Source organism: Coriobacteriia bacterium, assembly GCA_034370385.1.
Lineage (GTDB): Bacteria > Actinomycetota > Coriobacteriia > Anaerosomatales > PHET01 > JAXMKZ01.
Genome location: JAXMKZ010000011.1, coordinates 57,672 through 113,289, shown reverse-complemented (window position 1 = coordinate 113,289; position 55,618 = coordinate 57,672). Strand labels below are relative to the sequence as shown.

Sequence of the window (55,618 nt, the reverse complement as noted above, 5' to 3'; positions counted from 1 at the left end):
GTATCGAGTCTCGTACGCCGGCACGAAGGCGAGGCGATCGGCGATCAGCCGGAGCTTCACGGTGCGCGCCTGGTAGTGACTTAAGCTGCGAGCGGAACCGACGTTCGCGCTTGAATTGGCACATTGACCTCCGCGTGCGGTACCCTACCTGAGCCCCCATCGTCTAGTGGCCAAGGACGCTGGCCCCTCAGGTCAGAAACGGAGATTCGAATTCTCCTGGGGGCACCAATCCGGGCGATTGGCGCAGCGGGAGCGCAGGTGCTTTACACGCACAAGGTCGGGGGTTCAAATCCCTCATCGCCCACCAGAAACACAGGACCCAGGGCCTTCGGGCGCTGGGTCCTAACTTTGCGCTGGTGTAACGTGCGTCGCCCACGGGTATCCTCTGAGCGACGAGCGCAGCTGGTTTGCGCGGCCGTTCGCCGATTGGAGACCGCGCTTGGCACCGAGTCCCGATGTACGCAGACGTGAGCAGCTCCTTGATGAGCTGGAAGCCCTGATTCTGCGCGAGGGGTTCGCGCACCTCAAGGTCGGTGCGCTGGCCGAGGAGTTGCGCTGCTCCCGTAGCACGCTCTACAAGCTCGCGCCGGACAAGCGCAGCCTGATCGTCCTTGTCCTTGACCGCTGGGTCGACCACAGCATCGCGTATGCCTCCAGCGAGGCATCCCGGGTTGAGGGCGCCGCCGAGCGGGTCTTGCGGTTCTGCGCTGTGATCGATCGGGCCCGAGCTGGGGTTTCGCCGCAGGCGTGGCACGACGCGATGACGCAGCCCTTGGGACAAGAGGTGTTTGGGCGCGGCTACAAGAAGGGCACTGAGGCCCTCAAGCTTCTATTGGACGAGGGAGTCGCCTCAGGCGATTTCCACAAGGCGAACACCCCGTTCATCGCGCACTCACTGTGGATGGCGGGCCGCGGAATGCAGGATCCGGAGACGCTCGAGCGCCTCGGGGTCTCACGGGCCGAGGCCGCCGACGAGCTGACCAGATTCGTCGTCGAGGGAATGCGGTGCGGACGCTAGAGGCTAGTCGTCGTCGCGGTTCTGCCAGCCGCGCACTATGCCGGTGAGCAGTACCGACAGGATCACCGATATCGCGATCGCTTTGACCCATAGCATCCGCTTCAGTCCTCCGCTCCTGGCGCTCGTCGCCGGGCCTTGGTCGTCGAGCGGGCCGCCTTGCTGGCCAGTCGCCGCTCCTTCGCCGCGCGCGTCGGCTTCGATGGCCGGCGCGGCGGGGGCGGTGGCGCCAGCATCTCCTCCAGCCGCGCACGGAGCCGTGCCGCGCAGTCGTTCTTGTTGCGCAACTGGCTGCGCTCTCGCCGGCACGTGACGACGATCCCGCTGGGTAGATGCGTCAGTCTGACGGCCGAATCGGTCGTGTTGACGCCTTGCCCGCCGGGCCCCGTGGCACGGAAGACATCGACGCGGCACTCGGCAAGCAGCCCGTCATCATCGGCGGGCAGTTCGTAGCCTTCAGGGAGTTCGTGCTTCGTCATTCGGCGAACGAGATAGCACCCACCGGACAGCCGTCCGCCGCCTCGCGAGCACACCCATACTCCTTCTCGTCAGCATCTTCCACGGTCACATGCGAGAACCCGTCGTCTCCCAGCCGGAAGAACTCAGGACATACGTCTTCGCAGTTCCCGCATCCGATGCATAGGTCTTGATCGACCATGGGCTTCATGTGGTCCTCCGTCTCACGTAGGTTGAACGGCATTCCATGTCGATAGTACCCGAGCCACTCACCGTCGATGCGGTTGGGGGCTGGGCATCGGGCATCTGCGCTCCAGGGAGTGACAGATCGTTCAGAATTAGTTATCCTGTTCACGAAACGGGAGTGAGTCCCGTGTTCTCAACGTGCAGGAAGGATCGTGACGTGAGCCTCAAGAAGATTGCAGCAATCATCGTCGCATCACTCGTTGCGGGTGTAGTGCTTGGCAGTTTCGGAATCGCCGGTGCCGGTACGGGCGGCGAGAAACTTCCCGGGGCCATGGCTCCCGCTCCGGCGTTCATGGCGGACGACTGTGGCTCGTGTCAGGTTGAGGCCGACGCTGCTGCTACCGAGTGCGGAAGCGGTGCGTGCGCGACTTCGGCCAACGCGCCGATGGTAGCTGCGCCCTCGGGTGCCCCAGCAGGTGGCTGTCCGAGCACGGGCTGCGACTCGGGCGAGTGCGGTACTCCGCCCCAGTAGCAGATCGTGAGCAGGAGTGATCCTGTGAAATGTTCCGACGGGGCCGCCTTCAGTTCACAGGGCGGCCTCTTCGTTTCTGTTCGCGCGTCGTGCTCGGCGCTACGATGATGTCCGCGTTCAACGTCGGGTACATCATCGACGAGGGACTGCTCTGTATCCGCGACACACCCCGGTGGTGACCATGCCGACGCACGAAGAGCACATGCGCGCCGCAATCGAGCTCTCCCGCGAGAAGATGAGCGCGGGCGAGGGCGGCCCGTTCGCAGCGCTCGTCGTTCTCGACGGCGAAGTGGTGGGCCGAGGGTGGAACCGGGTCACGAGCACGAACGACCCCACCGCGCACGCCGAGATCGTCGCCATCCGGCGCGCCTGCGAGCAGCTCGGCACCTTCTCGCTCAAGGGCGCCGTCATCTACTCAAGCTGCGAACCCTGTCCGATGTGCCTCGCCGCCATCTACTGGGCGCGCGTCTCGAAGCTCTACTACGCGAACACGAGCCAGGATGCCGCCGGTATCGAGTTCGACGACGCGTTCCTCTACCGCGAGATCGTGCTCGATGAGGCGCATCGTTCGCTCCCGTCGGAGCGGATCCTTGGCGAGGAAGCGATCGAGGTCTTCCGCGAATGGCGCGCGAAGCCGGACCGCATCGGCTACTGACGGCACACGGGCGGGCGGTGACGACCGGCGGGGTATCTACGTCTCAAGGAGGTGACGAGGCGTGGGCGACGTGGTGGTGGGCACCTGCAGCTGGACAGACAAGACGATGATCGAGCGGTGGTACCCGCGAGGGGTTTCGTCTGCGGAGGCTCGTCTGCGCTACTACGCGGCTCGTTTCGACACCGTTGAGGTCGACTCCGCCTTCTACGCTATCCCGAAGCGCGAGTACGCCGAGGCGTGGGCGCATCGGACGCCCCCCGGCTTCACCTTTCACGTGAAGGCGTACGGGATGCTCACAGGTCACGAGGTGGACGCTGCCGCGCTCCATCCCGATCTGCGCGACGCGGGCCACCAGTTCTCAGTGACGGCCCGCGGACGCGTCCGAGATCCCGAGCCGCGGATGGTGGAGCACGCCGCTGAGCTGTTCCGCGACGCCGTCGAACCGCTCGTGGAGGCGGGCAAGATGGGCGGCGTCTTAGTCCAGTTCCCCCCGTGGTTCACGGCGGAGGATCGGGAGCACCGCGAGCGGACGTTCACCGCCATCGATCATGTGGGAGGCCTGCTCGGCCCGCTGCCGATGTTCATCGAGTTTCGTCACGCGAGCTGGGCGGAGCCCCGCTCGCTCGATCGTGCCCTACGCTTTCTGACCGAACGGAACCTGACCTTCGTTGCGGTGGATGCGCCGCAGGTTGCGGGTGGCACCTCGATGCCGGCCATCACCGGCGTCACCGGCCGGTTCGGCTACGTGCGCTTCCACGGCCGCAACCGCGGCACCTGGGATGCGCGCACCGCGACCGCCGCCGATCGCTTCGACTACCGCTACGAGCCGTCGGAGCTCGCCGAGTGGGCGGCGCCGATCACCGAGATGGCGGGGGAGACCGAGCGCACGTGGGTGATGTTCAACAACTGCAAGTACGACTACGCTCCGACCAACGCGCGGCAGATGGCCGAGATCCTCGGCGATGTGGTCGCGCCTCGGGTAGGCGGCGTCGTGACGGGCGAGGAGCGGCCGACAGGTTCCGAAGATGCAACCATGCCGCACGAGCCCGATGCAGGCGAGCAGCTCGACCTCGGTTTCTAGCGTTCCACGAGGCGCGAGGGCCGCTGCTCCACGCGGGCGTCGCCTTGCCTGAGCTCGATCACGTGGATCTCAGGCACGGAGATGAAGCGCACCGGCACATAGACGACACCGACCCCGCGTGACGTCAGGATGGGGACGCCGTTCTCCTCGGTCCATCCCTCTCGGTATCGCTCGCCGTAGGCCGACGGCACCCACGGGGCCCACAGCCCGAACAGCGTCACCTGACCGCCGTGTGTGTGGCCAGAGAGGGCCAGGTCAAACGCTCCGGGCACCGCCTTCAGGCCCTCGGCGAAGGTATCCGGACTGTGGGACACGAGAATCGCGTACTCGTCTTTCGCGATGTCGGCTGCCGCCTTGGCCGGGTCCGGGTTACCAGCGGACTCGTCTCGCGTGCCGCCGATGCGAATCCAAGCGCCCGGTACGCGTACGCGAGCATTCTTGTTCTCCAGCAACGTGATGCCCGCGCTGGCGAGCTCCGAGCGAGCGCGATCGGAACCCTCCCATGCGTCGTGGTTTCCCAGCACCGCCACGATTCCATAAGGAGCTTCCAGGCGAGCCGCCTGAGGGTAGAAGATCTCGGCGCCGTCGGCGCCGCCTCCGACGTAGTCGCCGCCCAGGATGATGAGGTGGGGTCGCTGGTTATTGATGGTGTCTACCAGATGGGCCACGCGCTTCTCGCCAAAGAACGGCCCTGCGTGCACGTCTGACACGAAGACGATGCGAGTCCCGTCAAACGCGGCAGGCACCTCAGGGCTCGTCACGACCGTCGTCGAGATGGTGAGCAGCCGGGGCTCGATGAGCGCCCAAGCCAGCACCACAAGAATGACTGCGACGATCGAGAGTGACACCCCCAGGGCGCGTGTGGCGCGTCGGCTCATCAGGCGGCGTGGTGCGCGTGCCACAGGGGGACTCGTTCCCTTCGAATCGGTTGGGCTCGATCGACTGCGCTCACGGTATCATCTACGGAGTCGGGTGAACGCTGAAGGGGCTTGCTTGAGACTGCTACGCAACATCTTCCGCCGCAAACTGCGGGCGTTTCTCACCATCTTCGGCATCTCCATCGGCGTGTTCGCGTTGGTGGTCATGGGTGCGTTGGCCGAGAAGCTCACGCTGCTCGTGGATGGCGGCATGCGCTACTACGAAGGCAAGGTCGTGGTGAGCGCGCCCACGCAGTTCGCCGGGCTCTACTCGACGCCGCTCAAGGCCAATCTGCTCCGTGAGATCGAGCGCGTAGAGGGCGTTGCGCGGGTGTCGGCGAGCGTGTCGTCGCTCTTTGACGAGGAGATCCCGACCGTCAGCATGGGTAACATCCCGACAATCCAGGCCGACGACGGACGCTCGCGCGGCTACGAGACGTTCATCTTCAGCTACTCCGAGGGCCGTGAGCTGCGCAACTCCGATGTGGGCAAGGTCGTCATCGGGGCGGATCTGGTGAAGAAGCTCAACGCCTCGGTTGGTGGGCATATCGAGGTCCGAGGCGAGCGCTACGAAGTCGTCGGGATCATCGACAAGACCCTCACGGCCCCGGATACGTCGGTGGTCATGACGATGGAGGATGCGCGCCTCATCGTTCACGAGGACCTGCCCGACGCGGTGCGTGACGCCGTCAGCCCGGACACGATCGTGTCGAGCTTCGCCGTCTACCTCAATGAAGGCGAGCGGCCGGAGGTGGTGGCCAGACGCATCGAGCGCCAAGTGGACGGCGTCGACGCCATGACCCCGCTCGATTTCGAGAAGCAGGTCAAGCAGCCGCTCGCCATCTTCACCTCCATCATCTACGCGGTTGCGCTCATATCACTGCTGGTAGGCGGCTTGTCGGTGGTCAACACGATGACGATGGCGGTCGCCGAGCGAACCCGCGAGATCGGTGTGCGCAAAGCCATCGGCGCATCCAGCGGGCAGATCATGCGCCAGTTCATCGCCGAATCGGCCGTCATCGGGCTCATCGGTGGCCTCGTCGGCCTGGGACTCGGACTGCTCGTGACGGTGGGCGGCAACGCTGCCGGCGAGGTGACGGGCAACGCCATGTTCCTCGTCTCCAACCGGCTTGTCGTGGGCACACTGCTGTTCGCCATGGGGCTTGGCACGGTGAGCGGCCTGTATCCGGCGTGGCACGCGGCCAGCCTCAACCCGGTGGAGGCGCTGCGCTATGAGTGAGTACGCGAACGGCGTCGTGGACACACTCTACGGAGGCACTCCGCAGGCGCACACCGACGGTGCCTACATCATCCAGGCCCGTGAGCTCACTAAGCGCTACGAACTCGGGCGTGACAACTTCGTCGATGCCTTGCGAGGAGCCACGCTCGACATACGCCGCGGCGAGATGGCGGCCATCATGGGGCCGTCCGGTTCGGGCAAGTCCACCTTCATGCACATCGCCGGATGTCTTGACGTGGCCGGCGGCGGCGAGGTGTGGCTCAACGGCCGCCGCGTGGACGGACTGCCCGCACGCGACCTCGTGGGCATCCGCCGCAAGGAGATCGGCTTCATCTTCCAGGGCTTCAACCTGATCCCCACGCTGTCGGCTGAGGAGAACGTGGCGCTGGCAGGCGAGTACGCCGGCATGGGGCGCGGGGCTGCGACGGCTCGGGCCAGAGAGCTGCTCGAGATCGTCGGCCTCGGCGACCGCATGCGCCACGTGCCCAGCGAGCTGTCCGGCGGCCAGCAGCAGCGCGTCGCTATCGCGCGGGCGCTCGTCAACGATCCCGGCATCGTCATGGGCGATGAGCCCACCGGCGACCTCGACACGGCGACGAGCGGCGAGATCGTGGACATGATGCGTACGGTGAACCGCGAGCGCGGGACGACGTTTCTCATCGTGACCCATAACCCCGAGGTCGCTGCCGCGTGCGACCGCACGGTGGTCATGCGCGACGGCGTCGTGGTCGACGACGGCGACGGCACGCCGCCGGGAGCGTAGACGCTCGCGTGCGCGCTAGGCGCTCCGCACGTCCTGGACGAGCTCCCCGTCGCTGATCTCCAGGATCCGGTCGGTCCGCTGTGCGACGTTGCGGTCATGGGTGACGATCATGAACGCGGTCCCCGTCTCGGAGCTGATCTTGCGGAACAGGTCGTAGACGAGGTTTGAGTTGACGGTGTCGAGGTTGCCTGTCGGTTCGTCGGCCAGCACGACGGCCGGTCGATTCATGAGCGAGCGCGCGATCGCCACGCGCTGCTTCTGACCGCCCGAGAGTTGGTTCGCGTTCTTGTCCTCGAGCCCTTCGAGTCCGAGTAGCTCGAGCGCCTCGACCGCGCGAGCGCGGACGTCCGCTGGCTGCATCTCGCCCGCGATGAACGCCGGCATGGCGACGTTCTCGAACACGCTGAACTCGGGCAGCAGGTAGTGGAACTGGAAGACGAAGCCGATGAGCTCGTTGCGCAGCTTCGCGAGCGCCTTCTTGTCCAGTGACGCCGAGTCCACCCCACGGTACAAAACGCGGCCGGCCGTGGGCGTGTCAAGCAGCCCGAGCATGTTCAGAAGCGTCGACTTTCCCGATCCGGACTGGCCGATGATCGCGGCGAACTCGCCTTCGGTGACCTCGAAGCTCACCTTCTTCATCGCGTGGGTGGCCGCTTCGCCGGTGCCATAGATCTTGTCGAGCGCCTCTGCCACGAGGAGGGTCTCAGCCACCTTGGATCACCTCGATCGGGTCGAGCTTGCTCGTTCGCCTGGTGGGGATGATCGAGCTTGCCAGCGCCACGCCCATGCCGATGGCCGCAGAGCCCAAGACGAATGCCGGTTGCGGCGTGATGGTGAACGAGGCGCCCGAGAACGAGAAGCCGAACAGCAGGAAGTAGGCGAGAGCGACGCCGGCCGCCGACCCGGTGCCTCCCATGAGGATGGCCTGCCACAAGAAGATCTGCCCTGCGCGGGTGTCGGACAGCCCCATCGCCTTCAGAATGCCGATCTGGCGCGTCTTCTGAACGGCCGCGATGGCGAGCGTCGAGGCGATACCGAGGGCGATGGCCACCAGAACGAACGTCTGGATGATGTAGCTGGACGAGCCTTGGCTCTGCAAGGCGACGAGCAGGTCGGCGTTCTCGGCCTGCCATTCTGAGACGGTCACGCCGGAGAGCTTCGTGCGCATCTCGGCAGCCACTTCCGCCGACGCGAACGGCTCGTAGAGCTGCATCTGGACCGAGCTGTACTCGCTCGACGACCAGCCCAGCACGCTCTGCGGTACCGAGCCGTTGACGAACGCCTGTCGCTCGTTGAAGGCGGCGGCGCCCAGGTCGAAGATGCCCGAGACCGTGAACGACGCGCGCGAGCCGCCCTGGATGGCCAGGGTGATCGTGTCGCCGGGCTCCACTCCGAACTTCTCGGCGAACTCCTCACCGACCATGATCTCGGTGGAACGCAGCGAAGCCTCGCCGTTGGTGGTGCGCTCGGTGATCTTGTATATCCCCTCGAGCTCGGCCAGCGTGCCTCCGATGAGGTTGAGCGGTGCGGAGTCCGAGCCGTCCGTGAACAGCGAGCTTGCGACGCGCACCGGTACGACGGTCTTGGGGTCGATCTCGGGTTGAGCTGCGATCACCTCTTCGACGCGATCGGAGTAGACGACCGGGTCGCCCTCGTCGAGGGCCTTGATCGTGATCTGAGGCGCAGAGCCGATGGTCTGATCGACGAGCGAGGCCTGCAGGCTGGTGATGAGCGAGCCCACAAAGACCTGCACCGCGATGCCGACGGCGATGCCGCCGATGATGAGTGCGGACTGGACGGGGCTCGAGCGCAAGAAGCGCCAGGCGATGCGCAGCGACAGCATCGGCCTCACGCCTCCGTTCCGGGCAGCTCACAGGCGCCCGACGGGTCGTCGTCGATTCCAAGCTCGTGCAGCACCAGAAGGTCCTCGGCGGCCCAGTTGTGGTTGCAGGCGAACGCGGGCCCGCCCACGCCGACCTGGACGCCAGGCAAGCCGGCCTTCACTTCGTCGACGTAGGCGCGCAGGATCACCAGGTTGTAGGCGGTTGCGGCTGACAGGACGACGAGGTCCGCGCTCACGGCCCGCGCTGCGGCGACCACCTCGAGCGCGGGCGTGTCGGCGCCGAGGAAATGGGCGTCCCACCCGCGTAGCAGAAGCCGGTTGGTGAGCATGCGGAGTCCGAGGTCGTGCTGCTCGCCCGATGGACAGGCGAGCAGTACCGTGCGGCCGACGGGCGTGACGCGTGCGGCCGCGTCGGCGACATCGACCGTGAGCGATTCGACGACCGTGCGCACGATGCTCGAGGTCAGGTGCTCCTCCCAGATGCGCTTGGAGCCGGCCGCCCATTGGTCGCCGGTCGACACGAGCACGGGGATGAGTACGCGCGAGAAGACGTCGTCGAGTTCGGCGCGGCCATCGCGAACAGCTGCGGTGACGGCACGTACAGCTCCGGTTCGGTCGCGACGGGCGATGTGCGCTTCGAGCTCCGCGATCAGCGCGGTGTGCTGCGGTTCGGGCACGAGCTTCTCCCCTCGGAGTGACTTCCAGATTGTAGGTACCCGAACCCGCGACCGCCACCCGTGCCGCGTCACCCAACAGTGTGGCTGAAGACGGCGTTCTGCGGTATACACACTCTATACACATCTCCTTGGAGGCGCACCGTGTTTGGAAAGCGGTCGGCGAACGATTGGACGGGAGTGCCACGATGGCTCGCATGATCAGGAAGCAGATCGTCATAGACGCTGAGCGCCAGGCGGTGCTTGAGCGGCTGGCCGAGGAGCGCGGTATGTCCCAGTCTGAGGTGATCCGTCAGGCGATCGACGAGATGGTCGCGGCCGAGGAGGAGCGACGGGCGGACGCGAAGCGGCAGCGCGAAGCAGCCGAGTGGCTCGACGCGTTCTTCGAGAGAGGCCTTCCGCTGGGCACCGTCGACGCGGAGGGTAACCGGACATGGACGCGGGAGAGCCTGTATGAGCGCGGTTCTGGTCGACGCTAACGTGCTGGTGTACGCAGCGGACAGACTCGCCGGCGCCCGCCATCATGCGGCGCGACACCTGCTGGCGTGCTTGGATCACACCAACGCGGCCGTCTCATCTCAGGTCCTGTCGGAGTACGCGAACGTGCTGACGCACCCGCGCAAGTTGGCGAGAGAGGCGCCGACGGTCGCCAGATCGGTTCGCGAAGTTGCAGTTCGCTTCCGGGTGATTCCGGTGACGGCGGAGACGGTGCTTGAGGCCGTCGATGCTCGCGCCCGCTGGCAGCTCGCCTACTACGACGCCCAGATCTGGGCCGCGGCCGCCTTGGCCGGAGTCCCGGTCGTGCTGTCCGAGGACTTCGCCGACGGGCTTGTGCTGGGCCCGGTCCGTTTCGTCAACCCATTCGCCGAGGGATTCGTCCTCGCGGAAGTGCTGATGTGAAGGGCTTAGAGCAACGCGCGCCCGGTGCCGGACGGACTTGCGGAGGCGCCGGTTCTCGCGCCGCTATTGCCAACCCACCCTGCGCTCGGTAGAATCCCGTTCGCTGTCCCTACAAGGGCAGACGCCTTTCGGGGGTGTAGCTCAGTTTGGTTAGAGCGCTGGCCTGTCAAGCCAGAGGTCGCGGGTTCGAGCCCCGTCACTCCCGCCATAGACACTTCGAAGGCCGCCACAATGGGCGGCTTTCTTCTTTTCCGGCACCGCCACTTCTCGACCTTGTCTACAAGTCGTAGTCATCCTTCTTCGTGACGACTCCGTCCTTGACGGTTCGGAACGCGAGTATCCGCACGCACGTCCTCGGCCGGTTCGCGCGCGGCGCCCCCCAGCCCGTATCATGCGCACAGAGACCGCCCGTACGACGCACTCTGGCGAGGAAGGCCCAGCAATGGCAGAACGTGGCGGAGTGCTGGCCACCGATGGAGCGGCCCGCACGATCGTGCGTCGCGGGCTCACGGTTCGCTTGGCCCTTCTCGGTGTCGTCGTGAGTGCGGCCGTGTTCGTGGGGGTTTACGCGAGTTCTGAGGCCGGCGTCATGGACGGGGTGCGCCGTCAGGCGCAGTCGCTGGTGGACCTGGTCGTGGCTACCCGGCACTGGAATGCCATGTACGGAGGCGTGTGGGTGTCGACGGCCAATGGCGCAGCGTCCAACCCGATTCTGCGCGAGCTGGGCGTCGAACCCGATCTGCTCACGGAGGACGGAGAGACGCTCACGCTGCGCAACCCCGCGCTGATGACGCGCGAGATCTCCGAGGTCCTCGCCGAGCAGGGTGGCGCGACATTCCGTTTGACGAGCCTCGACCCTGTCAACGTGGCCAACAGCCCCGATGCATGGGAGCGGGAGCAGCTCGGCGCCCTTGCAGCGGGTCACGAGGCTCGCGAGACGGTGATAAACACCGCCAGCGGCCGCGTGTACCGCTACATCGTCCCCCTGACGACCGAAGAGGAGTGTCTCCGCTGTCACGCCGTACGTGGCGACCGCGTGGGCGAGGTCCGGGGAGCCATAAGCGTCAACGTGCCGCTGGCCGGCATCGACGAGCGCCGACGCCGGGACGCGATCTGGCTTGGGGTGCTGGTGCTTGCGGGCGGCGCGGCATTCTTGGGATTCGTGGATGCGAGCACTCGCCGCACCACTCGGCAACTCGAAGAGGCCGAGGAGGAGTTGAGCCGCCTCGCGACTACCGACACGCTGACCGGACTGGCGAATCGCCGCACGATCCTTGCTCGTCTCGCCCTGGAGCACGAGCGTGCGGCGCGCACGGGTCATGCATATGGAGTGCTGGCCATCGACATCGATCACTTCAAGCGCGTCAACGACATGCGTGGACATGCGTGCGGGGACGAAGTCCTCGTCGAAGTGGCGCGGCTCCTCACCGCAAGCGTACGCGGCTACGACTACGTGGGTCGCACGGGAGGCGAGGAGTTTCTCGCAATCGTCCCGGAGACAGACCGCGCTGCACTCATGCTCGTTGCCGAGCGCGTGCGTGAGTCCGTCGAGGCTGCCACGATGACGTGCGGCGAGGCGAGCTTCAGCATCACGGTGAGCATCGGTGCGGCGATAGCGGGCACCGAGGAGATGGTCGAGAGCGTCACTGCTCGTGCCGACGCGGCGCTCTACCGGGCGAAAGACGCGGGACGAAACCGGGTCTGTGCCGACGACGCGTCAGACGGGTAGTAGACTGTCTCCTGCACCTCTTCACGAAAGGAAGCGCGTGACCCGCGACCCCGAGAAGCCCGTCCTCAGAATCCTCGACAAGCTGCCGGTTCCCGCGCTGGTTGCCAACCCGGTCACGGCGAAGATTCTGTGGGCGAACATGCGCCTCGTCCACATGGCTGGCGCGACACGCCCTGACGAGATCCTCGGCAGCAGCATCCTCGACTACATTCAGCTCCCGCAGGCGTCCACTGCGCTTGCGGATCTGGCGAAGGTCGCCCTCGGACAGAGTCCCCCACCCGTCACCTACCAGCTGCGCAAACGCGACGGGCAGTTCGCGGCGGCTCAGGTGTCGTCCATGCCCATGATCTACGAGGGCCAGCTCGGGATGCTCAGCATCGTCACGGACGTCTCGGAACGCGAGTCTCTGTTCTTGAAGCTTACCGAGAGCGAGGAGCGCTATCGCCTCCTGCTCGAGTCGATGCCAAGTGGGGTTGTGGTGGTGTCTGGAGACGACATCGTCTACGCGAACCAGGCGATCGCCTGCGGTTTGGGGCTGGACTCCGCGCAAGCCCTGATCGGTCGCACCATGTATGAGTTCATCGTTGAGCCACAGCGCAAGGCCGTACGCAACGCGCGTCGGGAGGTGCTGATGACGGGCGCGGCGTTTCCCGCGGCGCCTGTGACGCTGATCCGCGCGGATGGCAGCCTCCTTGAGACCACCGCTGCCACCACGCGCGTTCACTGGGAGGGCGAGTTGGCCACCCAGTCACTCATGTATGACGTCTGCGTCACGCGTGAGGGGTAGTGCAGTAGTGGCGGGAAGCGGCGAGGACTTCGATCTGTGCAACCAGTGCGGGGGGCTGTGCTGCTGCCTGTACCTGGCCCACGATGAGAATGGCGCTTACATTGGCGGCGACTGGCTGCCCGCTTACATCGACGAGTGGCTCGCGCGGTTCATCGAGTGTGGAGCGCTCCTAGAATGCGCGTCCGGCGAGCATGCGCCCGGTGACCACGGCATCGCACCGCTCCACGACCCTCGCCTGAGTCATCTTCCGACGGCGGAGGGCGAGGCCTATCGGGCGACACTGCCCTCGTGGATCGATGTGCGCAAGTGCCAGTTCTGCCATCCGGAGACCGGGTGCCTGCTGCCCCGCGAGGCGCGTGCCCCGCTGTGCCGGGAGTACGTGTGCGAGCTGTGGGAGAGGGCGGGATGAGACTCATCATCGATGCCGATGCGTGCCCCGTGACCCGCGAGGCGATTGCGACTGCCCGCGAGCGCGGTCGCTCGGTGCTGCTCGTCGCGAATGCGACCCAGAATCTCGAGCGGTACGCGTCGCGCTCGGGCGTCGAGGCGATCCAGGTCAGTGGGGGTAGCGACGCGGCCGACTTCGCCATCATCGAGCGCCTTGAGCCCGGGGACGTGGTCGTCACGCAGGATATCGGCCTGGCCGCGATGGTGCTGGGGCGGGGCGCGCGAGCCATAGGAGTCCGTGGGCGCATCTACTACCTTGCCACCATCGACGCTGAGCTTGAGGTTCGTCACGAACAGGCCAAGCTGAGGCGTGCAGGCGGGCGGCACAAGGGCCCTGCGCCGTTCACGGACGAGGACCGCGAGTACTTCGTCGATCAGCTCGTTCGGCTGATGGACGCACCGGAGTAGGCGGGTGGAGGATCGGGGCCGCGCCGAGCGGCGGGGGCGGCTCTGGAACCCGTTTCCCGATTTGAACGTCCGCGGCATACATTTTGTTGTTGCAGGTGCGGAGGGTCTCTTGCGTAAGGCGCTGGCGTTCTGAGCGTCGAGGTCCGTATACTCCGTCCGAACCGTAGACACAACAGGCATGGGGAATCGAATGAAGCTCAAGCTCGCCCGAATCACGGTCGTCGCGCTGACCGTCGCCTTGGCGCTGTCCGCAGTACCTGCATTCGCGGCTGTCGTCACCGGTCCGGTTCCCCATGACTGTACGGTCTCCGGGTACTCGCTCAAGGGTCTTGAGCCCGCCGCCGCTCGAGCGCTCATCGCAAGCGTCACCCCCGCCGCGACGCGCATGCCGCTGACGTTCACGGCTGCCGGTAAGACGCTCAGACTTGCCCCTGCAGGCATGTTCAAGACCGATGTCGAGCGCATGCTTGCGGTCGCCTACGAGCCGACCACGACCGTCGGCTTCGAGATCGCACCCGCCTACTTCGTGAGCACATCGCTCGTCAGGCGCTGGGTTGATACCGTTGCCGCCAAGGCGGTCGACCGCAAGGCGTCCAGCTCTCGCTACATTCTCAAGAACTCGCGCGTCACGAGTACGCCCTACGTCATCGGCCGCAAGCTCGACCGCACCCGGGCGTACAGCGGCGTGCGGAGCATCGTGGTCTCCTCGCTTGCCGCTTCCGCTGAGACGACCTTCTCGCCGGTGGCCCTGCGCGTGATCGCGACCCGCCCCAGCGTGACCAAGGCCAACCTCGGCAAGGTGCTGCTCGTGGATGTATCCGAGCGCCGCTTGTGGCTGTACAAGAACGGGCGGCTTGAGAGAACCTTCCGGGTCGCCGTGGGAACGTCGGACCACCCCACTCCGCGTGGCACGTTCAAGATCATCGGCAAAGTGAAGAACCCGTCGTGGACCAACCCGGCACCCAGCGGTTGGGGTGCCGGCATGCCCGCCTACATCGGACCGGGCCCGTCGAACCCGTTGGGTACGCGGGCGCTGTACCTGAACAGCCCGGGAATCCGCATTCATGGCACGTCGAAGCGCTACTCGATTGGCACGGCGGCCAGCCACGGGTGCATGCGCATGCTGCGCGAGGAAGTCGAGGCGCTCTATCCGCTTGTACCGGTGGGCACCACCGTCTACATCGTCAAGTAGCGGGGCAGCGGCGCGATTCCGAGGCGGTAGCGCGGGAGCTTAGTACGCTTCCGGCACGAAGGTCTGCGAGTCGATCGGAGGCCGGACGTAGCCCTTGCTGGCCGGCTTGCGCGGCGGCAACTTGAAGGGCTTGTGCTCGATCTCCTCGTAGGGGATGAGCGACAGCAGGTGGCGGATGCAGTTGAGCCGCGCGCGCTTCTTGTCATCTCCGTTGACGACCCACCACGGTGAGTCCTTCGTATCGGTGTACTTGAACATCTCATCCTTGGCGCGGGAGTACTCCTCCCAGCGGTCACGGCCTTCGATGTCCATGTCGGAAAGCTTCCATGACTTCATCGGATCGTTGATCCGATCTTGGAAGCGGCGGTCCTGCTCGTCATCGGCCACGCTGAACCAGTACTTCACGAGCATCACTCCCGAGCGCATGAGCATGCGCTCGAACTCCGGTGCATCGCGGAAGAACTCCAAGGCCTGCTCCTCGGTGCAGAAGCCCATGACCCGTTCGACGCCAGCCCGGTTGTACCAGGATCGGTCGAGGATGACGATCTCGCCAGCGGCGGGCAGCTGCTCGACGTAGCGCTGGAAGTACCACTGTGTCTGTTCGCGAGAGCTCGGTGCGGGGAGGGCGACCACGCGCGCGATGCGGGGGTTGAGCGGTTCGGTGATGCGCTTGATGACGCCGCCCTTGCCTGCAGCATCGCGGCCTTCGAAGAGCACGACGACCTTCAGGCCCTTCAACCGTACCCACTCTTGGAGCTTCACGAGTTCGTTCTGCAGGCGAAACAGCTCGTCATCGTAGAACTTGCGATCGAGCTTGGTCTTCTTCGGTGCAGCCTCATCGCCGTTGCTTGCATGCTTGTTCATCGGGTCCTCCGCGTCTGATCGAGCGGGCGCTCGCCATCCCTCGCGTTGCTCTCCTAGGCTATCGTACTCCTACTCAGCGCACCCGCACGGTCAGCGTGCGGGACGTGCCCATCGCGTTCGAGGCCGAGCCGATGGTGCGGGCCCTGACGCGCGTGGCCCCGGTCGGTGGCGGGGTGAATCGTGCCGTCGCACGACCCGAGGGTGCGGCGACGGTGGCGATGCGCCGCCAGGTGCGCCCGTCGAATCGTTCGAACACGACCGACCCGCCGAAGGTGCGCGGTGACACGGTGCCGATCAGGGTGATCGGCGCGCCGGGCCGCGGGGACAGCGTGCTGGCGGTCAGACCTACGCGTGAACGCACGGAGATGGTGCGCGCCACCTCCGAGCCGAGCGAGTCCGAACTTCCCGAGTACACGGCGCGCAGTCGCGTGTTGGAGGCGAACGGAGGAAGCTCACCCGTGAACTGGCCAGCGTCGTTGACGCCGTAGACCGTCGCGGTCGCAACCAACCGCTCCACGGTCTCACCGTACGAGCGGGCCCAGACCTCGACGGTGCCGACTTCGCCACCCTCCACGCGACCCCAGAACTTGGCGGACTCGCCTGTCAGAGGGCTTGCGGGGTAGACCGTCAACTCGATTGCGCTCGCCTGCTTACTGACGGTGCCGCTCACCACGAGACCGAGCCGCGAAGTGGCGGTGATCGGCTCAGCGTCGAACCCCTTCCCGAAGGGATCCTGCGCCGATTCCTCGCCTGACACGTACGAAACGGTCAGCTCGTCATTCGAGGCGGTCTTCACGAGCACCTCCACGAGCTCGGCGAGGAAGCGAGGGTCAGGGGCGGCCTCAGGAGCGTCGCCGCCGTCCTGGCCACCCATGGCCGGTCCGGAGGCCGTCAGCTTGCCATCGAGCGGGGTCCCCTCGGGAACCGTGAGCGTGACCTCGACGGTCCGAGTTGCCGCCATTCCCGTCTGGCGAAGGCCCACGCGAACGGTGTTGTCGCCGATCTTGAGCCCGCCCGGTACCGACACGTCGACCACGCGCGCTGCATTGCGGGCGGCGCTGATTGACGAGGTCATCTCAACGCTGACGATGCGGGCCGGCTCCGCGCCGGTGGCGGCAAAGGCGGCAATCGATCCCGTGATGAACGCAACATCGCTGGCGCAAGCGTTCGGAACAGAGAACGCATCGTCATGGGCGTTGGCACGCATCACGACGAACGTCTCGGCACCGTTGGTCACCACGACGGTCGTCGTGGTCAGTGCGCTACCCGCAGCAACGGGTGCACTGTAGACACTGACCGGTGCGACCGTGGCCGCAAAGGGAACGATGCCCTGCCACAGAGGTGAAGGCGAGTTGGCGATGTAGGAGGTGAGAGCCACCCGCGAGGTATCGCTCACACCGGTCTCCGAGCGCTTGGCCACGCTCGTTACCACTACCTCGGCCGGGGCGTTGGGAGTGACCCCCAGGATGCCGGCCGCCCGATCCTGCGTGATCGTTCCGCGCAGTGAGCCAGGCGTCCCGAGCTTGTGGGGGAACGCGATGCTTGGCCACATGCCGTCCACCCACGCGTTGTGAAGATAGAGCGACGTCGGCCCCTCTCCGGTCAGCGGGTGACCGAAGGCCATCAGGTTCGCGCCATTCACGTAGGTCACGGTTCCGATGCCGCCGACCCAGAGGTCTCCGCGCGACGCTAGCGCGGCCACGGCCGCACCCGGAACAAACGGGGTAGTGAAGCGCTCGCTGCCGGTGCCGAGCTCTGCGGCAAGGGGAACGACGTTGAGGCCGGCCTTTTCGGCCTTCGCGGCGAACGTCTTGTAGGGTGCGGACTTGGGGCTTATGCCGCCGATATAGAGCGAGGCGAGGGGCTGGACGGCCACACCCCCGGTCGCAGCGCTCAGGGCGGATTCGGCCGCACTACCGCCGATGACGACGCGGTCGCGCATCCCGGCTGAGGTCATGACCGGGGCCGACAGCGGCAGCATGGCCGAGGCGGGAAGCGCCTCGACCGCGGACATCGCCTCGATCGGCGTGGCCAGACCCGAACCGCCCTTGGTGAACGTCTCGCCGTAGGCCAGAGCGCCCAGCAAGAGGTCGGTGCCACGGATGTTCACGTACACCGGGCTGCCGCTCATGCCGGCAGCGATGCCGCCCAAGCGGTCGATGACCGGGCCCTTCGCCTCGAACAGCACGAGCGCCGCATCGGGATCGAGGTCGTCGGTGGGGCCGCCGGTGACGGCGAGAACATCCACGGGAATCCGCTCGATTGCCGAGCCTCGTAGCACGGTCTTGAAGTAGCCCGGAAGCACGCCGCCCGGCGCCGCCGCCAGCTCGGCACGCAGAGTGGTGAGCCCGATCGCGGGTTCGGTGGGCGCTGCGACGGCAGACGTCGCCAATGCGAGTCCCAGGGTCAGCGCGGCTACGACGGCAAGCAGGCGGACGTTTCGGTACATGCGGCACCTCCGTGGGTGGGTCATATGCGTTCCCCACGGTAGCGCATATGCCTGGCGAAAGGGACTGCCGTAGCAGGCCGGTTGCCGTATCATCAAAATGTTGCGCCGAGCAGGCGCTCGTAGGACCGTTCGGACATCACGACAGGGGAGCACGCATGGCCGAGACCAGCCGCATCGGCGCCAAGATCACCACGCTTCGCCAATCACGGGATCTTTCGATCCCGGAGCTCGCCGAGCGTTGCGACTGCGACCCAGTCGTCATCGAGCAGCTTGAAGCAGGCGATATCGCACCGTCACTGGCCCCACTCATCAAGATCACGCGAGCCCTCGGCGTGCGGCTCGGCGCCCTCGTCGACGACGACACCCAGGTCGGCCCGGTGATCACGTGGAAGGACACGGCTACTTCCGCCGCGCGCGTGAAGGATCTCGAGACCGGAAGCGGCGGGGGGACGCTCGATTTCTTCTCGCTCGCCGAGGGCAAGGCGTCTCGCCACATGGAACCGTTCATGATAGCGGTGAATCCGGCAACTGAACGCGAGCTCTCATCTCACGAGGGCGAGGAGTTCATCTTTGTCTTGGAGGGGTCGATTGAGATCGAGTACGGCACGGACGTCCACACGTTGTCCGTGGGCGATTCGATCTACTACGACTCGATCGTGCCTCACCAGGTGCGCGGAGCGTCGCCTGCGCCTGCGCGCATCCTTGCCGTCGTCTACGCGCCGTACTAGAGAGCGCGCGCGAGGCTGCGCGCCGATCTGACCAGCGGCGAGAGACCGCACCTCGCGCTCGCCTTCAGGTCAGCCGGTCTCGTCCTCCGTGGGGGCATCGTGCCGCTCGGGCTCCCGAATACCCCGTAGACGACGGTAAACCCGGCCGCCGGGCAACGCTCATGACGCTATCCTCCCTATACTGGCACCGCGGGCCCGAGCCTCCGGATGCTCGCACGAATACTGCCCATCGGCAGAGGTGGAGCCTGGATTCATGGACAAGAACGCACCGCAGCGCGGCGTTGACGTTTCGGCAGTCCAGCTTGACCCTCGGTTGGCGACCCCGCGGGCGGCAGGTGTCTTCATGATCGCCAGTTCGGCACCCGTGCTGTCGATCTACTCGCTGCACGACAACCTCGTGCACCCCGCCTCGACCTCGCAGGTAGAGGGCGAGTCGGTGTCCTGGCTGGCCGTTGAGGGCCCGGGGCACCTGTCGGTGTTGTTCGATCGGCGGGTGGGCGATGCGGTCTGCGCTTTTCTGGCGCCCGTGGACCCCGTCGGACCGGTCGGGAGCGCGTCAAGGTGACCGCCGTGCAGCCCCCGAACGCCGACGCCGATGCGGGCGCCGCCCTGCCCGAGTACACCGTGCGCCGCAGCAGCCGCGCGCGCCGCGCGCGCATCACCGTCTCGCCGCGTCACGGCGTGGTAGTGACCGTTCCGGCGGGCTGGCGAGGGTTCGACGCGGCCGCCATCGTCGCAGAGCGTCGCGAGTGGATCGCCGAGGTGAGCGAGCAGTTCGGCGAGCAGCGTGCGCTGTGGACGGTCGACCCCGCAGAGCTGCTGCCGGACAGGGTGCACCTCGAGGCCACCGGTGAGGAGTGGGCAGTGCACTATCGCGCGACCGCGGCCACGACGGTGCGCGTGATCGAGAGCTCAGACACGCTCACCGTGAGCGGGGCCACGCAGGATGCGACAGCCTGCCTCGCGGCGCTGCAGCGGTGGTTGCAGGCCGCGGCGAACGAGCGCCTCGTGCCGCGCATCGACGAACTGGCCCGGCGGCACGGGCTGGTCCCGACTCGTGTGACCGTGCGCGGCCAGCACGCACGGTGGGGGGGTTGCTCGGGTCGTGGGGCGATCACTCTCAACCGCGCACTTCTGTTCTTGCCCGAGGACCTCGTCGCCGCGGTCATGGTGCACGAGCTCGCTCACCTTTCGCACCCCAACCACTCACCACGCTTCTGGGCGCATCTGGCGAAGCTCGACCCCCTGTGTGACGTGCACCGCGCGGCGATTCGCGACGCATGGAACCGCGTACCCGCCTGGGCCGAGCGGCGCGCGTAGCCGAGAGCGCCCGAACCCGGTTGCCTAATCCGGCGACATGCGCCCGAGCGGACTCATCGCGTCCTCGATCGGAGCGATCGCTGTGGCATCCGCCTACGTCTGGTTCGTCGGCCGCAAAGCCTAACGACTGCCGCTACTCGGCGGGTACCGCAGCTTCGCCGGCGGCCTGCGCCTCATAGGGCGCGAACGCGGTCTGGAGGCGCTTGCCGGCACTGATGAGCAGTGCGGCGATCGGCGCTGCAAGAGCGGCGCCCAACAGGCCCGCGAAGATGCCGCCGAGCATCGTCACCACCAGGACGACCAGCGGATGTAGATTCAGCGACTCGCCCATGACGCGCGCGTTGATGACGGTCTGCAGCACGTTCTGCGCAAGCAAGACGATCACCAGCAGTAGCATCGCCGCGGGAAGCCCTGCGGTGCCTAGTGCAACGACGAACGCGAATGCGCCGGAGATGATCGCGCCGAAGTACGGAATGTAGCAGGTCAGGAACGTGACGAGGGCGACGGTGAACGCCAGCGGGATGCCGAGCAGGAGCATGGCAACCGCGATGGTTGCCGCGACGACGAGCCCGGTTATGGTCGTTGCTCGGAAGTACCCACGCATCGCCGCCACCGCGTCATCGACGATGCCCTGGCCGACGGCGACCGGTAGGCCACCCATGTGACGCGCGATCCAATCCGCCATGGTGGGGAAGTCCGACAGCACGTAGTAGAGCAGCGTCGTGCCGATGAACAGGCCAAACGCCAGGTCGAAGATGGCCCCCAGGCTTGACGAGACTGCGCCGAAGACCGAGGCGAGAATGCCGGACGCAGCCGCCGTGCTCTCGCCGCTCGGCGCAGTGGCCGTAGACTCGGCCCCCGAGCGGAACCGCTCCATCATCGCCTCGGTGTTCCATCCCGCCGCCATGAGCTCCGCATTGAGTTTCTCGAGGCCGGCCATCACTTGAGCCTGGATCGCCGGCCACTGCGAGACGATGCCCTTGGTGGTGATCCAGATCGCCAGCACCACGATGACTGCGAGCAGCCCCAGTACGATGCCAGCCGCAGCTGCTTTTGAGAGTCCTCGAGCCGTGAGCTTCTCGCACAAGGGATAGGCGACCATTCCGATCACCATGGCCAGCAGCAGAGGGATGGAGATGCTTGCGCTTGTCTGGAAGAGCCATGCGAATACGGCCAGCGCGCCGGCACACCCGACGATCAGCCAGCCGCTGATGCCTCCGGTCATGAGCCAACCGGGGATGGCAGACGGGGCAAGCTCCGATATCTGGCTACCGGCGTTGCGGATTCGATCGGTCAATGATGGCATTTCGTCTCCCGGGTCGGGGCCTTCAGCGTACTCAGAGCAAGTTGGACGCGAGCCGGCATGACGCGTTTCTCAGGAGCCTCGAAGCAGACCAGCTCTTCACCATCTCGAGTGTGATCTCTTCGCATTCTGCCATATCGTCGAGGTAGAGAGCCGACCTCGTCCCCGCGGCGGAAGACGCGGGCTACAAGCTCGGTGATGTGTCTCTTGTCGCCACTTCCGGCGTGAAGCTTGGCATGATCGCGGCCCAGGTAACTGCTGCCGGAGAGCAGGCGGGAGAAGGCGGGCCGGTCGCGCTCGCAGTAGCGATGAGCGAGCTGGAGCGGGCGCCTTGGTTGGCAACTTCGTGGCCAAGGAGATGAAGATCGCCATCGACGAGGATGCCTATCAGACGAAGAAGGCCATCGACGAGGCTGTCAAGGAAGCGACGGCCGAGCCGAGTAGGGTCTGCGCATTCGTTCGCGCACGGCGAGACAACCGAAGGCCCCGGTCCGCATCGGTCCGGGGCCTTCGTCATGCACGCGGTCCGGGGCGCTCAGGCGGGCACTTGGTCCCGTAGGCGGACATCCGCAACAAGGGGCAGATGGTCCGAAGCGAACGAAGGCCAGGCCACGAGCTTGAGGAGCTCCCAGTGTTCGCTCAGCCCTACGTGGTCGAGCGCGCGGAAGGGCAGAACGGACGGGTACGTCCTCGGAGGATCGGCGCTGAAGGACAGGCGCCGAGAGAGCGGATCAAGCTCGCCGTAGAGGCAGTTGAAGTCACCCACCAGTATCAGGGGCACGTCACGCGGAAGCTCTTCGGCCAGCAGTTCCAGCTGCTGGCTGCGCGTCTGGCGATGCAGGCTCAGGTGGGTCACTCCGAACACGAAGCGGGTGCCCGCTACTTCGACATCGGCCAGCAGGCACCCCCGCGCTTCGCGTCGGCCCCCCAGGGACAGGAGTTCGATGCCGTGCGTGCGCCCTGATGACAGCACCAGGTTGCCGATGCCCCCGGCCAACGTGGTGTGGGTCTCGTGGAAGTGGCCCTGCAGTCCCGTCAGTGCGGCCAGCAGCTTCGGTTGATCGAACGATCGGAACTTCCACACCTCTTGGAGACCCGCGACCGAAGGTGCGATTGCGGCGATGGCACGCGCCGTGCGTGCGTTTGAAGGCAGACTGACCACGCCCTGTGCGTGCCGGACGTTGTAGGACAGGATTCTGATGCTGACTGCTGACTCGTCGCTCACGTCAGCTGAGTGCGGCTTCGAGCTTGGCGATGGCGGCGGCTTCGTTTGGGCCCACTCCGTCTACGGCCTCAGCCGTCGCTCGCGCCAATCCGAGGATGAACTCCGCGAACGCCGCAGTATCGCCGACGTCCTTGGATGCAACAAGCGCGGCAGCCTCGCTGACCCGGGAGCTCACCTCGCCGGCCAGATCGGCCGGGTTGCCTGACAGACGCTCGTCCTTCTTGAGCTTCAGGTCGCCCGCAAGATCCCTCACCAGCAGGCAGTCCGCAGAGGACTTCTGCGCAGCGATGTACTTGGCCGCTCCGCTGGCCTCTTTGAACGAGTCCCAGAAGCCGGGATCGGCCATGGTGAGAAACGTCATCGTGCCGCTGACGGCCCACTGCAGGATCTGCCACTCGTCGTCGCTGTATGCGGCCCGCGTTGCCATGTTTCGCTCCTTCTCATCGTTCGGTGGTCGGAGGGGATTCGGCGGGAGCATCATCCATCCTCACCACAGATAGTACCGATTCTAGCGACTGGGTATTCTCCCGGCGGGGGTACATTCCACCCAACGCACGAATCAGACGCGAAGATAGGGAGCACATGCCTGAGAACGGCGATGCGGTGAAGCAGCCGGAGGACGCATTTGCTGTCGTGTCCGATGCCGCCGCGCTGCAGGCACGGGTCGAGCAGCTCGAGGCGGAGAACGCACAGCTGCGCCAGAAGACCATCGCGCCGACCGCCGCCCCTCGTTCGGGTCGCGGACGTAACGCGGGCGCGATAGTCATGGCACTCGTCGCGGCGCTACTCATTTCAGCATCGGTGCCCGCCGTGTGGCTGAACCGCATGATGACCGACACCGACGTCTTTGTGGCGACGATGGCACCTCTGGCACAGGATGCCGACATCCAGAACGCCGTGGCCACCAAAGCCTCCGAGGCGATCATCGAACAGCTCGATGCGGTGAACCGCATCAGGCCGCTACTGCCAGAGGAGCTGCAGCTCATCGCCACGCCGGTGGCGCAGGCGGTGAACGGATTCATCGAGAAGCAGGCGTACGCCCTCGTCCGGTCCGAGCAGTTCGCTGTGGCCTGGGAGAGGATCATCCGCGCGAGCCATAAGGCCATCATCACGGCCGTGACCGGGCGTGACACCGGCGCGTTCGGTGCCAAGGCCGGCGTGTTCACCCTCGACGTCGGTACGCTGGCTGATGAGATCAGGGCCCGGCTTCAGGCGGCGGGCATGGACTTCGTCGCGAACATTCCGACCTCAGCCATCGACAAACAGATCGTGCTGTACGAGTCACCCGTGCTTGCACAGATGACACCGGCCTTCGACCTGCTGTCGCGCGTCGCGTTCTGGCTGCCACCCCTAGGGCTGGCGCTCGCCGGCGGTGCTGTCGCGCTCGCGATCGATCGGCGCAAAGTCATTCTATGGCTGGGCGGAGGACTCACGCTTGCCGCGATTCTGCCGTTGCAGGCGTTCCTCCTCGGCCAGACCTACGTCGCGGGTCAGCTCTATCAGCTGAGTGCGATTCCCGAGCCGGCTGCGCAGGCGGCCTTTGAGATCATCTTCCGCGATCTGGTGACCTCCGATCGCAGCGTCGCGGCGCTCGGCATCGTGCTGTTTCTCGGCGCGCTGGCGGCAGGGCCCGCTCGTTGGGCGGTGGCGGTTCGCACAGGTCTGTCAGGCGGCATCGCCGGAGTGGCCTCGCACCTTGAGCTGGGGCGTTTCGGCGAGTGGGTGAGCGCACGCAAGCACGGCCTTCGCTGGACGGGTGCCGGTTTGCTGCTGGCACTGCTGCTGGTCCTGCCCGCGCCTCGGACGGTCGCAAGCATCGTCACTCTCGGAGTTCTGTTCGTCGTGTGGGTGCTGCTGGTGGAGTTGTTCGGCGCTTCTCCGGTGCAGGGGCCTATCGCCGATGGCGGCGTTGCCGAAGCCGACGATGCGGAACCGGTGGCGTGACAGTGCCCATGTTCGATGAGATTCCGTTGGCCACCGAGCAACGGCGCGTTCGTGATGCCTACGGGTTCTCGTTTGCGCTCGTTCTTCTGGCCACGCTGGGGCTGATCGCGGCAGGTTCACCGATGGTGTCACCCATGGCGCTTCTCGCCGTCGTGATGCAGTTCGGTGCCCTACTCATCACGTTGCGCGTCTCGGGCTTCCACCACCGCTGGGGTCGCGGCGTTGCCCTTGGTGTCGCCCTTGTGGTTCTGGCGTCCGTCATCGGGGGGCCGCTCATCTTCGAGAGCGGCCGGTTCGTCGCGCTCGGAGGCTGGATCGTCCTGCTCGCGATCACCGTGTTCGCCATCGCACGTCGCCTGGTCACCTACACCGAGGTGACCATCCCGCTGCTGATGGGCTTGCTTGTGATCTACATGCTGATCGGGTTGATGTTCGCCGGGGGCTACCAACTTGCAGATCTGTTGTCCCCGCCGGGGATGAAGCCTGAAGGTCAGGGCATCTCGGGAGCGATCTACTTCAGCTTCATCACGCTGGCGACCCTGGGCTACGGCGATGTCACGCCCGCGAACAACGTGGTGCGCGCGCTGGCTGTCGCTGAAGCGCTCGTGGGGCAGCTGTATCTTGTCAGTGTCGTTTCCCTGGCCGTGAGCCGCTTACGGTATCGGCGCCCCGCCGAGACGGTGGAACAGCCGGACCAAGAGTAGATTCGACACCCGGACGAGAGGAGTGCCGAGATGGCAGACGCCAAGGGCAAGCTCTTCAAGCACCATAAGAGCAAAGACGGCTATCCGCTTGTGCTGAAGCTCGATCGCGGCACGTACAAGTGGTGCGGCTGTGGTAAGACCAAGAAGGTGCCGTGGTGTGATGGGACGTGCAAGGGCGGGAAGCCGGTCCGCTTCGAGATGAAGAAGAAGCAGACCGTGCAGATCTGCAACTGCGGACTCACCAAGACGCCTCCGTACTGCGACGGGAAGTCACACAAGAAGGCGTAGGCGTCAGGCGACACCTGCCCGGTAATCCGGACACATGGAGGAGACAGAACGATGAATGCACCGATGCGGTCCATGGCGCTTGCAGCGCTCCTTGTCGTCCCCGTGCTGCTCGCGGGATGTGGTGGCTCAGGAGGTCGTGGTGACCAAGACCCCGAGGCGCTCAAGGGTGTCGAGTGGCAGTTGGCTTCGGCGGAATCTGAGGGAGACGCCGACCTGGCGGCTGCCAGCATCACCCTTGAGTTCACCGATGACACTCTGGGTGGGTTCTCCGGCGTGAACAGGTACTCGGCGGGCTACACCGCGGACGGCAAAGGCGCGCTCACGATAGAGCAGCCGGCGGGCACGCTCATGGCCGGCCCCGAGCCGGCGATGGCCGCCGAGCAGGAGTATCTGAAGCTGCTTCCGACCTGTGACGGGTACGCTGTCGAAGGCACGACGCTCACCCTGTACGCTGGCGACGCCGCTGTCCTCACGTACACGGCGGCTCAGCCGGTCGATCTCTCAGGGACATCCTGGCTGGTGACCGGCTACAACAACGGCAAGGAAGCCGTCACATCGGTGGTCGCGGGCTCTGAACTCACGCTGGAGTTCGGTGCCGACGGTCAGGTTACGGGATCCGGTGGAGTCAACGCGTTCAACGGTACCTACGAGTACACGCCGGACACGGTGAAGATCGGACCGCTGGCAACCACGAAGATGGCCGGACCACAGGAGCTCATGGACCAGGAGGGCCAGTACCTCAGCGCGCTGCAGGCGGCCACGGTGTGGAAGGTCACGCGCGGAGCGCTCGAGCTGCACGATGATCAAGGCGCTTTGCAGGTTACGGCGACGGCGCGGTAGTGACCGCACTTCGGCGACTCTACGCGGGAACTCTTCGGGCCTACGGCGAGTTCCGACGTGACGGCGGCGTGGTGCTCTCGGCGGCCCTGGCCTACTACCTGCTGTTTGCGATGGCCCCTGGCCTGGTGTTCCTCGTCGTCCTGCTCGTCACCGTACGGGGTCAGTCCGGTGTGGCCAAGGGCGCGTTCGTCGGGTTGGCTGAGGTGCTCGGCCCGGACTTGACCGCTGCCCTGCTCACGGTGGTGGGTACGGCGGCCCAAGCGCAGGCCGGCGCCGTGGTGGGCGCCGTCGGTTTCGTCGTCCTGATGTGGGCCGGCATCCTGCTCTTCATCCAGTTGCAGGACGTGCTCAATCGGATGTGGTGCGTGCGCGTCGTCGAGGGCGGCAAGGGTCGGGGGCTGATGCGTGCGCGATTGGGCCAGGCACTCGTTCTGCTGGTACCGGTGGGGCTCATGGCCGTCCAATCCGTCGCGAGCGCACTCATCGCGACGGCGTCAGTCCTTCCGGCGCTTGGGTGGCTCGGCGGTGCCGTGCAGTTCCTCGGCTCGCCTTTTGCCTTAATGCTGGGCGCCTGGTTCGCTCTCTTCATGGTCTTCCTGTTCTTGCCTGATGTGTTCGTGCCCCGCGCACCGGCGCTGGTGGCGGGAGCTGTGGCGGCGGTCGGGTGGACTCTGGGTACCTACCTGTTCGGCCTGTACCTGTCGAGCCAAGACGTCGTCGCAGGCTACGGGGCAGCGGGTGCGCTCTTCGTCTTGATCCTGTGGCTCAACTACTCCGCACGGCTCGTGCTGCTGTGCTGCAGGGCGATGAAGCTTTGGGCGGAGAAGCACGATGGCGTGCGCCCCAGGCCGTACGCAGCGCTTGTCCGCGTCAGCGTGGAGGGTGTCGATGGCGGCTAAGGTCGCGATCGAAGCGGTGTTCCAGGCCACCCTTGCGGGGAAGAACACCGAAGCAGCCGTGAATGGTGCTCGAGCGACTGACCGGCTCCGGCCTGAAGAATGCCGAGGCCGAGCATGGAGAATGCGAACCGTACGTGATTCGTGAGAAGGGAAGCTCAATGTCTGGTGAAACCCTGCAGTACCCCACCGTCCCACAACCTTCGGCACCTGCCGGTCCTGTCATCCCGTCGGGCGCCACCGTCGTGCAGCTGGTCTCGACCGGGCCGGCGAGTTTCGCGGGCGGGTTGGTCGAGGTACCCGACGTGGTGGGCAAGAGACAGGCGGACGCCCTGACCGCGCTTCAGAACGCCGGCTTCCAGGTCGAGGTGCTGCGCATTGCCAGCTCCACGATTCCCTCGGGTGCGGTCGCACACCAGATCCCCGCCGCACGTGCACAGGCGGCGTCAGGGTCCAAGGTCGGCATACTGACTTCGACGGGTCGGGCTGCCGAAGGCACTCCCGGTGCCTACCTCCCCGATGTTGTCGGCAAGGGTCGTGACGAAGCAGCCCAGATCCTGCAGCAGGCCGGACTGAAGTCCGCGGTCATCGAGGCCGCGAGTCCATCCGTGCCCGCTGGAGTCGTGTTCGCTCAGGAGCCCAACGCTCGGTCGCTGGCTGCCGCGCCCCCGAAGAAGAGCCTCCTGTGGCTGTGGGTCGTGCTCGGCGTGATCGCGGCCGCTCTGGTCGCGTTCTTCCTGTTCTCGCGAGGCACCGCCGGGCCCGAGGTCGAAGTGCCGACGGTCGTGGGTGTCACGGTCGAGCAGGCCGAGGCAACGCTTACGGAGGCAGGCTTCGTCCTGGGCAGAGAGTCCCAAGAGGAGACCGACGCCGCAGAGCCCGGTACGGTGGTCGCGCAGACTCCTGCTGCGGGCGAGATGCTCGCCAAGGGCGGTCGAGTGGATGTGGTCGTCGCCGTGGCGATCGCCGGCGTGGAGGTCCCCGACGTCGTCGGTATGTCGTCGGCTGCCGCCAGGGCGCAGATGGAGGGCGCGGGTCTCACAGTCCGCGTCACCGAGACGGCGAGTGACGATGTCACCAAGGGTGACGTCATCGAGCAATCACCCCGTGCTGGAACCCGGGTCGAGGCCGGAGCCGAGATCGCTCTGACGGTGTCCTCCGGTGCTGCTCCCGTGCAGAACGTGTCTGTTCCGAATGTGACCGGCATGACTGAGAGCGAAGCCAGGTCTGCACTCGGCAACGCGGGTCTCAGCTCACGCACGCTTCTGGCTTCCAGCGATAGTGTGCCTGCCAAGGATGTCGTCGGTCAGGCGCCCGCCGCCGGTTCGAGTGTTGCACCGGGAACGCAGATCTACCTCGTGGTATCCGAAGGTCCCCTGGCGCCGGAGGTCACGCTCGTGCCGGTACCGAACGTCACCGGTATGAGCCAGGCCGACGCGGGCGAGGCGCTTGAGGACGCGGGCCTGACGCCCGAGGCGGTCGAGGTTGCAAGCCCCGGCGCGGCAGGTGTCGTGGTCAGCCAGCTTCCCGCCGCCGGCGACGAGGTTGCCGAGGGCAGCACGGTGTATGTGTTCATCTCCAAGGGACAGGCGGAATAGCGCTACCTCGCCGAGACGATCTCTTCATACGGCTGGACGACGACGAAGCACGTACCGATGAACTGCATCTGGTAGGTTTCGCCGCTCGTCCGGCCGTATCAGGGTCTCGAGCGACGCATTCACCGTGGCGCCGACTCTGATTCGTACCGCTTCGTCCTCGCGAGCCGACGTCAGGCGTCGCGCTCCTCGGGTCCGCTCAGAGCCGCGGCCGCAGCAGCGCTACGGCGCTCGAGTTCGGCCACCCGCACGGAGAGCTCAGACAGCGCACCCGCGTCCGTGGCGGCAGCCTCACCGCTGGCCGCAAGGCCGCTCGCAGCGGCCTCTGTCTTGTCCTGACGTCCGCGGATGAAGCGTAGGTAGCCGATGCCGACGCTGAGGAAGAGGGCTACGAGAACCACCCAGAAGCGTGCGCGGGTATCACCTCCCGCAAATGACCAGCCGGTTCCGTAGATCAGCGTGAACATGCCTCCCAGCAAGAACCCGTTGCTGAAGACGCGCAGGTGCTCGGGCAAGAACAGCGAGATCGCCATGAGCACCGTAGCGAAGATGATGAGGATGATGCTGGTGGTGACCGCCCAGTCGTCGCGCTCGTCTGACATCTTGTCGTTGATGGCGTCGATGTCGTCTTGGACGCGCTTCATCTGAGCCTGATCGGCGAGGGAAGCCTCCTTGCCGCCGGACCGCATATTGATCTGTTCTTGCTCCTTGTAGAGCTCCTCGAGTTCTTCCTGCTCCGGCGAGTTTTCGCCCAAGGGCTGTGGGTAGAACGTCCACACGCCGACTCCTACGACCACTACGAGCAGGATGCCCAAGAAGAGCGAGAAGATCAGCTGCAGGGCATCGGCTCGGCGGGTATCCGTCTGTACATGAGCCATCTTCGGGCTCCAATCTTTGCGTGGTGACGGGTGTGTACGCATCCGCGTACAGGCGGATTATCCCCGTTCTCACGCCGTTCGCACGGGTGCCGCACGGCCGTTGACCGGCGGGTGGGGATTCGCCCGCAATTCGTACGGGCGAGGCGTCGGTGCGCGCCCAGTGCCGCGTTTTGGCATCACCGGAGAGCCCTTTGCGTGACGTCAGCCGATGGCGGGCGTCTCTAACCGTGTGTCCAGCGAGGTGTTTGCGCACCTGACAAGCGTTTTTCGGCACGCGCGGTGCTACACTTGCAGGAACAAATCCGCCTCGCGCCGCGCATGTAAACGGCGCGGCTGAAGGTCGGATGGTTTCGACGCGCCCTTCGGGAGATGGGACTGGGTTATCAGCAGGCAGCGAGACCGGAGCATCGGACTGCCGAAGGTCATAGTCGCCGGAGTGTTGACGGCGGCTCTGTTTGCTGTTCCCTTCATGGCTTCGGCGCTGCTTTCCACCGCGCCCACCAACCAGAAGAGTTGGTACTGGCAGAACCCGGTCCCGCAGGGCAATAACCTGCTCGGGGTGACCACCGTCGGGGCCTCTGATGTATGGGCGGTCGGCGCCGCCGGGACCCTTCTCCACTCCGACAACGCCGGCGTGACGTGGGCCGCCGAGGACCCCAACACGCAGCTTGAGCTGAGAGCGATCGACTTCGCGGATTCCGACAACGGGTGGCTCGTCGGGGCCGCAGGCACGATCCGCGCCACAACCGACCGCGGCTCCACGTGGACGACGCAGCCAGCCGGCACCGCCGCCAACCTGCGCTCGGTGGCGTTCGTCGACTCAACGACCGGGTGGGTTGTCGGCACGGTGGGCACGATCCGCGCCACCGCCGACGGCGGAGACACGTGGACCGGCCAGACGTCGAACACGACCCAGCAGCTCAACGGCATCGATTCGGTCTCCGCGAGCCGGGCTTGGACTGTGGGAAACACGGCGACGATTCGCGCCACCACCGACGGTGGCTCGACGTGGACGACCCAGACCCCGCCGGCGGGCGTGACCGTGGCGCTCAACGGGGTGGATTTCGTCGATGAGAACACGGGCTACGTGGTGGGCAACACCGGGACGATCCTCAAGACCACCGACGGTGGCTCGACCTGGACGACGCAGACCGCAGGCACCGCGAGTAACCTGCTCTCGGTGGCCTTCGCCGATGAGGACACCGGCTGGGTCGTGGGCCTTACGGGGCAGGTGCGCTACACGACCGACGGCGGTACCACGTGGAGTCTCTCGCAGTACGGCGTGAGCGTCACGCTCAACGGAGTCGCACTGTTCGACGGGCAGAACGCCCAGGTCGTCGGCAACACCGGCACGATGCTTCGCACCACCGATGGCGGGACCAGCTGGCTGAACCAGGCCCCGGGCACGACCGTCGTGCTCAACGACGTATACTTCCTCGATCAGTCGATCGGCTGGGCGGCGGGTGCGTCGGGCATGATCATGAGGACCGAGGACGGTGCCCAGACCTGGGTCAATCGGTCCGTGGGCGGCGCTACGGCCTGGCAAGGGATCCACTTCGCTGACGCCGACCACGGATGGGTCGTAGGTTCCCTTGGGCGCATCCGACGAAGCACTGACGGCGGCGTGTCGTGGTCAACACAGGACTCGGGAACCACTCAACAGCTGAACTCCGTCTCTGCGGTGACGTCGCAGACCGCTTACGCGGTGGGAAATGCCGGCGTGGCGCTCAAGACCACCGACGGCGGATCGACCTGGACGACGATGCCGGTCGGCGTCGCCACAGTGCTCACTGACGTCTTCTTCCTCGACGAGAACACCGGATGGGTCTGCGGTCAGACGAACGTCATCAGAAAGACCACCGACGGCGGTGCGACTTGGATCGTTCAGCCCCTGGGCGCGACGAGCTATCTGCGAGACATCTACTTCACCGATGCGAACAACGGTGTCGTGGTGGGAAGCACGAACAACGTGATCCGCTATACCACGAACGGCGGAACCACGTGGACAGCGGCGACCAATCCTGCTGGTGCGTTCTACGGTGTAGTGATGGGAGACGCCGGCAGCGGGTGGGCGGTGGGAACCAATGCGCGTGTTCTCCGGACGACCGATGGCGGTGCGACCTGGGTCGCCCAGAATCCCCAGACGGCCCCCACACTTGCACTCAACGGAATCAGTGCGGCTGGTCCGGACAACGGCTGGCTGGTCGGCGCCGGAGGAACGGTCCGCAGCACCGATGACGGCGGCGCCACGTGGCGAAGCGTCAGCTACGGCACGATCCTGCAGCTCAACGCCGTCAAGATGTGGGACGCCCTCACGGCCTGGACCGCCGGTAACACGGGGGCCGTATTGCGTACGACAGACGGCCTGACATGGGGCGTGCAGGCCTCAGGCACGACCAACAACCTGTTTGGTGTCGACTTCGTCTCAGAGACGCGCGGGTGGGTCGTGGGCGCGCTAGGCACCATCAGGACGACCGGCGACGGCGGCTCGACGTGGGCCGGACAGACCTCGGGCACGACTCAGACGATCAACGCCGTCGACTTCGTTGACGCGAACAACGGCTGGTATGCAGCGGGCGGGGCCACGCTCGGACGCACGACCGACGGCGGCTCCACGTGGACCACGCAGACGCCCGCCTCAATCGCGACCACGGTTGCGCTCAACGGGATCTCCTTCGCAGACGCGAATGTGGGCTGGGCCGTCGGTGGCATAGCCGGTCAGCCGAGTGCGGTCTTGAAGACCGTCGACGGCGGCTCCACGTGGACCACGCAGACCACGACGATATCGCCGGCGCGCATCTTGCGCGCGGTATCGGCGGTCGATACTCAGACGGCGTGGGCCGTCGGTGACAACGGGACGCTCATCCGGACGACCGACGGCGGGACCATCTGGACAACGGTGCCGACGGGTGTGATCGTTGCGCTCAACGACATCCACTTCGAAGACGCGACCCATGGCTGGTTTGCAGGGGCGTCGAGTGGCACAACGGTTGTCTCGGTCATCCAGCGCACCACTGACGGCGGCGCCACATGGGTCGCGCAGAACCCCGGTACTGCCAACATCCTGCGCGCCGTCGACTTCGCGGACCCCGATCAGGGCGTGATCGTCGGTCTCTTCGGGACCATCCTGCGCACCACCGACGCCTCCGCGCCCGAGACTACGATGACGCTTGACCCGGCCATCCCCGACGGCACGAACGACTGGTACATCACGTCGCCCGATGTGAGCTTCTCGACCACCGAGCCGGCGATCACGTACTACAGCCTCAACGGCACCTCCGGCCCGTGGCAGACCTACTCGTCGCCTTTCGCGATGACCCGTGAGGGCACGATCACCATCGGCTTCTACTCGATCGATGCGGGCGGCAACCGCGAGACCACGCAGACGGCCGTCGTCAAGCACGACCGCGGCGCGCCCACCACGCCTACCTTGCTCGCCGCCTCGGTCACGTCGACTACGGCGACCCTCACCTGGGCGCCTTCGTTCGACACGACCTCAGGGGTCGCGTACTACGAGGCACTTCAGGACGGCTCGGCGGTGGGCACGAGCGCCGTGCCGGCCATCACGCTGACCGGGTTGACACCTGAGGTCGAGACGACGTTCACGGTGCGTGCCTACGACGTCGCGGGCAACGTATCCGGCGAGTCTGCACCGGCTGTGTCCTTCACGCTGGGCGAGCTGCCTCGTCCGCCGGCGATCGTTTTCGCTCGCAGCGCGTACCGCAATGCGGTGCAGGTGAACTGGGGCGAGACGACAGGGACGGTTGGGCCGGTTGCGTATCGCGTGTACCGTGCGCTTGACGGCGGGCCGTACTCAGCCCTCGCGACCATCACGGTGAACTACCCCGGATCCTGGCTCGATACATCGGTTGTGGCCCCTGCCGTCGCCGCCTACAGCATCGCCACCATCGACGCTCGCGGCGAGGGGACGGCGAGTGCACCGGCGACCTCGACTGTCGCTACGCTCACGGCGCTGCCCGCGCCGGCGCGCTTCCGCGCGGTCTCGACCACCGCCGGCGTTGAGACGAGCTGGACTGCGCTCCCCGGCGCCACCGGCTACCTGCTGTATCGCGCCCTATCGAGCACCGGCACGCCATCGGTCGTGACCACGCCGACAGCGGTCGTGGGGGCATCGTACGTGGACACGTCTGCGGCGATCGATACCGACTACTGGTACCGGATCGCCGCTATCGATGCGTCAGGCGTTGTGGGCGCCATCGGCCTGCCTGTCTTCGTTCACACGCTGAGCGCTCCGGCGACCGATTCGCCCCATGGCGAGTACGACCCGTTCACCGACGACTGCGCGCTGTGCCATCGCTCGCACAGCTCGGCCAATGAGTTGGCGCTGCTCGTCACACCCGGCGACAACGAGATCCCCCTCTGCCTGAGCTGCCATGACGGCACGTCGGCGCCGGACATCCTCGATGAGTTCTCGGATTCGACCATGTCCAGTCGGCACCCGGTGTCGGTTGACAGCACTCCGACGGTCCTGCGGTGCGGTCAGTGCCATACGCCCCACAACGACAACGGCGGACCGGAGCTCGGCAAGTTGCTGTACGCGCCGGGTGGCGTGCGAACGGGCAATGCGATCTGCTACGGCTGTCATGACGCGACTGCACTCACGCTGCCGCGTGGAGACATGACCGTGTTCGAAAGCTCGGGGCACCGTGCGAGCATCCCGGCGCCGGCCGATGCGGTCGAGGTGGTCTGTCTGGCCTGTCATGAAGGTCACGCCACGCGTGAGCCCTCGCTCGTACCCTATTCCGGTGACCAGCGCTGCGTGTGGTGCCACTCGGTCGACAAGTCGATGCCGGGTTCGGTCGACATCTCTGGGCGGCTTGCCGGTGCAGATTCGTCTACGCGGCATGACCTGCTCGCCGCCGACCAAGCCGCAAACGGCTCGATGATCGCCTGCGCAAACTGTCACGAACCACACATCTCCGCGCCGGGAACGCCGACGGTGGATCCGGATGACCCCTCGACCACCGGAGGCTGGACGGGCACGACCGTCGGGCAGTGTCTGCGCTGCCACGACACCGAACTGCCAACATCCACCGAGACTTCGGGCTGGGCACCGGTGCCCCTTGGCGCAGGCGGCGCCACGGTCGTATCCGACATCGCCTCGTCGTGGGCGGGCGATGTGCACGGCGACGCACTCTCGACGCCGAGCTATCTGCGTCCTGATATGAACTACGCCGCGGGCGATCCGCTGTCGTGTGAAACGTGCCATGACCCGCACGGTTCGCTCAACAAGTGGGGCCTTGCGGAGTCCGTTGCAGCCTCCGGGACGCCGCTCGTGGCCAGTGGCCTTGCGGTCGTGCCGGTCGGCGCGGGCGCGGACTTGCGCTTCTTCTGCGGCTCGTGCCATATCGTCGGACCGTCGACGCATCCCGATGCCCTGTCGGGTGGTGCGGACCTGACGCAGTGGCCCATCGACTGCACCGCGGGTGGGTGTCACTCACACGCGGGGACCGGGCTGTGACCGAGCCGGACCATGATGAGCTGAGCGAGGACACGCGAAAGACGCGCCGGCTGGATCGCGCCCGAGCTTCCCGGCGCCGCGCTGTGTTCGGCATCGTGGCGATCACACTTCTTCTGCTCGCCGTTGCGTGGATCGTCAGCTCTGAGAGGATCGCCGATCCGGGTGTGCCGCCTGTCGCGGTCGTGAAGATCATCACGGGCCCAGGTACGGGCGAGAACCCGGATTTCAAGCGTCCGCTGGCCGCCGCATGGGGTCGTGATGGTGACGTGCTCGTGTCGGACACCGAGAACAAGCGCATCGTGGAGTTCGCGGCTGACTGGAGTTTCGTGAGGGAGTTCGGTGCGCAGGGCACGAAGGCGACCACGGAGTCGGTGACGCCGGTGCCGCTTGAGATGCCGGTCGGCCTTGACGTGAGCGCTGAGGGCGAGGTCTATGTGGCCGATCTTCGAGGGGGACGCGTCGCGATCTACGACTCGGCAGGCCGCTTCAGGCGAACGTTTGCGCCGCCAAACTCGGCGGACTGGCGACCGACCGATGTGGCCGTTGGCCAGACACGGGTCTACGTGACCGACCAGACGGGTGTAGAGGTGTTTGACCGCATGGGCGTATGGCTCGAGCGCCTGCCCATCGACGGTCAGACCGATGGGCTTTCGCGACCGAACGGGATTGCGGTCGGCAAGGACGGCACCATCTACGTCTCGGACACTAACCGGTTTCGGATTCTTGCTGTCGATGCGAGCGGGACCGTCGTGTACACGACCGCTCAGGGCGACTCGTCCGATCGAGCGTTCGGCCTGCCCCGCGGTCTCGGGGTGTTCGACGACGGAACAGCGCTCGTCGCCGATGCATTCAGTTTCGCGATCACCGAGGTTGACCCCAGCGGCAAGCGTGGGCGCCGCTGGGGAGTTCAGGGCGACCGGCCGGGGCGCTTCAACTACCCCAACGACGTGGATGTGTCGGGAGAACTCGTGCTTGTCACTGACAAGGAGAATCATCGGGTGCAGGTGCTGCGGCTGAGAAGAGAGTAGCGTTGGGTATACGCTCGTTGTCGTAGTTCTGGGGAGGGCACGTGTCCGCGATGATGTTGCTAGGAATCATAGTGCTGATCCTGTTCCTGCTGGCTGGGCTGGGTCTTGCGATCTGGTACTTCTCGGATGGTGATGGCGAGTAGCCGAAGCTGGAGTGGCAAGGGACGCGAGATGTGCGCGTTGACGCGTCCCGCGCCCGTCGCTAACATACGTGAGCACGCGCAACGGCCAGGTAGCTCAGTTGGTAGAGCAGGGGACTGAAAATCCCCGTGTCGGCGGTTCAAGTCCGTCTCTGGCCACCAGGAATATATGAAGGGTCGGGCCGCTCAGGCTCGGCCCTTCTCTGGTTCATGTCCCCCAAAGGAGCGGCACGGGAGTGAACTACTGCTTCTCGAAGATGTCGACGTAGGGTGTGTAGCGGAACTGGCGGTTGCGTGCCTGACCGGTGATCTCCTCGAGGAAGCCGAGCTGCACGAAGTGCTCCACCAGGTCGGCGGCGGCGCGATAGGTTAACGACGTTGCCCCCGAGACCGCATTCACGCTAAGTATGGGCTCCGAGTACAGGCGCTCGAGCAGCGCCAGTCCGCTTGCTGCGCCACGCCCTAGTTCGGTCGCAATAAGGCTGCGGTGTGCTTCGCGGAGTTCAAGTATGGAATGGGCGGTTTCGGCCGAGCGCTTCGCCACGTCGCTCACTCCGCGCAGGTAGAAACTCACCCATTCCTCCCACTCGCCCCGGTCGTGGACGCCCTGCAACAGGTCGTAGTACCTGAGCTGGTTCATGGCGAAGTACTCGGAGAGGTAGAGCACCGGTCTCGACAGCAGCCCCCGTTCGCAGAGCAGCAGGGTCAGTAGCAGACGACCTACGCGACCGTTTCCATCAAGGAATGGGTGAATCGTCTCAAACTGCGCGTGGACCAGAGCGGTCTTCACGAGGAACGGCATCGGCGCATCAGCGTGAATGAACTGTTCGAGCCGCGATAATGCCGGGCCGACTTCGTCCGGCGGAGGAGGGACGAAGCTAGCTTGCGCGAGTGTCGCACCGGCAAATCCGATCCAGTTCTGGCTCGTTCGTATCTCGCCCGGATGCTGCTCCGCGCCCCGAACGTTCGAGAGAAGAACACGGTGCACTTCGCGAATCAGCCGAACGGACACCGGCAGCTCCGACAGGAGCGCGAGCCCATGGTTCATTGCGGCGACATAGTTTCGCACCTCGCCGATGTCGGCCGGGCGTGTGCCCGGTACCCCGGCTTCGTCGCGGAGGACATCGTCCAGGCTGCTCCTTGTCCCTTCGATTCGGCTGGAGAGCACCGCCTCTTTGCGGATGTACATGAGTGTGAACTGATCCACGTCCGGCAACGTTCGGATCGCTCCGTCCAGGCGGCCGAGAGAGAGGTCTGCTTCCGACAGCAGGTGTTGCGCCTGTTCGTCGAGGAGAACGGGGGGCGACGGCGGAAGGTCAGCCGGAATGAAGGCGCTGTAGCCCTGGATCTGCCCCACGTATCGACCCGAGCGGTTTGATGAAGTCATCGCGCCTCCTCGCTCGGCCACCGTGACTACAATATGGAGTTTGCATCCCGACCTTATTGTAGTCAAGGCACATATAGACGAATGGACGAACCCATACTGCAGTGCGAGCTGAAAATCCCCGTGTCGGCGGTTCAAGTCCGTCTCTGGCCACCAGACTTACTGAAAGCCTCGCCCCGTTCTGGGCGGGGCTTTCTTGATTTCTGGGCCGCGAGATTGAAGGTCGACATCGGAGGCAGAGTATCGTCGCCGCACCCGTGCGGCAGATCTACTGAAGTGCCCTGACCGAATCGACGACCTATGCGCGTCGCCAGCGAACAGCCGATGCCTTGAACATCGCACGCACCTGCATACCCGTTTGCAGGCCAAGATCGGCGCTGGCTGCGCGGGACACTGAAGCGGCCAGGCGTTCGTGGCCCACTTGGAGCGTGACTCGCACCGTGGCTCCGTAGAGTTCTAGCTCCAGGATGGTCGCTTCGAGCAGATTGCGAGCGCTCAGGGGCGGCAGTCCAGCGCCGCTCTCGACGAGGATTACGTCTTCAGGCCGCACCGAGATGAGGACTGCAGTGTCCACAGGCGCCTCACCGACTACGGCGATCGAAGCATCTCCGATCGACACTTGGAACAGCCCGCCCGATGAAGCGGTGACGATGCCCTTGGCGGCCGGCTCGACGCCGAGGAACGAAGCCGTCCATTCGTCCTCGGCCAAACCCGCGATCTCCTCTGTGGGTCCGTGCACAACGATGCGGCCCCGATTCATGATCGCGACACTGTCGGCCACCACCAGCGCTTCGTCCTGATCATGAGTGACGTAGATGACGGTCACGCCCTCCGCTCGCAAGATGGTGGCGAAGTCGTGCGTCAGTTTGCGCTTCAACAACGGATCGAGCGATGCGAGCGGTTCGTCGACGAGCAGCACCTGCGGCTCTACGACCAAGGCGCGGGCAAGCGAGACTCTCTGCGCCTCTCCGCCCGACAGTTGGAGGGCACTGCGATCCTCGTACCCGGCCAGCCCCACGCGTGCGAGCGCCGACGAGATCGCCGCGCCGCGCCGTGCTCGAGGCACGCCGCGGATCGACAGGCCGTACTCGACGTTGGCGCGGACAGAGCCCTTGAAGAGATACGGGCGCTGGAATACCGCGGCCATGGAGAGCACCGCAGCGCGGTCGGCAGGTGTGACTCGCTCTCCGCCCAGGCGCACTTCGCCAGCATCAGGTCGGTCGAGTAGCCCGAGCAGCTGTAACAGGGTGGTCTTGCCGGAGCCGGAAGGCCCGAGCAGGGCGAGCGTGCGACCGGCGGGAGCCTCGATGAAAGGTACATCGAGCGCGAAGTCGCCCTTCTTGAAGCGCCGGGTGAGGTTCGTGCCGGAAACGGAGAGTGGCTCACTCACTGACGTTCCCACTTCTCCGCCGAGGTCTGCAGCCCGGTGAGGATGACATTGACCGCGATCACGATGGTCATCAGCACGAGCGCCAACGCGAGTGCGGGACCGTAGCGCCCCATGCGCGTGTACTGGACGATGGCTGTCGTCATGACGCGTGTCTCACCGCGAAGGTTCCCGCCGACCATCTGAACGGCGCCGACCTCGGAGATGATGGCGCCGAAGCCGCCCGCCACGGCTGCGATCAGCCCCATGCGCGACTCCTTGAGCACGAGCGCTGCGATGCGCCAGCCCCGCGCGCCGAGCGAGCGTGCCTGTAGCTGCAGTTCCCGAGGTACCGCGGAGACGGCCGCCGCTGTGATCGCCATGATGATGGGGGTTGCGATGATGAGCTGCGCTATCACCATGGCCGGTTTGCTGTAGAGCAGCCCGAGATCGCCAAGCGGGCCTCTGCGGGAGAGAGTCATCGCGACGATGAGGCCCACGAAGACGGGGGGCAGGCCCATGCCCGAGTTGAAGATGATCAGTGCGGCGCGCCTGCCGACGAACCGCTTCAAGCCGACGACCAGCCCGATCGGTATCCCGATGAGAAGGGCGATCGCCGTCGCCGTCCCCGATACCTGCAGGGAGGTGACGACGATCGCCCACACGTTCATGGATCCCGAGGTGAGAACCGCCCACCCGTCCCGCAGCGCGTCCGTGTAGATGCTCATCGCGGTTGCGCTCCGGGGCTTCGCAAGGCTACTTCGCGTTCGGTACGAACAGCGGCTCGCCGAACTCTTCAACGCCGAACTCGCCAATCAGCTTCTGAGCCTCGTCGCCAAGCACCCAGTCCCAGAACGCCTGGCCGCCCGCTTGGTTCTTTGCCTCAGTGACGACGATGGTGCCGTACTGATTCAGAAGCGTAGGATCCTTCTCAAACAGGATTTCGAGGTCGAGCGCGTCCCTCATTGAGAGGTACGTCGCGCGGTCGGCCATCGTGTAGGCCTGTTCCTCAGAGGCGATCTTGAGCGTGTCACCCATGCCCTGTCCGGTCTCTTCGTACCAATCATCGGTCTCAGGGGTCGGCGTGGGCTCAACGCCGGCCGCAGGCCACAACTGGAGTTCCTTCTTGTGGGTACCGGAGTCATCGCCGCGAGAGAAGAACTTCGTCTTGCCCTCGTCGCCAGCCTTCTGGATCGCCGTCATCGCCGCCTCGATGTCCGCCGCGCCCTTGATGCCAGCCGGGTCGGAGGCAGGACCCACGATGATGAAGTCATTGTACATGACGTCCGCACGCTCGATGCCATAGCCTTCCTCGACGAACACCTCTTCATCAGCGGTTGCGTGAACCAGAAGAACATCCGCATCCTTTGTCCGACCCAGCTCAAGGGCCTCGCCTGTGCCTACGGCGATAACCTGCACTTTGTACTCAGGGTTAGCCGCTTCGAACGCGGGAATCAGTTCGTCAAAAAGCCCTGAGTCCTCCGTCGAGGTGGTCGATGACAGAACCACGTTCGTTGGCTCGGCCGGTGGCTCCGCGGTGTCTGTCGTCTCGCCACAGGCGGCGAGGCCCAGTGCCAAGACGAGCACGAACCCCACTATGGCCAAGCGCCTCCAAGACGCTTCTCTCACGTATCGCACATCGATCTCCTCTCGAATCGTGGAGCAGATGAGCTGCTCCAGCGTGCGCACGCACTAGGCACGCTAAGTAGGTGCTTACCCTTTGGCTCCGATTGAGAATCGGACAACCAGGCGTCGGCGCGCGGACACACTCTGGAGTTGAATGGCGCTCGCTCTCAGATCGTGAGGTCTCGCGCGGAGTAGAAGCGATACGTCCCGAACACCGCGACGCCGATGATGATGGCGGACAGCCCGATGAAGAACGGGTCGAGTCCGTCGGCGATGAGTGCGGCGGCGTCGAAGTACTTGAACGGCGTGAAGTAGCCCAAGAAGCCCCAGCTCTCGTTCAGGTTGACCGCGTAGTAGAGCAAGTACGTGAAGAACATGATCGAGGTCGCCCGCGAGGCGGCGGCCTTGGGCCGATGACTGGTGCCCGCCACCAGCGCACCGATCGAGAAGAAGATCAGCTGTACGAACAGTAGGCCGGTCATCAACACGAGCATCTCTTCGGCGAACGCCTCGTCGGTACTGAAGTAGTCGACGAAGTAGAGCGATGAGGCGAGCGTCACAAGGTTGAAGGCGATCACCATGACAAGACCCGCGGAGAGCTTGCCGGTAATCACTCTATTTCGCGACGCAGGCTTGGCGAAGAGAAACTCAGAGGTGCGGTCCCGTTCCTCCTTCGCGATCAGCTGCGAGCCGAGAAGCACCGCGTGCACGGCTCCCATGACTGCGAGGTACAAGAAGAGTATCCCGTAGAAGCCCAGAGCCGTAGTCAGGTCGAAGCCTTCCAGACCAAAGATCACCCGGATCGCCGTGGGAAGCTCGTCCATGATCTCGACTACCGACTGTCCGGCAGCATCATAGGCCGCGAACTTCGCCATGCCGGAGTAGACCATGACCACGATGCCGATGGACCAGAACAGCAGCCCCCACCGATGTGACTTCAGTTCACGCAGGAATACGTTCATGTGTGCCACCTATGCAGCCGCGCGGATGTCCTTCTTCAGAAAGATCACGTAGGTCGCGACGAGTGCCGCGACGACGAACACCACCGTGAGCAGGAGATACTCGGTCTCGAAACTCTTGTTCGTGATGATGTAGGCGGGGTCGAAGTACCTGAAGGGCGACAGCCAGCGAACCTCGACATTGTCGAGGACGTCGCCGATCACCCCGATGATGTAGAAAGCGAAGACCGTCGGCAGGGACACGGCGATCACCGACTTGATCTTGGGGACGGTCACCGAGAAGAGCGCTCCCAGTGCGAAGAAGAAGAGCTGCACGAACAGCATGGTCGACGCGAGCAGAAGCAGCGCCTGTGAAGAGAACGCCTCCGTTGTCGAGATCGAGACCGCAAGGTATGAGATCGCGACGAAGACCACGTTCGTGAACAGGATGACCGAAAGCGCCGCCGTCAGCTTGGCGGTGACGATCCGCGACCGGGACACCGGCTTCGAGATGAGGAAGTCCGCGGTCTTGTCGGTGACTTCCTTGGAGATCACACCGACCCCGAGGTTCATGGCCTGTATCGCTGCGGCCAGGACTGCGAAGCCGAGCAGGTAGCCATAGAAGCCGAGTACCGACAGGAACGTCTCGGCCGAGATGTTGACCAGTGCGCGGATGGCCTCCGGGAAGTTCTCCAACACCGCGTAGAGGCCCTCGACGTCGGCAGAGAACGCCGGATACATCGCCATGAAAGCCAGCGCGATCGCCCCGAGCGAACCTGCCCAGGTGAGCGCTGACTTCCGGTAGGTCATGATCTCTCGGAGGAATATGTTCATGCGCTACTCCTCCTTCTGGTAGTAGTGCAAGAAGATCTCCTCCAGGTCCGGCTCTTCCACCTGCAGGTCGCGCAGGTCCTGCTGGGCAAGGACCTTAGTGACGTCGTTCACACGACCACGGAAGAGGAAGCTCACCGTGTGGTTCGACACGGAGAGATCGCTCACGCCGTCGATCTGGAAGCGCGTTGAGTCGGGTGGCTCGGCCGTCTCCAGCGTGAAGCGCTTGGTGGCGTTCTCCAGAAGCGTCTTGATCGTTTCGACCTTGATGATCGTGCCGTCCTTGATGATGCCCACCCGGTGGCAGAGCTTCTGGACCTCAGACAGAATGTGCGAGGAGAAGAGCACAGTGGCCCCCCGCTCGTTCTCTTCCCGAAGCAAGTGGAAGAACTGCTGTTGGATGAGAGGGTCCAGCCCGCCGGTGGGCTCGTCCAAGATGATGAGCTTGGGCTGATGCGCGAGTCCCTGGATGATGCCGACCTTCTTCTTGTTGCCGTACGAGAGGTCATCGATCTTCTTCTTCAGGTCGAGGTCGAGAAGATCAGCGAGTTCGTGGATATGCTTCTCGGCGGCGCCCCGGTCCCTGTCGTAGAAACTCACCGAGTACTTGAGCAAGTCGATCGCACGCATGTCGTCGTAGTAGAAGACCTCGGAGGGCAGATAGCCCACCTGCTGGCGAATCTCGGGACCGGAGGTGAGGATGTCCTTGCCGAACACCGTAGCCGAGCCGCTCGTGGGATGGATCAGGCCGAGCAGAGTCCGGATGGTTGTGGACTTGCCGGCGCCGTTCGGACCGATGAACCCATAGATCTCACCCTCATGCACGGTCATGTCGAGATCGACGATGCCCCGTGACGTGCCGTAGTACTTGGTCAGCTTCGAAGTCTCGATCGCATTCATCTCTACTCCACCCGGTAGCCGCTCGGCGCGCACTCGATTCACTCGGACTATGTTCCCGCTTGTCGACGCGCAAAGACGCACGTCAGAAAACTCACCTTGAGGCGCGCCCGGGCGGGGTACTCCTCGCCAGCTCTCTCCTCGCTTCGGGCTCGTCGCCGGCCGCGAAAGAGCTGCGGTTAAGCGAAGCTAGCTTCGGGTACATAGTAGGTAACAAGCTGCGAAAGGCGGATAAGATGCCCGACATGGTGCATGTTCCTGTTCCCGTTGATCGGTTGCAGGAAGTCTATGAGGTTTTGGCGCGCAGGCCGGTTGGAACCCAGGCCATGGTTGTGAGCGAGGACGGCTATCCCAGCGGATGGAACCAGGAGCTGATCGACCGCATGTTCATCGAGTCATCGAGCGCCATGAGACGAATCCTGAGTGCCCTAGCTCAGAGGGCGCCTAGCTGGGTCACCACCGGCGCTATTGCCGATGCCTCCGCGCTAACGGCCCGACAGGTTGTTGCGTCGCTCGGACCGTTTGAGAAGCGTTGTCGCGGCCGTTACGGGATGAGCGTCCGACCGTTCGCGGCACGGGAGTTCGTCGACGAAGGCATTCTGAAGTACTCCATGTCGCCGGCAGTGGCGAGTAGGACCCTTGAACTGGCCGCTAAGGCGGAAGCTGACGAGAAGGTGAGCGCCTGAGTAGAGCGCACCGCACGGCACCGAACCGAGACATCATTCGCCCTCAGGAGGCGATTCAAATGTTGTGGACCATCATCGTAGTGTTGGCAGTGCTCTGGCTTCTCGGCTTCAGCTTGAACATCGGCGGTGGGCTGATTCACGCGCTGATCGTCATCGCGCTCGTCTTGCTTGTGTTCAACCTCATCTCGGGTCGTCGCACCGTCTAGTGTGACCGCCGCGGGCCAAGACCCGCTGTCGGCACACCGCTCGACACTGATCCGGCCAACCCGCCGTGCGGCACAGAGATTCTGTGCGCCGCGGACGAAGGGAAGTGCGTCATGTCCCATGCAACCGCTGCTTCAGTCAATCGGAGCCAGCTCCATACCGAAGTCCGATCACCCATCGAGGCGGTGATGGCTCGTGTCGTCTGGTTCGCGTTCGGCGCCATCGAGATACTCATCGCCATCCGGTTCGTCCTTACCCTCTTCGGCGCCAACGCCGAGGCGGGATTCGTGAAGTTCATCTACGCCGCGTCCGACGTATTCATGGCCCCGTTCAACGCGATCTTCAGCACCGACCGTGCGTCCGGTGTGACCTTTGAGTGGAGTGCACTCGTGGCGATCGCCGTCTACGCACTGATCGCTTGGGGTCTCGTCGCCCTGATAGGTGTCGTGAGCCCTCGCACGCACGCGCAGACCGTCGAGCGTGTCGAGATCGACGAGGACGTCCAGACCCGGTAGCGCTGCCGGTCGCCCCAGAGTCGGGGTGGACACCGCGTAGCGGATCATTCGAAGCGTACAGGCAGACCACATAAGCGAAAGAGGCGAGGAACATGAGTGAGCACAAGACCGAGGACATGAAGGGCCGCATGAAGGAGGCCGTTGGAACCGTCACGGGCGACAAGGGTCTACAGCGGGAAGGCAAGATGGACCAGGCCAGTGCTGCGACCAAGAAGACCATCGATGGGGCCGCAGACGCCGTGAAGGATGCTATCAGCCCTAAGAAGTAGCGAGTCTTCGACGGGCCTGGAGGTAGTCAGAATGCCGTCCGATATCCGGGTGCTCCGCCCCCATGAGTTTCTCAGATCGACCGAGGATGGACGGCTCGATCTGGAAGAGGCAAAGAGGCTTCTCGCCGAGACCGCCTTGGCGTCGCCGCGAGCGAAGCGCTACGACGTACTCGTCGACACACGGAGCGCTCAATCAGAAATGACCGTATCCGACCTCCTGGATCTGGCTTCTGGACTTCGTGCGGTCCGCGGATCGTTTGCCGGGAAGACGGCCTTCGTGGTCTCGCCACAAAGGGTCGATCATGCGGAGTTCTTCGCGGCCTTGGCAGAGAAGCAGGGCTTCGAGGTGAGCGTGTTCACCTCACTGGGCGATGCGATGACGTGGCTGATCGATGCGGAAGGCGGCACCCCTGAGCCGAGCGGTACTCAGCGCGTGGACCCGTTTGGGCGGTCACTTGCGGGCATCGCGGACTCGAGCCGCGGCGATTACTAGCGCACGGGTCTGTCTCTGAGCAGACAGCCTGAGAAAGAAAAGCCTCACTGGAGCCCAGTGGGGCTTTCTTTCGTCGTCGAAGGCGGAGCGCCTTGACCGGTGCCGTCCCACGGGTCTAGTCTGGGGTTGGATAGTTCGATGAACTTCGAACAAGGGATGTCACCGTGGTCACCAGCACGAAGGCGAACACAGAGAATCTGGATGCCGTGTTCAAGGCGTTAGCTTCGTCGCGCCGACGCGAGATCCTCGCGATGCTGAGCGCCACCGACAGCGAGGCGGCCAAGACCTGTTGTGCCGCCCACGAGGTCTGCGCCTGCAAGATCTCGGGCCGTTTGGGACTGTCAGCGTCGACCACGTCCCATCACATGTCGATCCTGCGCGATGCGGGGCTTGTCACCGGTCGCAACGAGGGCACATGGACGTACTACACGCTTCGTCGCGATGGGCTAGCGGCGGCGGCCGAAGCGCTGATCAGCTTCTAGCAAGCCAGCGCAGCCGATGGGCCCCGTCTGGTTGTGGACCGATAGTTCGACAGACTTCGACCTAGGAGGAGAGCGGCATGGAGATCAAGGTGCTCGGACCGGGATGCGCAAACTGCAACAAGCTCGAGGACGCCACCCGCAAGGCGGTTGAGAAGGCCGGGATCGACGCGACCATCGAGAAGGTGAGCGATCTGCAGGAGATCATGGGCTACGGAGTCATGTCGACGCCGGCGCTCGTCATCGATGGCGAGCTTCGCGTCGCAGGCCGTGTGCCCTCGGTCGACGATCTCGTCGCTCTGCTTCAGAGGGGCTAACGCATCGTGCTTGAGGCCATTGGCAACGTTCTCGGGTGGATGAACGAGAGCTTCCTCAAGATGACGTGGCTCAACGAGCTCGTCGGCCGCTTCATCGAGGACGTGCTGGGGCTGTCACTCACGAGCAAGCTCGGATCAAGCCTGCAGTTCTTCGTCTACGACACGGTCAAGATCTTCGTGCTGCTCTCGGCGCTGATCTTCGCCATCTCCTACGTGCAGAGCTACTTCCCGCCTGAGCGCACCAAGGCGATCCTTGGCAGGTTCAACGGGATCACGGGCATGATTCTTGGCGCCCTGCTCGGCACGATCACGCCGTTCTGCTCATGCTCCTCCATTCCGCTGTTCATCGGTTTCACGTCTGCGGGTCTGCCCCTGGGTGTGACGTTCGCATTCCTGATCTCTTCGCCGCTGGTCGACCTCGCATCGGTGATGCTTCTGGCGAGCATCTTCAACTGGACCACGGCAATCGCCTACGTGATCGTGGGTCTGGTGCTCGCCATCATGGGCGGCTTCGTCATCAGCCGCCTGAAGCTTGAGCGCTACGTCGAGCCGTTCGTCTACGGGAGCCCTATGCCCGACGCGGATCTGCCCGAGCTGACGAGGGCTGACCGCCTTGCCTTCGCCCGTGAGCAGGTCGTCGAGATCGTCACGAGGGTGTGGCGCTACGTCCTGATCGGGGTAGGGATCGGCGCGATCATCCACGGATGGATACCGGGCACGTTCATCTCGGCCGTGCTCGGCTCCCAGAACCCGTTCGCCGTCATCATCGCCACAGTCATCGGCGTCCCCATGTACGCTGACATCTTCGGCACCCTCCCGATAGCCGAAGCACTCGTGGGCAAGGGAGTTGGCTTGGGCACGGTACTCTCCTTCATGATGGCGGTCACGGCATTGTCGCTTCCCTCGATGATCATGCTCAAGAAGGTGGTCAAGACCCCGCTGCTTGCCACCTTCTTCGGCATCGTGGTGACGGGAATCATCATCATCGGCTACACCTTCAACGCCTTCGGGCGACTGTTCATCTAGACGCGGTGCGCCCAGGAAGAGGAGTGACATGACAGAGGAAGATGGCCTGCACGAGCCGACGCCAGAGCAGCCAACGACGAAACCGGCTGCGTCGACCCGGTTGGTCGTCGTGTTCGCTGTGATCGCAGTGTTCGCCGGGGTCATCGTTGCGAAGTATCTGCCGCCGTCCTGGGCGGGCGGAAACGACAGCCCCGCTGCCCAAGCGTCGCTGACATCGGTGCGCAACGACGCGACCGCCGACTACGAGGCCGCCGTGAAGTCCGGCAAACCGATCTACGTCATGTTTCACTCGATGAGTTGACAGTCATGCCTCGATATCTCGGCGGTCGCCGACACGGTCATTCCAGACTACGAGGGCAAGGTCGTCTTCGTGAACGCCATCACCGATGACGCCTCAGCGCAGCAACTGGCGTCGAAGTTCTCGTTCCAGTACATCCCGACATCGTTCTTCGTCGCGTCCGATGGTGCGGTCGTGGATTCGCACACCGGCCCGTTGTCCGAGAGCGAGATGCGGGCTCGGCTCGACAAGCTGGTTGCCGAGTGAACGTCGAGTCGCTCGCGCAGGATCTGGCCGTCGGCGCCGCATGGGGTCCGGTCGCGTTCGGCATCGCTTTTCTCGGTGGACTGGTCGCCGGTCTCGGGCCGTGCGTGCTTCCGATGATCCCGGCGGTGTTCGGCTACGTGACCGGTCAAGTCGGCGAGGCCGAGGGGAAGGCGGCTCTGGTTCGGGGATTGGGCCTGTCAGCCGTGTTCGTGCTGGGTATGAGCCTTGTCTTCGCTGCGATCGGCGCGGTGGCGGGGCTGATCGGGCGTGCGTTGATAGTGGACTCGTGGGCGTACTTCGTGGTGGCCGCCATCTGTGTGGTGATCGGCCTGCAGATGCTCGGGGTCATCACCCTGCCCGTCGACCGGTTGAACCGCTGGATTCCCGTCAAGCGGCCAGAACGCCGGGGGGTTCTCGGTGCGCTGCTATTCGGCATGCTCTTCGGCCTGGTGGCGACACCGTGCTCGACGCCCATCCTGGCCGCGATCGCCGCCATCGCAGCCACTACCGGCAACGCAGCGAAGGGCGCGGCGCTGCTGTTCGTCTACGGCATCGGCAAGGGCATGCCGCTGTTGCTCCTGGGTGTTGCATCCGGCTCACTCGTCTTCATGCGCTCTGTCTCGAGAATGACGCCGACGCTGACCAAGATCGGGGGCGTCGGCATCATCGCCGCGGGTGCCTATCTCGTGTGGATTGCCTGACTAGCGGGTGGGCAGCGGACACGCGCGATCGTGGACTACGCCCCGCGAACTCGTGCTTGACGGACCTGTTCAGGCTGACGTAGGGTTCGCCACTCCGAAGGGGAGTCGAGGAGAGCTTGGCCTACATCTTCTTGGTTGCAGCGGGGCTCATCATGATCGGCGAGCTTGCCGACAAGTCCCAGTTGCTGGCACTGATTCTGGCCACCCGCTACAAGGCGTGGCAGGTCATCACAGGCATCTTCATCGCAACGTTCATCGTGCACTTCTTCACCACACTGGCAGGTCAGTTCCTCGGCGCTGCCATTCCGCCCGGCGTCATACCTTGGATGACCGGCGTCCTGTTCATCGGCTTTGGGATCTGGACCCTTCGCGGAGACAAGGTCGAGGAGGAGGAGGCCGACAAGGGCGGCAGGTTCGGCCCCGTGATTGCGACATCGATCGCTTTCTTCCTTGCCGAACTGGGCGACAAGACCCAGATCATGACCCTCGCCATAGCGGTCGACCCCGGCTCAGCGCTGCTCGTGTACCTCAAGAGCGCGGGGCCAACCGTGCAGGGGTGGCTCGCAGGTCTTGGCTCGCCTGAGGCGGTGGGGGCGACCGGTCGTTTCTGGGCGGTGACGCTGGGCTCCACCGTCGGGATGGTCGTGGCGGATGCGATAGCAATCGGCATCGGACGGATTCTGGGCACGCGCATGCCGGAGCTGCTCATGCGGCGCATCTCGGGCGCCATCTTCATCCTGTTCGGCATCGCAAGCATCGGCTCGGTGCTCCTGTCCGGCTAACTGGGCCGAGCGGGGGCCCGGGGAGTCGGGGGGCAGCCGAACGCTCGGTGTCATCGATGCGAACGGGTACAACTACGCAGAGGGTTCACGACGGTGAGGTCGACCGGCCGGACACCTTCGGTGCGGGGCAGCTCGGTTCGCCTACGTAGCTTTGGAAGGGAGGTCGTGTGGGCAAGGAGGCACGATTCGGTGAGTTGCACATCGACGAACACGGCCTGTACATGCCTACGCTGGCCTACTCGCTTGAAGTCGAGCGCGAGGACGAAGTGGACGCTGATCGGTTCGTCCGGGCAGTCCGCCGGGCGAAGCGACATTAGATGCGTCTCATCATTCGGGGGGTCTTCTGGTTCGGCCTCTACGCATTCCTAGTGATCTTCCCGCTCGTGATCGGCGTGGTCTTCATCGACCCCGCGGACTCACCCTACTTCCTCATCAACCTCGCAGCAGCGTTCGGCTACATCGGGCTCGCGCTGATGGCCGCAGAGCTCGCGCTCGTGTCGCGTGTCGGCGGTGCAGCCGGTGCGTTTGGAGAGGATTCGCTACTCCAGTTCCACCGCCAGATCGGTATCTCGGCACTTGCACTGGTGACACTGCATCCCCTTCTGCTCGTGCTGACGGACGCCTATGAGTTCGCGGTGGTTTTGCCGTGGTCGGGATCGCCATGGCCTGTGTGGATGGGCTCGGTCGCGTTCATTTCGGTGCTGGTCTTGGTCGGCTTATCGGTGTTCCGCAAGCTGCTGAAGACACCCTACGAGTACTGGCAGGCCACGCACGGGGCGCTGTCCCTGATTCTCATCGGCACCGCGGGAGTTCACATCGCAACAGTCGGGCGGTTCTCCGCGATTCCGGCGATGCGCGTGCTGTGGGCGGTGTACATCGCGGTGTTCGTCGGCCTGTTCATTCGCTATCGCCTGATTCGACCGTTGCACATGCAGAAGCGGCCGTGGGAGGTGGTTGAGAACAGGGTAGAGATCGGCGATGCACGCACGATCGTGCTACGCCCGGTCAACCACCACGGCTTCACCTTCGAGCCCGGACAGTTCGGCTGGGTAGGATTCGGCAAGTCACCGTTCGCTCTCACACAGCACCCGATCTGTTTGTCGTCGAACGGCGACATTCCCACGCCTGCCGGAGACATCGCCTTCACCATCAAGAACCTGGGCGACTGGTCAGGCACGGTGGTGCCCCGAGTCCAGGTTGGCGACCGTGCGTGGGTCGATGCCCCGTACGGCGTCTTCACCATGGATCGCGAGGAGGGCGCGGGATACGGGTTGATCGGCGGGGGTGTGGGTATCACGCCGGTCTTCTCCATGCTGCTTTCGATGGAGAGCAGGGGGGATGTCAGGCCGGTCGTTCTGTTCTACGGCGCCAACAGCGAGAACGACCTCATCTTCAACGATGAGATCGACCGGCTCGATCAGCGCATGCAGAACCTGAAGGTCGTGCGTGTCTTGGCTCGACCGAGCGATAGCTGGACTGGTGAGAGCGGCTTCATCAATGCCGACGTGCTCAGGCGCCATCTGCCCGATCCCCTCTACAAGCGTTTCCAGTACTTCATCTGCGGTCCTAATCCGCTGATGGATGCGATGGAGGGTGCCCTGCCTGCTATCGGGGTGCCGGTCGATCGTGTCCATACCGAGCGCTTCGACATGGTGTGAGGTAGCCGTGAATCACAGGATCGTGAGCGCAGTTGTGGGACTGATCGTCGCCATGTTCGTCGTGTCGGCGTTCGGTTTCGCGTGGGCCGTACAAGTCCGCGTGCCGCAGGATGCGGGTCGTGCCGCGGCCGGCATCGTCCCGCATCCGGCCGATGCGCGCACTGAGGACTGTGTCGGTTGCCACACCACGTTGGCGAAGGCGTTGCCGTACACGCATCGCTACTTCTCCAACGGGACGTGCTTCTCATGCCACGGGTGGCGCCCCTTAGGGCTGGTCCCTCACTCGCTCGCGATGGGGGACGCTCGTTGCGTCTTGTGCCACGGAGACCCTGGCCAGGATCTGGGCATGCCGAAGGGCCATCTGCAGCACAGTGAGAAACGGTGCTCGTTCTGTCACCGCCCCGATCCTGACAAGGCCACGCGACAGCCGAAACCGGCAGGCGAGTCCCTCAGGCTCAAGCCGACACTCACGCATCCGGTGACCGGCGCATTCGCCAACTGTCTGTACTGCCATCGGCCGGTCGGCGAGCCCTCGCTTCCCGCCAGTCACGTGGCGTTCAAGCAAGAGACCTGTACGTGGTGCCACATCGTTCCGGCTGAGGTGTCAGGCGCGGGCCCGTAATCGTCTCGCTTTGTTGCTCAGGGCGCGCTTGTCGCACTGAATGGTTGGCGGGCTTCACACCGTGGTATACAGGTGGAACTCCTTGACGAGCGCGTTGGGATCCCGCGGCGGCGGGAAGTCGATGCGAATCGATTCGCACCCGTGGTCCGCAGGGCCATCCGGTGTCAGCACTGACAGGGCGATTGCGAGAGGTTGAACACAGATGCCGCGAATCGGAGTCATCAGCGATACCCACGGGTACCTTGACCCCGCCGTGCTCGAGCTCTTCGCTGGCGTCGATCTGATCATCCATGCCGGTGACATCGGCGACACCGCAGTGCTGGCCGCGCTCGAGAAGCTGGCGCCGGTGGCTGCGGTCGCCGGCAACCTCGACCAAGGCGAGCTTGGAGAGCGTTTGCCGTCCGAGGCATGCGCCAGCATCGGCAAGGTGCACTACGTGATCGGTCACAAGCGAAAGCGGCTGATGAAGCGGTTCCTCGCCGGCAAGCTCGGGCACGGCAAAGAGGCGACCCCTCCGGATCTGGTGGTGTACGGGCACGAGCATCAGCCGAGCATCACGTGGACCGACAAGACGCTCTTCCTCAACCCGGGTTCAGCGTCGTCTCCCTACGAGGAGGACGAGACCCCTACGGTGGCCATCGTCAAGACCGTGGAGTACGGGTTGTCGGTCCGGTTCATCCCGCTTCCGCGACGCGAGGAATCGTAGTCGTACGCTCCGACGGATGACTACTGGAGCAGGGCGCGGTCCAGGGCGTCGCGTCGGGACCTCCCTGCTTCGTGGTACCCTTCTGTGGCACGTTACCTGCAGGTTTGCCAGATCAGTACGAGATCTGCCGACCGCATCTTTGAGGATGATCGACTCCGCGCATGAGACGCCTCGCGCACTTCCCCATCATCGCGGCCGCCTTGCTTGCGGCCCTGCTTGTCCTGCCCGCTTCAGCTCACGCTGTGCCGTCGGCGGAGGCAGATAAGGCCGCGGCGATCGAGGCGAAGAAGGCCGAGGAGGCCGAAGCGCGCGTTCAGATCGAGCAGATGCGCCTCGACTTGGGCGCAGCGGTGGCTGAGTACATCGAGCTGGGAAGGGATATCGAGCGCGCCCGAGCCGACGTCTCTCAGGTCACCACGGAGCTGGCAGCCATGCAGTTGGAGCTTGAGGCTGCCGAGGAAGCACTGACCCGCCGAGCTGTGGAGATGTACCGCGGCGAGCGGACGGACATGCTTCGGCTGCTGTTCACTTCAAAGACTCTGCAGGACCTTTGGGCGCGCTCGACCTACCTCGCCATGATCGGTCAACGGGATGTACGAATCATCAGCGACGTGCGCCTCGCTCGATCAGAGAACCTGTGGCTGCAAGACGGTATGTACAAGAAGCTCGACCGCTTGTCTGATCTGCAGCAGCGCGCCGATGAGCAGCGCTCGCGTATCGAGAGTGACATGGCTGCTCAAGAGTTGCGCGCGGCGCAGCTCAAGGTGGACCTTGCGCGCCTGATGTGGGAGCCGACTCCAGGCGTGGCTGTCTCGGAGGACGGATTCAATCCGAATACAGTCATCAGCGAGCAGGTGTACCGCGATGCGGCGTCGATGACAGTCGAGCAGGTGCAGGAGTTCCTTGAGAGTCAACCCGGCACGCTTGCTCGCTACCGCGCCAAGGACCACGCCGGCGTCGAGAAATCCGCGGCACAGATGATCCATGAGGCCTCAGTCCGGTGGGGCGTAAGTCCGAAGGTGGTCATGGCGACCCTTCAGAAGGAGCAGTCGCTTCTGACGCGTGGCAAGCCCTCGCAGACGGCGTACGACTGGGCGATGGGTTGCGGAAAGACCGACAGCCGGACGTTCACCAAGTACAAGGGTTTCGGCATGCAGATCTGGTGCGGCGCGGAGAAGCTCGCGAACCTGGGCAAGGGCTGGCGTCCGGGCATGTCGATGAAGATCGACGGGAGCGTCATCCACCCGAGCAACCCGGCAACCTACGGACTGTTCCGCTACACACCGCACTTCAGCGGAACGATGTCGTTTTGGATGATCTACTGGCGCTACTTCGGTGACCCGGGAGTGTAGACGCATCCTGAGGGGTGTATGCTCGCGAGAGGGGCATCTGCTCGCGTCGAGGGGAGGCGTCATGAGGTCGGGTATGCGGCGTTTCACAGTGCTGACCGTGCTGGCCGTCGCGTTCGCGCTTGCAGGAGCGACGCAGGCATTCGCGTTCTTTGAGGATCCGAGGGTCAACGGCGGGGCGCGCGTCGACGCCGACGACATCGGGTCGGCTGTGTACGTACCTTCCGGCGTACGGGGCAGCTTCGTCTCTCCGTCCGATTCCGACGATGTCGTGCGCGTCCGGCTCTTCAAGGGCGAGGATGTGTATGTCTTTCTCGCGCGCCAGGCTGGGACTGGTACCAACGTCTTTCTCTATGGCCCTGGTACGACCACGGTGGTGGGCAACGACGACGGAATCGTGGCGGAGGGTGAGGCGCTGACCGACGACCCCGACCTGCTCATCTTTTCCTACAGGATCCCCGAGACGGGTTACTACTACATTGACGTTTGGCATCCGAGCGGAGGAGCGTCCGGCGGATACGATTTGCGCTACACCTCGGAATGGGGCGATGACCGGGATCTGCCGCCCGGCGTTGCGCTGCCGACAAGCGGTGTCGTTCCCGGTCTTCTTGATCAGGTGTACGACCTTGATGATGTCTTCAAGGTGCCACTCAAGGCGGGAGACAACTTCACCGCGAAGATCACCGACGCCGACGGCTGGCCCGGCATCGACTTCGACCTATTTCTGTACAAGCCGGGTGCCCCCGACGTCTCTCCGGCGTCCGATTCGTATCTGGCCAAGGAGGCGAAGACCGCTCTGACGGTCGGCGAGCGACTTTCGTTCGTCGCTCCGACCGCGGGCGCCTACAGCCTTGATGTGTTCGCTCAGGCGGCGGGAGGGGACTACGAGCTCAAGTACTCGACGCTCACCGCACCGGCAGGGCCCACGAAGGCGGCGTACTGCTATCTGTCGCCGCGAGTCACAGCCGGCACGAAGCCCGTGTCGTTCGAGGTCTATAAGAAGGTCGGTTCCACGTACAAGTTCTACAAGTCGTACCCTGGCAAGGCGGTCAACGCGGGCACGCGGTCGAAGTGCGTGGCATCATTCACGCTCTCGCCGAAACACAAGTGGCGTGTACGTTCGAAGACGTCTTCGCACGGGCTCGGCACGCGCTACAGCGGCTACGTCAGCGTCACGTTCAAGTAGGTCGTTGCAGCCGCATGCTCATCCTCGTCGATGGCTACAACGTCACCATGCGCGACCCCGCGCTCGCGGGGCGCTCCAAGCAGGCGCAGCGCGATGCGCTCAGCGAGCGTTTGCGCTCGCGTGCTAGCAGGCTTGCACCGCGCGGGCGCATCGTGGTGGTGTTCGACGCGCGCGAGTCGATAGGCGCCTCCAGCGAGACCATTGGAGCGCTGCAGGTGGCCTACGCCGCCGACGCCGATTCCGAGATCGTGCGTCGAGCCTCGGGCGCAAGCGGCCAAGTCGTCGTCTACACCGACGACCTGCGGCTTCGCGCCCGCATCTCGCAAGACGTGGGGCGACATGTGGAGTATCGTGACGTCTCCGCGCTGTTCGTCGGCGCGAAGCCTGCTCCCGGCAAACGGCTCGGGTCGATTGCCGCCGAGGAGGGGCTTCCGAAGGGCGCCAAGGACATCACCGCAGAGCTCGGGGAGCTCTGGCTCGACGAGAACGGGGAGTGAGACGGCTTTGTTCGGACTGGGAGTCATCGCGAA

The 55,618-nt window shown here is 64.9% G+C and carries 64 protein-coding genes, 4 tRNA genes and 1 pseudogene (2 of these 69 only partly in view); 50 read left to right on the top strand and 19 right to left on the bottom strand.

The annotated features are described in order from the left end of the window. The 4 genes from U1E26_03395 to U1E26_03380 all read left to right on the top strand — a co-directional run. Positions 1-76, top strand: the 3' end of a protein-coding gene (locus U1E26_03395) for a carboxypeptidase regulatory-like domain-containing protein (GenBank protein MDZ4168685.1). Its footprint begins 1,298 nt before the window's first position; the window shows 76 of its 1,374 coding nt (coding positions 1,299-1,374); the start codon falls outside the window, past its left edge; it ends in the stop codon at positions 74-76. Between the two features lie 76 nt (positions 77-152). Next, positions 153-228, top strand: a tRNA-Glu gene (locus tag U1E26_03390). Between the two features lie 4 nt (positions 229-232). Then, positions 233-307: transfer RNA gene (locus U1E26_03385), tRNA-Val, on the top strand. 132 nt (positions 308-439) lie between these two features. Next, complete coding sequence (locus U1E26_03380) at positions 440-1,018, top strand: TetR/AcrR family transcriptional regulator (GenBank protein MDZ4168684.1); 579 nt, start codon at positions 440-442, stop codon at positions 1,016-1,018. 140 nt (positions 1,019-1,158) lie between these two features. On the opposite strand, the pseudogene U1E26_03375 reads toward U1E26_03380, so the two are convergent. Beyond that, positions 1,159-1,431: pseudogene (locus U1E26_03375) on the bottom strand (peptide chain release factor-like protein). A gap of 59 nt (positions 1,432-1,490) precedes the next feature. Then, positions 1,491-1,682: a ferredoxin gene (locus U1E26_03370; GenBank protein MDZ4168683.1), complete on the bottom strand. Its 192-nt coding sequence runs from the start codon at positions 1,680-1,682 to the stop codon at positions 1,491-1,493. A gap of 192 nt (positions 1,683-1,874) precedes the next feature. On the opposite strand from U1E26_03370, the gene U1E26_03365 reads away from it, so the two are divergent. The 3 genes from U1E26_03365 to U1E26_03355 all read left to right on the top strand — a co-directional run bounded on the left by U1E26_03365 (position 1,875) and on the right by U1E26_03355 (position 3,925). Then, on the top strand, positions 1,875-2,189 hold the full coding sequence (locus U1E26_03365; GenBank protein MDZ4168682.1) for a hypothetical protein: 315 nt from the start codon (positions 1,875-1,877) through the stop codon (positions 2,187-2,189). Between the two features lie 181 nt (positions 2,190-2,370). After that, entirely contained in the window at positions 2,371-2,844 is a 474-nt protein-coding gene (locus U1E26_03360) for a nucleoside deaminase (GenBank protein ID MDZ4168681.1), read from the top strand. A gap of 61 nt (positions 2,845-2,905) precedes the next feature. Next, complete coding sequence (locus tag U1E26_03355; GenBank protein ID MDZ4168680.1) at positions 2,906-3,925, top strand: DUF72 domain-containing protein; 1,020 nt, start codon at positions 2,906-2,908, stop codon at positions 3,923-3,925. Here U1E26_03355 and U1E26_03350 read toward each other — a convergent pair. Next, on the bottom strand, positions 3,922-4,827 hold the full coding sequence (locus U1E26_03350) for a metallophosphoesterase (GenBank protein ID MDZ4168679.1): 906 nt from the start codon (positions 4,825-4,827) through the stop codon (positions 3,922-3,924). The two genes, U1E26_03355 and U1E26_03350, sit on opposite strands and share 4 nt — an antisense overlap. 91 nt (positions 4,828-4,918) lie before the next feature. Here U1E26_03350 and U1E26_03345 point away from each other — a divergent pair, with 91 nt between their 5' ends. Then, positions 4,919-6,082: an FtsX-like permease family protein gene (locus tag U1E26_03345; protein ID MDZ4168678.1), complete on the top strand. Its 1,164-nt coding sequence runs from the start codon at positions 4,919-4,921 to the stop codon at positions 6,080-6,082. Next, a complete protein-coding gene (locus tag U1E26_03340) occupies positions 6,075-6,845 on the top strand; it encodes an ABC transporter ATP-binding protein (protein ID MDZ4168677.1) in 771 nt (256 codons plus the stop codon). Before U1E26_03345 ends, U1E26_03340 begins: the two co-directional genes overlap by 8 nt. A gap of 15 nt (positions 6,846-6,860) precedes the next feature. Here U1E26_03340 and U1E26_03335 read toward each other — a convergent pair whose 3' ends face one another. Genes U1E26_03335 through U1E26_03325 form a run of 3 tightly spaced genes read right to left on the bottom strand, consistent with a single transcriptional unit; the run spans position 6,861 to position 9,365 of the window. Continuing rightward, positions 6,861-7,556 (bottom strand): ABC transporter ATP-binding protein, encoded by a 696-nt coding sequence (locus U1E26_03335; GenBank protein MDZ4168676.1) that lies wholly within the window; start codon positions 7,554-7,556, stop codon positions 6,861-6,863. After that, positions 7,549-8,688, bottom strand: a complete 1,140-nt coding sequence (locus U1E26_03330) for an ABC transporter permease (GenBank protein MDZ4168675.1) — start codon at positions 8,686-8,688, stop codon at positions 7,549-7,551. Before U1E26_03330 ends, U1E26_03335 begins: the two co-directional genes overlap by 8 nt. Before the next feature lie 5 nt (positions 8,689-8,693). Next, the gene (locus U1E26_03325; protein MDZ4168674.1) at positions 8,694-9,365 is read right to left on the bottom strand and encodes a cobalamin B12-binding domain-containing protein; all 672 of its coding nucleotides are present in this window, start codon (positions 9,363-9,365) and stop codon (positions 8,694-8,696) included. Positions 9,366-9,550: 185 nt separating this feature from the next. On the opposite strand from U1E26_03325, the gene U1E26_03320 reads away from it, so the two are divergent. From U1E26_03320 to U1E26_03285, 8 genes are all read left to right on the top strand, one after another. Further along, positions 9,551-9,841, top strand: a complete 291-nt coding sequence (locus U1E26_03320) for a ribbon-helix-helix protein, CopG family (GenBank protein MDZ4168673.1) — start codon at positions 9,551-9,553, stop codon at positions 9,839-9,841. After that, positions 9,816-10,262, top strand: a complete 447-nt coding sequence (locus tag U1E26_03315; protein ID MDZ4168672.1) for a PIN domain-containing protein — start codon at positions 9,816-9,818, stop codon at positions 10,260-10,262. The genes U1E26_03320 and U1E26_03315 overlap by 26 nt, the downstream gene beginning before the upstream one ends. Before the next feature lie 130 nt (positions 10,263-10,392). Then, positions 10,393-10,470, top strand: a tRNA-Asp gene (locus tag U1E26_03310). Between the two features lie 234 nt (positions 10,471-10,704). Then, positions 10,705-11,991 (top strand): diguanylate cyclase, encoded by a 1,287-nt coding sequence (locus tag U1E26_03305; GenBank protein MDZ4168671.1) that lies wholly within the window; start codon positions 10,705-10,707, stop codon positions 11,989-11,991. A gap of 37 nt (positions 11,992-12,028) precedes the next feature. Further along, positions 12,029-12,778 (top strand): PAS domain S-box protein, encoded by a 750-nt coding sequence (locus U1E26_03300; GenBank protein MDZ4168670.1) that lies wholly within the window; start codon positions 12,029-12,031, stop codon positions 12,776-12,778. Positions 12,779-12,785: 7 nt separating this feature from the next. After that, complete coding sequence (locus U1E26_03295) at positions 12,786-13,187, top strand: hypothetical protein (GenBank protein ID MDZ4168669.1); 402 nt, start codon at positions 12,786-12,788, stop codon at positions 13,185-13,187. Beyond that, on the top strand, positions 13,184-13,633 hold the full coding sequence (locus tag U1E26_03290) for a YaiI/YqxD family protein (GenBank protein MDZ4168668.1): 450 nt from the start codon (positions 13,184-13,186) through the stop codon (positions 13,631-13,633). Before U1E26_03295 ends, U1E26_03290 begins: the two co-directional genes overlap by 4 nt. A 190-nt stretch (positions 13,634-13,823) precedes the next feature. Continuing rightward, positions 13,824-14,825: a L,D-transpeptidase gene (locus U1E26_03285; protein MDZ4168667.1), complete on the top strand. Its 1,002-nt coding sequence runs from the start codon at positions 13,824-13,826 to the stop codon at positions 14,823-14,825. 39 nt (positions 14,826-14,864) lie between these two features. Here U1E26_03285 and ppk2 read toward each other — a convergent pair whose 3' ends face one another. Then, positions 14,865-15,689, bottom strand: a complete 825-nt coding sequence (gene ppk2, locus U1E26_03280) for a polyphosphate kinase 2 (GenBank protein MDZ4168666.1) — start codon at positions 15,687-15,689, stop codon at positions 14,865-14,867. A 73-nt stretch (positions 15,690-15,762) separates the two neighbouring features. Then, positions 15,763-18,138 carry a hypothetical protein gene (locus U1E26_03275; GenBank protein MDZ4168665.1) on the bottom strand — a complete coding sequence of 792 codons (2,376 nt, stop codon included), beginning with the start codon at positions 18,136-18,138 and terminating at the stop codon, positions 15,763-15,765. Positions 18,139-18,293: 155 nt separating this feature from the next. Between U1E26_03275 and U1E26_03270 the strand changes: the two genes are divergently transcribed. The 3 genes from U1E26_03270 to U1E26_03260 all read left to right on the top strand — a co-directional run bounded on the left by U1E26_03270 (position 18,294) and on the right by U1E26_03260 (position 20,186). Then, positions 18,294-18,866 (top strand): cupin domain-containing protein, encoded by a 573-nt coding sequence (locus tag U1E26_03270; protein MDZ4168664.1) that lies wholly within the window; start codon positions 18,294-18,296, stop codon positions 18,864-18,866. A gap of 253 nt (positions 18,867-19,119) precedes the next feature. Continuing rightward, complete coding sequence (locus U1E26_03265) at positions 19,120-19,431, top strand: hypothetical protein (GenBank protein MDZ4168663.1); 312 nt, start codon at positions 19,120-19,122, stop codon at positions 19,429-19,431. A gap of 5 nt (positions 19,432-19,436) precedes the next feature. Continuing rightward, positions 19,437-20,186, top strand: coding sequence for a YgjP-like metallopeptidase domain-containing protein (locus U1E26_03260; GenBank protein ID MDZ4168662.1), 750 nt, complete (start codon positions 19,437-19,439; stop codon positions 20,184-20,186). 133 nt (positions 20,187-20,319) lie between these two features. Here U1E26_03260 and U1E26_03255 read toward each other — a convergent pair whose 3' ends face one another. Beyond that, the gene (locus tag U1E26_03255; GenBank protein ID MDZ4168661.1) at positions 20,320-21,492 is read right to left on the bottom strand and encodes an AI-2E family transporter; all 1,173 of its coding nucleotides are present in this window, start codon (positions 21,490-21,492) and stop codon (positions 20,320-20,322) included. A gap of 328 nt (positions 21,493-21,820) precedes the next feature. On the opposite strand from U1E26_03255, the gene U1E26_03250 reads away from it, so the two are divergent. Further along, the gene (locus U1E26_03250; GenBank protein MDZ4168660.1) at positions 21,821-22,048 is read left to right on the top strand and encodes a hypothetical protein; all 228 of its coding nucleotides are present in this window, start codon (positions 21,821-21,823) and stop codon (positions 22,046-22,048) included. Here the strand turns inward: U1E26_03250 and U1E26_03245 are convergent. Then, the gene (locus U1E26_03245) at positions 22,025-22,714 is read right to left on the bottom strand and encodes an endonuclease/exonuclease/phosphatase family protein (GenBank protein MDZ4168659.1); all 690 of its coding nucleotides are present in this window, start codon (positions 22,712-22,714) and stop codon (positions 22,025-22,027) included. The two genes, U1E26_03250 and U1E26_03245, sit on opposite strands and share 24 nt — an antisense overlap. Position 22,715: 1 nt before the next feature. After that, positions 22,716-23,141, bottom strand: coding sequence for a hypothetical protein (locus U1E26_03240; protein MDZ4168658.1), 426 nt, complete (start codon positions 23,139-23,141; stop codon positions 22,716-22,718). A 155-nt stretch (positions 23,142-23,296) separates the two neighbouring features. Here U1E26_03240 and U1E26_03235 point away from each other — a divergent pair, with 155 nt between their 5' ends. From U1E26_03235 to U1E26_03210, 6 genes are all read left to right on the top strand, one after another. Continuing rightward, the gene (locus U1E26_03235) at positions 23,297-24,658 is read left to right on the top strand and encodes a hypothetical protein (GenBank protein ID MDZ4168657.1); all 1,362 of its coding nucleotides are present in this window, start codon (positions 23,297-23,299) and stop codon (positions 24,656-24,658) included. Then, positions 24,655-25,362: an ion channel gene (locus tag U1E26_03230; protein ID MDZ4168656.1), complete on the top strand. Its 708-nt coding sequence runs from the start codon at positions 24,655-24,657 to the stop codon at positions 25,360-25,362. Before U1E26_03235 ends, U1E26_03230 begins: the two co-directional genes overlap by 4 nt. Before the next feature lie 30 nt (positions 25,363-25,392). Beyond that, a complete protein-coding gene (locus U1E26_03225; protein ID MDZ4168655.1) occupies positions 25,393-25,650 on the top strand; it encodes a CDGSH iron-sulfur domain-containing protein in 258 nt (85 codons plus the stop codon). Between the two features lie 51 nt (positions 25,651-25,701). Beyond that, positions 25,702-26,490 (top strand): META domain-containing protein, encoded by a 789-nt coding sequence (locus tag U1E26_03220; protein ID MDZ4168654.1) that lies wholly within the window; start codon positions 25,702-25,704, stop codon positions 26,488-26,490. Further along, positions 26,490-27,389, top strand: coding sequence for a YhjD/YihY/BrkB family envelope integrity protein (locus tag U1E26_03215; protein ID MDZ4168653.1), 900 nt, complete (start codon positions 26,490-26,492; stop codon positions 27,387-27,389). Before U1E26_03220 ends, U1E26_03215 begins: the two co-directional genes overlap by 1 nt. A 158-nt stretch (positions 27,390-27,547) precedes the next feature. Then, entirely contained in the window at positions 27,548-28,984 is a 1,437-nt protein-coding gene (locus U1E26_03210) for a PASTA domain-containing protein (protein MDZ4168652.1), read from the top strand. 170 nt (positions 28,985-29,154) lie between these two features. Here U1E26_03210 and U1E26_03205 read toward each other — a convergent pair whose 3' ends face one another. Then, positions 29,155-29,859 (bottom strand): hypothetical protein, encoded by a 705-nt coding sequence (locus tag U1E26_03205; GenBank protein ID MDZ4168651.1) that lies wholly within the window; start codon positions 29,857-29,859, stop codon positions 29,155-29,157. Between the two features lie 436 nt (positions 29,860-30,295). Here U1E26_03205 and U1E26_03200 point away from each other — a divergent pair, with 436 nt between their 5' ends. From U1E26_03200 to U1E26_03190, 3 genes are all read left to right on the top strand, one after another. Continuing rightward, the gene (locus U1E26_03200; protein ID MDZ4168650.1) at positions 30,296-35,341 is read left to right on the top strand and encodes a YCF48-related protein; all 5,046 of its coding nucleotides are present in this window, start codon (positions 30,296-30,298) and stop codon (positions 35,339-35,341) included. After that, on the top strand, positions 35,338-36,369 hold the full coding sequence (locus tag U1E26_03195; GenBank protein MDZ4168649.1) for a hypothetical protein: 1,032 nt from the start codon (positions 35,338-35,340) through the stop codon (positions 36,367-36,369). The genes U1E26_03200 and U1E26_03195 overlap by 4 nt, the downstream gene beginning before the upstream one ends. A 226-nt stretch (positions 36,370-36,595) precedes the next feature. Then, a tRNA-Phe gene (locus U1E26_03190) sits at positions 36,596-36,671 on the top strand. Positions 36,672-36,750: 79 nt separating this feature from the next. Here the strand turns inward: U1E26_03190 and U1E26_03185 are convergent. The 7 genes from U1E26_03185 to U1E26_03155 all read right to left on the bottom strand — a co-directional run bounded on the left by U1E26_03185 (position 36,751) and on the right by U1E26_03155 (position 43,554). Beyond that, the gene (locus tag U1E26_03185; protein ID MDZ4168648.1) at positions 36,751-37,896 is read right to left on the bottom strand and encodes a Fic family protein; all 1,146 of its coding nucleotides are present in this window, start codon (positions 37,894-37,896) and stop codon (positions 36,751-36,753) included. Positions 37,897-38,191: 295 nt separating this feature from the next. After that, a complete protein-coding gene (locus tag U1E26_03180) occupies positions 38,192-39,283 on the bottom strand; it encodes an ABC transporter ATP-binding protein (GenBank protein MDZ4168647.1) in 1,092 nt (363 codons plus the stop codon). Further along, positions 39,280-39,987, bottom strand: a complete 708-nt coding sequence (locus U1E26_03175) for an ABC transporter permease (protein MDZ4168646.1) — start codon at positions 39,985-39,987, stop codon at positions 39,280-39,282. Before U1E26_03175 ends, U1E26_03180 begins: the two co-directional genes overlap by 4 nt. Positions 39,988-40,015: 28 nt before the next feature. Beyond that, positions 40,016-40,948 carry a substrate-binding domain-containing protein gene (locus tag U1E26_03170; protein ID MDZ4168645.1) on the bottom strand — a complete coding sequence of 311 codons (933 nt, stop codon included), beginning with the start codon at positions 40,946-40,948 and terminating at the stop codon, positions 40,016-40,018. 104 nt (positions 40,949-41,052) lie between these two features. After that, entirely contained in the window at positions 41,053-41,847 is a 795-nt protein-coding gene (locus U1E26_03165; GenBank protein ID MDZ4168644.1) for an ABC transporter permease subunit, read from the bottom strand. Between the two features lie 9 nt (positions 41,848-41,856). Next, a complete protein-coding gene (locus U1E26_03160) occupies positions 41,857-42,657 on the bottom strand; it encodes an ABC transporter permease subunit (protein MDZ4168643.1) in 801 nt (266 codons plus the stop codon). Between the two features lie 3 nt (positions 42,658-42,660). Beyond that, on the bottom strand, positions 42,661-43,554 hold the full coding sequence (locus U1E26_03155) for an ABC transporter ATP-binding protein (GenBank protein MDZ4168642.1): 894 nt from the start codon (positions 43,552-43,554) through the stop codon (positions 42,661-42,663). A gap of 233 nt (positions 43,555-43,787) precedes the next feature. Between U1E26_03155 and U1E26_03150 the strand changes: the two genes are divergently transcribed. From U1E26_03150 to U1E26_03055, 20 genes are all read left to right on the top strand, one after another. Further along, complete coding sequence (locus tag U1E26_03150) at positions 43,788-44,237, top strand: hypothetical protein (protein ID MDZ4168641.1); 450 nt, start codon at positions 43,788-43,790, stop codon at positions 44,235-44,237. A 59-nt stretch (positions 44,238-44,296) separates the two neighbouring features. Further along, the gene (locus tag U1E26_03145; protein MDZ4168640.1) at positions 44,297-44,443 is read left to right on the top strand and encodes a lmo0937 family membrane protein; all 147 of its coding nucleotides are present in this window, start codon (positions 44,297-44,299) and stop codon (positions 44,441-44,443) included. A gap of 111 nt (positions 44,444-44,554) precedes the next feature. Next, positions 44,555-44,956 (top strand): YggT family protein, encoded by a 402-nt coding sequence (locus U1E26_03140; GenBank protein ID MDZ4168639.1) that lies wholly within the window; start codon positions 44,555-44,557, stop codon positions 44,954-44,956. A 92-nt stretch (positions 44,957-45,048) separates the two neighbouring features. Then, on the top strand, positions 45,049-45,225 hold the full coding sequence (locus U1E26_03135; protein ID MDZ4168638.1) for a CsbD family protein: 177 nt from the start codon (positions 45,049-45,051) through the stop codon (positions 45,223-45,225). A 31-nt stretch (positions 45,226-45,256) separates the two neighbouring features. Continuing rightward, on the top strand, positions 45,257-45,718 hold the full coding sequence (locus tag U1E26_03130; protein ID MDZ4168637.1) for a hypothetical protein: 462 nt from the start codon (positions 45,257-45,259) through the stop codon (positions 45,716-45,718). 164 nt (positions 45,719-45,882) lie between these two features. Beyond that, positions 45,883-46,200 (top strand): metalloregulator ArsR/SmtB family transcription factor, encoded by a 318-nt coding sequence (locus U1E26_03125; GenBank protein ID MDZ4168636.1) that lies wholly within the window; start codon positions 45,883-45,885, stop codon positions 46,198-46,200. A gap of 77 nt (positions 46,201-46,277) precedes the next feature. Continuing rightward, positions 46,278-46,514 (top strand): thioredoxin family protein, encoded by a 237-nt coding sequence (locus U1E26_03120; GenBank protein ID MDZ4168635.1) that lies wholly within the window; start codon positions 46,278-46,280, stop codon positions 46,512-46,514. A gap of 39 nt (positions 46,515-46,553) precedes the next feature. Next, positions 46,554-47,540: a permease gene (locus U1E26_03115; GenBank protein MDZ4168634.1), complete on the top strand. Its 987-nt coding sequence runs from the start codon at positions 46,554-46,556 to the stop codon at positions 47,538-47,540. Between the two features lie 28 nt (positions 47,541-47,568). After that, the gene (locus tag U1E26_03110; GenBank protein MDZ4168633.1) at positions 47,569-47,841 is read left to right on the top strand and encodes a hypothetical protein; all 273 of its coding nucleotides are present in this window, start codon (positions 47,569-47,571) and stop codon (positions 47,839-47,841) included. A gap of 69 nt (positions 47,842-47,910) precedes the next feature. Then, positions 47,911-48,084, top strand: coding sequence for a hypothetical protein (locus U1E26_03105; GenBank protein MDZ4168632.1), 174 nt, complete (start codon positions 47,911-47,913; stop codon positions 48,082-48,084). Next, complete coding sequence (locus tag U1E26_03100) at positions 48,081-48,785, top strand: cytochrome c biogenesis protein CcdA (protein ID MDZ4168631.1); 705 nt, start codon at positions 48,081-48,083, stop codon at positions 48,783-48,785. Before U1E26_03105 ends, U1E26_03100 begins: the two co-directional genes overlap by 4 nt. Before the next feature lie 116 nt (positions 48,786-48,901). Beyond that, entirely contained in the window at positions 48,902-49,567 is a 666-nt protein-coding gene (locus tag U1E26_03095; protein ID MDZ4168630.1) for a TMEM165/GDT1 family protein, read from the top strand. A gap of 167 nt (positions 49,568-49,734) precedes the next feature. Next, entirely contained in the window at positions 49,735-49,884 is a 150-nt protein-coding gene (locus U1E26_03090; protein MDZ4168629.1) for a hypothetical protein, read from the top strand. Further along, positions 49,885-51,225 (top strand): ferredoxin reductase family protein, encoded by a 1,341-nt coding sequence (locus U1E26_03085; protein MDZ4168628.1) that lies wholly within the window; start codon positions 49,885-49,887, stop codon positions 51,223-51,225. It begins immediately after the preceding gene. Positions 51,226-51,232: 7 nt separating this feature from the next. Continuing rightward, the gene (locus U1E26_03080) at positions 51,233-51,847 is read left to right on the top strand and encodes a hypothetical protein (GenBank protein MDZ4168627.1); all 615 of its coding nucleotides are present in this window, start codon (positions 51,233-51,235) and stop codon (positions 51,845-51,847) included. A gap of 202 nt (positions 51,848-52,049) precedes the next feature. Beyond that, positions 52,050-52,553, top strand: a complete 504-nt coding sequence (locus U1E26_03075) for a metallophosphoesterase family protein (GenBank protein MDZ4168626.1) — start codon at positions 52,050-52,052, stop codon at positions 52,551-52,553. A gap of 161 nt (positions 52,554-52,714) precedes the next feature. Continuing rightward, positions 52,715-53,905, top strand: a complete 1,191-nt coding sequence (locus U1E26_03070; GenBank protein MDZ4168625.1) for a hypothetical protein — start codon at positions 52,715-52,717, stop codon at positions 53,903-53,905. Positions 53,906-53,966: 61 nt separating this feature from the next. Beyond that, positions 53,967-55,088: a hypothetical protein gene (locus tag U1E26_03065; protein ID MDZ4168624.1), complete on the top strand. Its 1,122-nt coding sequence runs from the start codon at positions 53,967-53,969 to the stop codon at positions 55,086-55,088. Positions 55,089-55,102: 14 nt separating this feature from the next. Then, a complete protein-coding gene (locus U1E26_03060) occupies positions 55,103-55,585 on the top strand; it encodes an NYN domain-containing protein (protein MDZ4168623.1) in 483 nt (160 codons plus the stop codon). A gap of 7 nt (positions 55,586-55,592) precedes the next feature. Further along, positions 55,593-55,618: the beginning of a DUF554 domain-containing protein gene (locus U1E26_03055; GenBank protein ID MDZ4168622.1), read on the top strand. Its footprint extends 742 nt past the window's final position; only the first 26 of its 768 coding nucleotides appear in the window; the start codon lies at positions 55,593-55,595; its stop codon lies beyond the right edge, outside the window.

Excerpts from the sequence above, each read along its gene's own strand:
- U1E26_03370 (MDZ4168683.1), bottom strand. The coding sequence starts at position 1,682 with ATGAAGCCCATGGTCGATCAAGACCTATGCATCGGATGCGGGAACTGC.
- U1E26_03360 (MDZ4168681.1), top strand. The coding sequence starts at position 2,371 with ATGCCGACGCACGAAGAGCACATGCGCGCCGCAATCGAGCTCTCCCGC.
- U1E26_03340 (MDZ4168677.1), top strand. The coding sequence starts at position 6,075 with ATGAGTGAGTACGCGAACGGCGTCGTGGACACACTCTACGGAGGCACT.
- U1E26_03330 (MDZ4168675.1), bottom strand. The coding sequence starts at position 8,688 with ATGCTGTCGCTGCGCATCGCCTGGCGCTTCTTGCGCTCGAGCCCCGTC.
- U1E26_03320 (MDZ4168673.1), top strand. The coding sequence starts at position 9,551 with ATGGCTCGCATGATCAGGAAGCAGATCGTCATAGACGCTGAGCGCCAG.
- U1E26_03315 (MDZ4168672.1), top strand. The coding sequence starts at position 9,816 with ATGAGCGCGGTTCTGGTCGACGCTAACGTGCTGGTGTACGCAGCGGAC.
- U1E26_03305 (MDZ4168671.1), top strand. The coding sequence starts at position 10,705 with ATGGCAGAACGTGGCGGAGTGCTGGCCACCGATGGAGCGGCCCGCACG.
- U1E26_03290 (MDZ4168668.1), top strand. The coding sequence starts at position 13,184 with ATGAGACTCATCATCGATGCCGATGCGTGCCCCGTGACCCGCGAGGCG.
- U1E26_03285 (MDZ4168667.1), top strand. The coding sequence starts at position 13,824 with ATGAAGCTCAAGCTCGCCCGAATCACGGTCGTCGCGCTGACCGTCGCC.
- ppk2 (MDZ4168666.1), bottom strand. The coding sequence starts at position 15,689 with ATGAACAAGCATGCAAGCAACGGCGATGAGGCTGCACCGAAGAAGACC.
- U1E26_03275 (MDZ4168665.1), bottom strand. The coding sequence starts at position 18,138 with ATGTACCGAAACGTCCGCCTGCTTGCCGTCGTAGCCGCGCTGACCCTG.
- U1E26_03270 (MDZ4168664.1), top strand. The coding sequence starts at position 18,294 with ATGGCCGAGACCAGCCGCATCGGCGCCAAGATCACCACGCTTCGCCAA.
- U1E26_03265 (MDZ4168663.1), top strand. The coding sequence starts at position 19,120 with ATGGACAAGAACGCACCGCAGCGCGGCGTTGACGTTTCGGCAGTCCAG.
- U1E26_03255 (MDZ4168661.1), bottom strand. The coding sequence starts at position 21,492 with ATGCCATCATTGACCGATCGAATCCGCAACGCCGGTAGCCAGATATCG.
- U1E26_03240 (MDZ4168658.1), bottom strand. The coding sequence starts at position 23,141 with ATGGCAACGCGGGCCGCATACAGCGACGACGAGTGGCAGATCCTGCAG.
- U1E26_03235 (MDZ4168657.1), top strand. The coding sequence starts at position 23,297 with ATGCCTGAGAACGGCGATGCGGTGAAGCAGCCGGAGGACGCATTTGCT.
- U1E26_03225 (MDZ4168655.1), top strand. The coding sequence starts at position 25,393 with ATGGCAGACGCCAAGGGCAAGCTCTTCAAGCACCATAAGAGCAAAGAC.
- U1E26_03220 (MDZ4168654.1), top strand. The coding sequence starts at position 25,702 with ATGAATGCACCGATGCGGTCCATGGCGCTTGCAGCGCTCCTTGTCGTC.
- U1E26_03210 (MDZ4168652.1), top strand. The coding sequence starts at position 27,548 with ATGTCTGGTGAAACCCTGCAGTACCCCACCGTCCCACAACCTTCGGCA.
- U1E26_03205 (MDZ4168651.1), bottom strand. The coding sequence starts at position 29,859 with ATGGCTCATGTACAGACGGATACCCGCCGAGCCGATGCCCTGCAGCTG.
- U1E26_03185 (MDZ4168648.1), bottom strand. The coding sequence starts at position 37,896 with ATGACTTCATCAAACCGCTCGGGTCGATACGTGGGGCAGATCCAGGGC.
- U1E26_03175 (MDZ4168646.1), bottom strand. The coding sequence starts at position 39,987 with ATGAGCATCTACACGGACGCGCTGCGGGACGGGTGGGCGGTTCTCACC.
- U1E26_03165 (MDZ4168644.1), bottom strand. The coding sequence starts at position 41,847 with ATGAACGTATTCCTGCGTGAACTGAAGTCACATCGGTGGGGGCTGCTG.
- U1E26_03160 (MDZ4168643.1), bottom strand. The coding sequence starts at position 42,657 with ATGAACATATTCCTCCGAGAGATCATGACCTACCGGAAGTCAGCGCTC.
- U1E26_03155 (MDZ4168642.1), bottom strand. The coding sequence starts at position 43,554 with ATGAATGCGATCGAGACTTCGAAGCTGACCAAGTACTACGGCACGTCA.
- U1E26_03150 (MDZ4168641.1), top strand. The coding sequence starts at position 43,788 with ATGCCCGACATGGTGCATGTTCCTGTTCCCGTTGATCGGTTGCAGGAA.
- U1E26_03145 (MDZ4168640.1), top strand. The coding sequence starts at position 44,297 with ATGTTGTGGACCATCATCGTAGTGTTGGCAGTGCTCTGGCTTCTCGGC.
- U1E26_03140 (MDZ4168639.1), top strand. The coding sequence starts at position 44,555 with ATGTCCCATGCAACCGCTGCTTCAGTCAATCGGAGCCAGCTCCATACC.
- U1E26_03135 (MDZ4168638.1), top strand. The coding sequence starts at position 45,049 with ATGAGTGAGCACAAGACCGAGGACATGAAGGGCCGCATGAAGGAGGCC.
- U1E26_03130 (MDZ4168637.1), top strand. The coding sequence starts at position 45,257 with ATGCCGTCCGATATCCGGGTGCTCCGCCCCCATGAGTTTCTCAGATCG.
- U1E26_03120 (MDZ4168635.1), top strand. The coding sequence starts at position 46,278 with ATGGAGATCAAGGTGCTCGGACCGGGATGCGCAAACTGCAACAAGCTC.
- U1E26_03115 (MDZ4168634.1), top strand. The coding sequence starts at position 46,554 with ATGAACGAGAGCTTCCTCAAGATGACGTGGCTCAACGAGCTCGTCGGC.
- U1E26_03110 (MDZ4168633.1), top strand. The coding sequence starts at position 47,569 with ATGACAGAGGAAGATGGCCTGCACGAGCCGACGCCAGAGCAGCCAACG.
- U1E26_03085 (MDZ4168628.1), top strand. The coding sequence starts at position 49,885 with ATGCGTCTCATCATTCGGGGGGTCTTCTGGTTCGGCCTCTACGCATTC.
- U1E26_03075 (MDZ4168626.1), top strand. The coding sequence starts at position 52,050 with ATGCCGCGAATCGGAGTCATCAGCGATACCCACGGGTACCTTGACCCC.
- U1E26_03070 (MDZ4168625.1), top strand. The coding sequence starts at position 52,715 with ATGAGACGCCTCGCGCACTTCCCCATCATCGCGGCCGCCTTGCTTGCG.
- U1E26_03065 (MDZ4168624.1), top strand. The coding sequence starts at position 53,967 with ATGAGGTCGGGTATGCGGCGTTTCACAGTGCTGACCGTGCTGGCCGTC.
- U1E26_03060 (MDZ4168623.1), top strand. The coding sequence starts at position 55,103 with ATGCTCATCCTCGTCGATGGCTACAACGTCACCATGCGCGACCCCGCG.